Genomic DNA, 57103 nt, shown 5'->3' on the forward strand with positions numbered 1-57103 from the left:
GTGCTGCCGTCGCTGCCGCGGATTGGCCTGCTGCTTCATCTGGCCGAGGTACCGGCGCGAGCCGAATGGTTGGGACGCGGCCCTCACGAGAACTATCCGGATCGCCTGCTGGGCGCCGATCTGGGGCGCTGGAGCCTGCCGCTGGAGGCCATGCACACCCCTTACATTTTCCCGAGTGACAACGGCTTGCGCTGTGATACCCGCCAGTTGCAGCTGGGCAGCACGACGGTGAACGGCAGCTTCCATTTCAGTGCCAGCCGCTTCAGTCAGCAGCAGTTGGCCGCCGCCCGTCACCAGAGCGATCTGGTGGTTGAAGAGGGGCTGTGGGTCTGTCTCGATGGCGCCCACATGGGGGTGGGCGGTGATGACTCCTGGAGCCAAAGCGTGCGTCCCGAGTATCAACTGCTCGAGCGTCGTTACCGTTGGGGCTGCACTCTCCGTTAAGCCAGCTATGGAGGCGACTGTCGAGCCAGTGCGCCATTTTGACAACAGACCAGTAACGACTAGCCTCAATGCTGTGGGAAAGATTGAGTCTCAAATCTGATTTTTATTTATATGTATTTGAAAAATAAATATAAAGTTTCAATGTAACAGAGTGTAAACGTTTTCATTTTGTCGTCATGATCACAGAAGAAATGACAACAAACTGATTACATTGATTGGCGCTTGCTCAATTGCTCGCCACCCTACAACACAGATAGACACATCGGAGCACACATAATGAAAAAACTGACCACAGTTGCCGCCCTGCTGATGGGCATGATGGCTGGAGCCAATGCCCAGGCTGACACCCGTATCGGGGTAACCGTCTACAAATACGACGACAACTTCATGGCGGTCGTGCGCAAGGCCATCGAGAAGGAGGCGGCAGCCACTCCGGGGGTGGAACTGCTGATGAACGACTCCCAGAACGACCAGTCCAAGCAGAACGACCAGATCGACGTGCTGCTGGCCAAAGGGGTGAAGGCGCTGGCCATCAACCTAGTTGACCCGGCTGCGGCCCCGGTGGTGATCGAGAAAGCCCGTGGCGAAGATATCCCGGTGGTCTTCTACAACAAGGAGCCGAGCGCTACCGATCTGGCCAGCTACGACAAGGCCTACTACGTGGGCACCGACTCCAAGGAGTCAGGGATCATCCAGGGTCAGCTGATTGCCAAACACTGGAAAGCCCATCCGGAGTGGGATCTGAACAAGGATGGCGTGATCCAGTTCGTGCTGCTGAAAGGGGAGCCGGGCCACCCGGATGCCGAAGCGCGCACCTCCTACGTGGTCAAGACCCTGAACGATGGCGGCGTCAAGACCGAGCAACTGCACATGGATACCGGTATGTGGGATACCGCCATGGCGAAAGACAAGATGGACGCCTGGATCTCCGGCCCCAACGCCAACAAGATCGAAGTGGTCATCGCCAACAACGACGGCATGGCAATGGGTGCAGTCGAGTCACTGAAAGCTCAGGGCAAGACTGCCATTCCGGTATTCGGCGTCGATGCGCTGCCGGAAGCGCTGGCCATGGTCAAGAGCGGTGCCATGGCGGGTACCGTGCTGAACGATGCGGCCAACCAGGCCAAAGCCACCTTCGAGCTGACCAAGAACCTGGCTGAAGGCAAACCGGCCGGTGAAGGCACCAAGTGGAATATCGTCGACAAGGTAGTACGTGTTGCCTACGTCGGTGTGGATAAAGACAACCTGTCCCAATTCGAGTAATTCCCTCCTCCAGGGCAAGGGAGATCCCCTTGCCCTTTTTTCAACCAGATGTGATGGCTGATATGACAACACAGCAACAATCAGAATGGCTGTTGGAGATGATTGACGTCAGTAAGAGCTTTCCCGGCGTCAAGGCACTCGATAATGTCAATTTACGGGTCCGTCCTCATTCTGTGCATGCGTTGATGGGCGAGAACGGAGCGGGAAAATCCACACTGCTCAAGTGCCTGTTCGGCATTTACGAGAAGGATCAGGGCAAGATCTTCTTCAAGGGGCAGGAGATCAACTTCACCTCCTCGAAAGAGGCGCTGGAAAATGGCGTCTCCATGGTGCATCAGGAGCTCAACCTGGTGCTGCAGCGTACCGTGATGGACAACATGTGGCTCGGCCGCTACCCCACCAAGGGGTGGTTTATCGACCACGGCAAGATGTATGACGACACCAAGCGCATCTTCGATGAGCTGGATATCGACATCGACCCCAAGGTGAAGGTCGCGACCCTGTCGGTCTCCCAGATGCAGATGATCGAGATCGCCAAGGCGTTCTCCTACGACGCCAAGATCGTCATCATGGATGAACCCACCTCCTCCCTGACCGAGAAAGAGGTGAACCACCTCTTCAAGATCATCAACAAGTTGAAGGAGAAGGGGTGCGGCATCGTCTACATCTCTCACAAGATGGAGGAGATCTTCCAGCTCTGTGACGAGATCACCATATTGCGGGATGGCCAGTGGGTGGCAACCCAGCCGCTCAAGGGCATGACCATGGATCAGATCATCGGGATGATGGTCGGCCGTGAACTGACCCAGCGTTTCCCGGAAAAGACCAACCAGCCGAAAGAGGTGATCCTCGAGGTCGAACATCTGACGGCGAAGAACCAGCCCTCCATTCAGGACATCACCTTCAACCTGCACAAGGGGGAGATCCTCGGTGTCGCCGGGTTGGTCGGGGCCAAGCGCACCGACATCGTCGAGACCCTGTTCGGCATTCGCGATCGCAGCCAGGGCAGCATCAAACTGCACGGCAAAGAGGTGGCCAACCACAACGCCCACGAAGCGATCCGCAACGGCTTTGCGCTGGTGACCGAGGAGCGCCGCTCCACCGGTATCTACTCCCGTCTCGATATCGCCTTCAACTCCCTGATCGCCAACATGGACAACTACAAGGGCTCCATGGGGCTGCTCAGCGATAACAAGATGAAGAGCGATACCCAGTGGGTCATCGACTCCATGCGGGTCAAGACGCCGACCCAGCAGACCCAGATAGGTTCCCTCTCCGGGGGCAACCAGCAGAAGGTGATCATCGGCCGCTGGCTGTTGACCCAGCCGGAGATCCTGATGCTGGACGAACCGACCCGCGGTATCGACGTGGGGGCCAAGTTCGAGATCTATCAGCTCATTCTGGAGCTGGCGAAGAAGGAGAAGGGGATCATCATCATCTCCTCCGAAATGCCCGAACTGCTCGGCATCACCGACCGCATCATGGTCATGAGCAATGGCCGGGTCGCCGGGATCGTCAACACCAAAGAAACTGACCAGAGCGAGATACTGCGCCTGGCATCTCTGTACCTTTAGAGACAGGAAGACATTTATGGAGTCGGCTAAAAATTTCAATCTGATGCGGGCGCTCAAGGAGAACGGCATCTACGTGGTGCTGCTGGTGCTGCTCATGATCATCGTGATCAAGGAACCCTCCTTCCTGAGTCTCACCAACTTCAGCAACATCCTGACCCAGTCCTCGGTGCGGGTCATCATCGCGCTGGGGGTGGCGGGCATCATCATCACCCAGGGGACGGATCTCTCGGCCGGTCGTCAGGTCGGTCTGGCGGCACTCATCGCGGCAACCATGTTGCAGGCGCTGACCAACGTCAACAAGGTGTTCCCGACGCTGGGAGAGGTGCCCATTCCGGCGGTAATCCTGCTGGTGTGTGTGGTGGGGGCGCTGATTGGTCTGGTCAACGGTCTCATTGTGGCCTACCTGAACGTTACCCCGTTCATTACCACCCTGGGCACCATGATCATCGTCTACGGTATCAACTCCCTCTACTTTGACTCGGTAGGGGCCTCGCCGGTGGCCGGGTTTGATCCCCGCTTCTCCAGCTTCGCCCAAGGGTTTATCCGGATAGGAGGATTCAAGCTCTCCTATCTCACCTTCTATGCGGCCATCGCCAGCGTCTTTGTCTGGGTGCTGTGGAACAAGACCCGCTTTGGCAAAAACATCTTCGCCATCGGTGGCAACCCCGAGGCGGCCAAGGTCTCCGGCGTCAACGTGGCGGTCAATCTGGTGATGATCTATGCGCTGGCGGGGGTCTTCTACGCCTTCGGCGGTATGCTGGAAGCGGGCCGGATCGGTAGCGCCACCAACAACCTCGGCTTCATGTACGAGCTGGATGCCATCGCGGCGTGCGTGGTGGGTGGCGTGTCGTTTGCCGGCGGGGTGGGAACGGTCGCGGGTGTGATCACCGGCGTACTTATCTTCACCCTGATCAACTATGGCTTGACCTATATCGGCGTCAGCCCTTACTGGCAGTTCATCATCAAGGGCGGCATCATCATTCTGGCGGTGGCCCTGGACTCCATGAAGTACGCCAAGAAGAAATAACGATTGGCAGAGAGGGTTGGCGTTGCCAGCCCTCTCTTCTGGAGGGAACCCATGCCATTCAAGGTCAAGATTTACCTCTTGCTGCTATTGGCCATTCTGGTCACCATCGGCACCGCCGGGCTCAGCGTGAATCACTTCATCAGTGGTTACATTCGTACTCAGGCCACCCACAACATCACCGAGCAGATCACTCTGGTCAAAGAGAAGCTGGCCAGCGACATCAATCAGAAAATCCTGCTGGCCGCCAACCTCAACTTCGGGGTGACCAACGTCAAGAAGACCCTGCAAGAGACAGGCTTTCACAATATCGTCAAAGTGATCGGCGACATGGCGTTCGACGTGAGCGGTGTCATCAACGATACGGCCAAGGTCGATGCGCTGCGCAAGCTGATCCCCGCCGCCAACAACCAGATCACCGTCAGCCCGCTGCAACAGGTGGATGGCAAGCCGGTCATCACCATACTGGTGCCGCGAGGTGCAGATTCGGCCTATCTCTACTACCTCGACATGAGCGAGTTCAAGAGCCTGCTGGAGAAGATGAGCGGCGAGGGGCGCTACTTCTCGCTGGCCGACGGCCAGGGCAATGAGCTCTACAGCAGCAAACCGCAGGGGGAGAGCGAAGCGCGCCCCAACCAGCTGGATATTCGCGGTAACAGCTGGACCCTGACCGGCTACATCGATCTTGACTATATCCGTGCCATGACCCGGTCACTCAACGGCCAGATCATCATGGCGCTGTTTGGTGTGGCGATAGTGGTGATGGTGCTGGCAATGCTGGCGCTCAACGTGGCTTATCGACCCATTGTTTCGTTACGGGATCTGGTGCTGGAGCTCTCTCGCGGCAGCGGCGATCTCACCCGCCGACTGGCGGTGACCAGCAAGGATGACCTTGGCCAGATCTCGGCCGGGATCAACCGCTTTATCGAGCGGCTGCAGGAGATGATGGGGGAGGTGCGGCAGGCGAGCGGCCAGCTCAACAGCGGTATCGAGGGGCTGGCCAGTCAGACCGGCGCCGCCCAGTCCCTGCTAGCGGAACATGTACGCGAGACCGAGCAGGTGGTGACTGCCATCAACGAGATGAGCCGCACCGCGGTCTCCGTCTCAGAGAGTGCGGCCAGCACCGCCCAGCTCACCGGTCAGAGCCAGCAGCTGGCGAGCCAGTCCCGTCAGGTGGTCGATCAGGCGATGGCCAGCGTGATGGCGCTGGTGGACGAGGTGGACGCCACTGCCCGCTCCATCGAGGCGATGCAGCAGGATGTGCAGCAGATTGGCTCTGTGCTGGGGGTGATCGGCAGCATTGCCGAACAGACCAACCTGCTGGCCCTCAACGCCGCCATCGAGGCGGCCCGCGCTGGTGAACAGGGGCGTGGCTTTGCGGTGGTGGCAGACGAGGTGCGTTCCCTCGCAGCCCGTACCCAGCAGAGCACAGCCGAGATCCAGATCATGCTGGCCAGTCTGCAGCGGGGCACCCGAACTGTGGTGGATGCCATGGGCAACACCAAGCAGAGCTGTCAGGGGGCGGCCGAGAATACTACCAGGGTCAACGAGTCGCTGGATCTGATGGCAGGGGAAGTGGTGGAGATCAACGATCTCATCAGCCATATCGCCACGGCGGCGGAGCAGCAGAGTGCGGTAGCCGAGGAGATCAACCGCAACATGAGCGCTATCGCCGAAGTGATCCGCCAGCTGACCCACAATGGCGAAGCGACGGTCGCCAGCTCTGCGGCGATGCAGCAGACCTACGACCGGCTGCGGGAGATCGTGGGTCACTTCCGGCTGGAGTAAGGCCGATGTTCAGTCAATAACAAAACAGGGCCATCCGGCCCTGTTGTTGTTTTCCTGTCTGCCTGAATCAACCGGCCTTGCGGCGCAGATAGACCCCGGCTTCCATGTGATGGGTCCAGGGGAACTGGTCGAACAGGGCGAAACGGGCGATCTCGTGGGTCTCGCCCAGAACTGCCATGTTGGCCTGCAGGGTATCTGGGTTGCAGGAGATGTAGAGGATGTTGTCGTACTCCTGCACCAGCTTGACGGTGGCATCATCGAGACCGGCGCGGGGCGGGTCGACGAAGATGGTGTTGCACTGGTAGCTCTTGAGATCGACCCCCTTGAGGCGGTTGAACTCCCGCTCGCCACGCATCGCCATGGTGAACTCCTCGGCCGACATGCGCAGGATGATCAGGTTGTCGACGCCGTTGGCGGCGATGTTGAACTGGGCGGAGTCGACGCTCGGCTTGGCGATCTCGGTGGCCAGCACCTTGCGGAAGTTCTGCGCCAGCGCGATGGAGAAGTTGCCGTTGCCGCAATAGAGCTCCAGCAGGTCCCCTTCGCTCCCCTTGGTCACATCCAGCGCCCAGGCCAGCATCTGCTCGTTGATGGCGGCGTTGGGCTGGGTGAAGCTGTTCTCCACCTGCTTGTAGATGAGCTGGCGACCCGCCACGTTGAGCTGTTCGATGACGAAGTCATCCCCCAGACAGATCTTCTGCTTGTGGGCGCGGCCAATCAGTTGCAGCTCGAACCCCTTGGCGCGCAGGTCGGCCTGCAGCGCTTCGGCGGCTTGTTGCCACTCTGCTTCCAGCTTGCGGTGATAGAGCAGGCTGACAATGATCTGGCCGGACTGGGTGGAGAGGTAGTCAATCTGGAACAGCTTGCGGCGCAGCACCGGGTGTGGGCGCAGCCCCTCCAGCAGCAGCGGCATCAACTGGTTGATGAGGCGGCTGGCGGTGGGGAAGTGGTCTATCTTGATGATCTCTTTGGTCGCCGGGGCATACATGCAGTGGAAGAGGTCATCCCCTTCGTGCCAGATGCGAAATTCGGCGCGCATCCGGTAGTACTCCGCCGGCGAGCTGTGCACTTCCAGCGCCGGGAGGGTGAAGCCGGCAAACAGCTCGGTGAGGCGAGCGCGCTTTTCGTCGAGTTGGGCCTGATAGTCGGCCGCGGTTCTAGGCGCCGGAGCGTTCGCGGAAGGCTGTTGGGACTGGGTCATAAATACCTCACATGCACACCGGCCGGGCCGGGTCGAAATCGGGGGAAGGCAACAGGCCACCCAAAGGGGCCCGATTTTAAAAGCCAGCCGCAGATTGTCCAGCATTTTGTGGTCAAGAAGTGTTCAGTCAGGCCGATAGCTGATCTACAGGCATGGTGGGAGGACACATTATGCAGATCGAAGGCGTGGGCGCAGCCCAACCCAAGGGAGTGGGTGTTTCTCCCAAATCGCCCCAACAGGCGGAGCAGAAACAGGTCAAGAGCGAGGAGGCGGTCTCCTTGCACAAGCCGCCCAAGTGGGCGCAGGTGCTGATCCAGCAGGCGTTGCAGTTCTCGCTGGAGATCAACGGCCAGGGCTATCAGGCTCCGAAGGTGAAAGAACCTGAGGAGATCACCCCGGAGACCCTGTTCGACTTCCAGTCGGTGGCGGACAACGTGCTGCAGTTTGTGACCGGGCGGCTTGGCGCCGCACGGGCCGATGGCAAATCCGACGACGACCTGACCGGGATGATGGAGCAGGCCCGCAAGGGGGTCGACAAGGGCTTTGACGAGGCGAAGAAGCAGCTCGGCAAGTGGGCGACTGACAACGACGATATCAAAACCGGTATCGATCAGAGCTACAAGCTGATCCAGAAAGGGCTCGAGGAGTTCGAGAAGGAGTTTTTCGGCAAGGTTTCCCCGACCGACATGGGACAGGCCGAGATGGCCAGCCGCCAGCAGGGGTATCTGGAGATCCAGACCAAGGATGGCGACAAGGTGGTGCTGCGCTTCAACGATAGCTGGCAGACCAAGTCCCAGAGCAGCGAGAGCGGCAGCCAGTTCAGCCTCAAATCGAGCCAGAGCTTCAGTTTCTCGCTGGAGGGGGATCTCAGCAGTGAGGAGATGGAGTCCATCGGCAAGCTGGTCAAGGGGATCGACGAGCTGGCGGGGAACTTCTTCTCCGGCAACTTCGAGGATCTGCTGGATAAGGCGAACGAACTGAAACTGGACGACAGTCAGCTGGCCTCCTACTCCCTCAAGCTCAAGCAGAGCGTCAAGCTGAGTCAGACCTATCAGGGAGCGCACTCCCTGCAGGATCTGCTCAAGCCGTTTGCCGACTACCTGCCCAAGCTGGAGCAGGTGCAGAAACAGGCAGATACCCTGCTGCCACCATCCCAGCAACAGGCGCTGACCCCGGCTGTGCTGGCCGCTCGCGGTCAGAGCGATCCGGCAAAGATCAGCAGCTTCACCAACTTCAACCAGCGCATGCTGGAGGCGCTGCGGATGATCGGCCAGTTCCAGCCCTCCACCGAGCCCGCCGGCAGGAGCGTCTGAGCCGCCAGCGCGCAGCCCAAGCCATAACCTGCCGTTTGCCAGCTCCTGTGGGGGCTGGCAAACTGGCCTTTTTTCCAATCCGGTTGCCCCATGAACCCCAAGAAGCCAAGAGACAAGCGCGAGCTCTGCTACCCCTTTATCTTCGAAACCTCGCTCAAATGTGATTTTGAGATCGCTACTGACGAGCTCTGTTGTCAGGTTGGGGCCGTGCTGTCACGCCTTGCGCCGGATGCGGATACCGAGCCCATGCTGGCGGATCTCGCGGCGTTGCAGCGACTTATCTACAACCTAAACGGCTCGGTACGCGGCAAGCTGGGGATCTTCGACGCAGATCTTGAGTGGCTCAAGGCCCGTTACGACCACTACAACGAGGCGAGTCGCGGCAGCGTCACCGGTTTTGTGCTGCCACAGGGGCCACAGCCCATTCCCACCCTCCATCTGTGCCGCTGCGGCAGCAAGAAGGTGGTGCGGCTGCTGGTCAGGCTGGAAGAGAGCGGGGTGGCCTTCGATCCCATTCTCTATCGCTTCGCCAACCTGCTGGCCAACTTCTTCTTCGTGCTCACCGTCTACCTCAAGCAGCGCTGGCAGGTGCCGGAAGTGCCCTACGTCAGCATCAACTACTGATGGCGGCTGGTTAGGGGCCAGACGTCATGGTGGATTGAACGGAATAAAAAAAACCGGAGCCTTGGGCTCCGGTTTTGTTTTTCAGTGCGTCAGTTGCCCGCTCAGCTGGAGATCAGCACCCGGGCGGAGTTGGCCGGAATGGTCAGCTGCACCTCGCCCTGCACCACTTCAAACTTCTCGCCGTTAAAGGCGTCGGTGAAGCGGCTGGCGGGGCTGGCGGTCTGCCACAGGGGCAGGCTGATGGTGCGCGGCTCGCTCGGGTGGCGGTTGCAAGCCACTACCACCTGATCGCTTTGCAGGGTTCGGGCGAACACATAGCTGTGGGGCCCGGCGTAGAGGGTCTGGATATCGCCACGGCGCAGGGAGGGGCGCTGGCGGCGGATCTGGATCAGCCGACGATAGTGGTCGTGCAGCACATGATCCCAGTCTGTGGTATCCCACGGGAAGCAGCGGCGGCAGTCCGGGTCGTTGCCGCCGGAGAGCCCCACTTCATCGCCGTAGTAGATGGACGGCACACCGATATAGGTGAGCAGCAGTGTGGCGGCCAGCTGCATCCGCTGTTTGTCCTCTCCCAGCAGATGGAGGAAGCGGGCGGTATCGTGGCTGTCCAGCAGGTTGAACTGGGCCAGCTGGTTCTTGAACGGGATATGGGCCCGCGCCAGTTTGAGCCAGCGATCCAGCTCTTCGGCGCTGATCTTGATGGGGTGGTAGGCGATATCCTTGCCAGCCAGGAAGGCACGGATCGGGTGGGCGAAGCCGTAGTAGTTCATGGCGCCGTCCTCCTGATCCCCTTGCAGCCACTGGCTCGCCTCGAAGAAGTGTTCGCCGAGCACATAGGCGTCCGGGTTCTCCTGCTTCACTGCCCCGCGAATGGCGCGCACGTGACCACTGTTGCCCTCGGCGGTGCCGCGCTCGCCCAACATGTGGATGACGTCAAAGCGCCAGCCATCGATCTGGTAGGGGGCGCGCATCCAGTAACGAAGGATGGCGTCATCGGCCCGATAGACGGCGTCCTGTACCTTCTCGCAGGAGAAGTCGAGCTTGGGCAGGCTGCGAATGCCCTTCCAGCTGACGTAATCCCCTTCTTTATCAAAGGTGTAGAAGCTGCGCCACGGGGAGTCCGGGTTGCTCTGGGCTCCCAGTGGCGGGCAGAACCAGGGGTGCTCGGTAGAGGTGTGGTTGACCACCGCATCGAGGATGATCTTCATGCCGCGCTGGTGCAGGTTGCGGGTCAGCTCGGCGAACTGCGCGTTGCTGCCGAGGTGGGCATCGACCTTGAAGTAGTCCTGGGTGTCGTACTTGTGGTTGCTCGGCGAATCGAAGATGGGGTTGAGGTAGAGCGCCGTCACCCCGAGAGATTGCAGATAGTGCAGCTTGGCATCGATCCCCGCCAGATCGCCACCGTAAAACTCGCAGGCGCCGTGGCCCTCTTCATGGCGACTGACCGGTTCGCCCCACGCCTTGCTGATGACCGCTTTGCCGCGATATTCGTACTCGTGATGCTTGACGCTCAGCGACGGGTCGCCGTTGCAGAAGCGGTCGGGGAAGATCTGGTAGAACACCTGATCCTGCACCCAGGCCGGTGGCTGGTGCAGGCTGTTGAAGCGAAAATGTTGCTCCCGTGGCGGCATGGACGCGCTGACGCCCGCCCCGTGCAGCCACCACTGCTCCTCGTCGGTGAGGCACTTGAAGCTGTAGAGGTGGATATCCTGTCCCTTGATGAGCGGCAGGGTCGCCTGCCACACCTGCAGCTGATCGCGGGTGGAGACCGCCGTCATCGGGATCAGGTACTCCTCGTTATCCGGCTCGTGGCGTAGCCACACCTCGCGGATCGGTGCATCCAGATCGCTAAAGAGGGTCAATTGCAGTGCGTCGGCGCTCTCTTTGAACCAGGGCGCCACCTGGGGATGAAACAGAAACGGATGGGTCATGATGCTTATTGAGTCAGAAGATCGGCAAGGGCATTACCCTGTTCATGCAGTGTTTCGAGCTGGCCTGCCAGCGACTTGGGATCCAGTCCCAACTGGTCGGCGAGCGGTTTGGGGAAGCGGGCGATGATGGCCTGGGCAGGCACTCCCGCGTTCCAGGCGAAGGAGATAAACACGGCGAGGCGGATCAGCACCGCCTCCTTGCTGACCGGATCGTGGGAGAGGGGATCCAGCTGTTGGGAGATGGCATCGACGAAGGCCTCGGAGAGGTTCCAGCGCCGCGCCAGCTCGGCACCGAGCTGGGCGTAGTCGTAACCCAGCATCTCCCGCTGGGCCTCGACCCGGCTGCTCCCCTTCTGGATCGCCAGATTGATGAGCTCCGCCTCTTCCGGCAAGGTACTCTGGATCAGTAGTTCGCCGATGTTGTGGATAAGAGCACAGGTGAAGGCTGTCTCGGGGTCGAGCACCTTGGCCTCCTGGGCCAGGGTTTTGGCGATGGTGGCGACCTGGAAGGTCTCGGTCCAGAACTTGTTCTTGTCGAAGCTGGGCGGGGCCTTGAAGGTGCCGATGATGCCGGAAGCGACCACCACAGAGCGCAGTCGGTTGAAGCCGAGGCGGATCACCGCCTGTTCGATGGAGGTCACTTCGTTGCCACGGCGCAGGGCGGCCGAGTTGGCCATCTTTAGCACCTTGACGCTGATCACCTGGTCCATGGCGATCTTGGCCGCAATCTGGTCGATGCGGGCATTCTCGTCGTTGAAGCTCTGCATCAACTCGTGCAGCAGCTTGGGAATAGTGGGGAGTTGTTTGATCTTGTCAAACAGGCGATCCATCGACATGGCTGAGGCAGCCTCCGTTGCGAACTCTGCCTCATATTGTGCCACAGCCGGACAACATGTTCCTGTTTGTGATGCGGCTTTGTGAGCGCTAGAACACCCAGTCGCGCAAGGTGTATTCCAAACGGTGCCGTTTGCCCTGCAGGATCAGGTTCTGACTGGTGCCGCTCAAGGTCGCCCCCTCGGTAAGGGTGGTCAGTACAGCCTGTTCGATAGTGTCGAGCGGCGGCATGCAGGCCATTTCGGTGCTGCCCAGACTGGTGATCCACAGTTTGTCATCTTCCAGATGGCCCTGACCGAAGTAGCGGTTGCAACCGGCGATGCCGTTGACGGTGAAGTGCTCGCCGATCTCGAAATCGGGAGGATTGTCGCGGGGGGCCTTGATCGGTTCGCCATCCAGTTTGCTCAGTACCCAGTGGTGGTGTTGCAGATCTTGCTGAACAAAGGCGGTCGAGCTGCAGCCAGCGAGCAGTAACAGGGGGATCAGCAAAAAGGGCAATCTGGGCATGAGGGGGCTCCGGTTGGGGGAGCGTCAAGAATACCCTTTTTGGGCAGTCGGGAGCAGGGCGGGAGAGGGGACGACCGACCGCTTCTGTCGCCCCTTGTCCCGCGAGACTGTCGCTTAATAGCAACACCTTGGTTATGTTGCCATCGATTTACGCTATCTCAGGGCTCAGTTGGCGAACAGCCGCTCGGCATAACGGGCAAGACCGGCAGCCACCGAGCCGAAGTCATCGCCACCCTCAAGCGGGATGGAGGGGAGCTTCTGGCGGATAAAGCTGGCGATCAGCGGCGAGCGGGCGCTACCACCGGTGACGAAGATGCGATCCGGCTGCACACCGGCGGCGGCAATCGCTTCGTCCATCAGCTCGCCAATCTTCTCCAGCAGCAGGGCCGAAGCGTTGGCCAGCTGTTCGCGTGTCAGTTCGGCTTCCAGCCCTTTTTCCAGCTCGGCCAGCGATTGGCGATTGAGTTCCTGCTCCGAGAGGGCGATCTTGCCCTGCTCGGCACGCCATACCAGCTGGTGGCTCAGCTTGTGTGCCCGCAGGTTAGCCAGACGCCCCAGCTTGCTGCCGGGTTGGCTGTCGAGCTGCAGATCCTGCAGCTGGCGGGCGGTGTCAAGGCTATAGAAGCGGCTCTGGGCGCTGACGTCGTTGATGGCGGCCGCATCCCAGAACAGCGGGTGGGGCAGCGGCTTGCCGGTCTTGAGGGTCTCGTGCATGCCGAGCAGCGGCATCATCCCCTCTACCGTCAGGCGGATGTCGAAGTCGTTGCCGCCGATCCGCTGGCCGCTGTGGCCGAGCAGATCGCCGCTGCGATCCAGCTGATCGCGGTAGCTGGGCCCCATCCGCAGCATGGAGCAGTCGGTGGTACCGCCGCCGATATCCACCACCAGCACCACGGCGTCTTCGGTGAGGCGCGCCTCGAATTCAAACCCGGCGGCCACCGGCTCGTAGAGGAACTCCACCTGCTCGAAACCGGCCAGACGGGCCGCCTCGGTCAGGATGGCGATAGCTTGCTGGTTGCTCTCTTCCCCCGCCAGGCCCTGGAAGTTGACCGGTCGGCCGATCACCGCCTGACGGATCGGGGCGCCGAGCTGCTGCTCCGCCTGCTGGCGGACATGGAGCATCATGGCGCAGACGATGTCTTCAAACAGGGCGATCTGGGGGGCCTTGAGGCCATAGGCGCCGAGGAAGGATTTCGGCGATTTGATGTAGTAGCCATCGTCTGGCTCTTCCAGATAGCGCTCCAGCGCGGCACCGCCGAAGCTCAGCTCGTCGATCAGTCCCTCTTCGCGCATCTGTCGACGAACCATCTGGGCGCGGGTGACCACGGGGCCACGCAGCTTGAGGTACTCCGCCTGCTGGGCGGGGGCCAGCCCTTCGGCCAACAGACCGGCGATGGCATCCCGGTGGGGCGCATGCAGGGTGGAGGGGAGATAGCGGGATGCGCCAAGATTCAGCAGCCTGGGGCTACCTTGTTCCATCACGGCCACGGCACAGTTGGAGGTGCCGTAATCAAATCCGATAAACATGGGCGCCAGACTCCTGAATAAAAAAGGGGGGCTAGCCTACCCGAAGGCGCCGGGTCTCACAACCCGGCGCGTGACGAAGAGAGGGCGAGCCCTTATTCCACTTCGTTGTCGCAGCGGCCCTGGCTCTCGATGGCGCGGATATTGCCGAGGGTGGTATCGGCGATGGCGTGCAGTGCCTCGCGGGTCAGGAACGCCTGATGGCCGGTGAACAGCACGTTGTGGCAGGCGGACAGACGGCGGAACACGTCATCGGTGATCACCTCGTTGGACTTGTCAGAGAAGAAGAGATCCTCTTCCTCTTCGTAGACGTCCAGCCCCAGCGCGCCGATACGGGAGGTCTTGAGCGCTTCGATGGCGGCGTTGGAGTCGAGCAGGCCGCCACGGCTGGTGTTGATGATCATCACCCCGTCCTTCATCTTGGCGAACGCCTCCTTGTTCAACAGGTGGTAGTTCTCTTTGAACAGCGGGCAGTGCAGGCTGATGATGTCGGATTGGCGGAACAGAGTATCGAGATCCACGTACTCGGCACCCAGCTCGATGGCTGCCGGATTCTGGTAAGGATCGTTGACCAGCAGGCGAACCCCGAACCCCTTGAGGATGCGCAGGGCGGCCAGACCGATCTTGCCGGTGCCGATGACGCCAACGGTCTTGCCATGCATGTTGAAGCCGACCAGCCCTTCCAGCGAGAAGTTGGCGTCGCGGGTGCGCTGATAAGCCTTATGGATGCGGCGGTTGAGGCACATCATCATGCCGACGGCGTGTTCTGCGGTCGCCTCGGGGGAGTAGGCGGGCACCCGCACCACTTTCAGCCCCAGCTCTTTGGCGGCGGCCAGATCCACGTTGTTGTAACCGGCGCAGCGCAGGGCAATCACCTGGGTGCCGTTGGCAGCCAGTTCGGTCAATACCTCGCGGTCGGCATCGTCATTGACGAACAGACACACCACTGGGAAGCCGTGAGCAAGTCGGGCCGTTTTGGCCTCCAGCCGCACATCGAAAAACTCCAGGTCGAAGCCGTACTGGCTGTTGGCCTGGTTGAAATGCTCTTTGTCATAGCTCTTGGTACTGAATACGGCGACTTTCATGGTATGTGCTCCGCAGCGTGTGTGTCGTCAAATTACAACAAAATGGGTCAGCTATCACCGGACAAACCGGCTGGTTATTGTCCCCACGGCATGATGGGAACGGCGCTGACTGCACTTTTGTACGAACCATCCACCAGTTTGGTGCTGTAGGTCAGGTAAACCAGTGCATTGCGTTTCTTGTCGTAAAAACGCACCACTTTCTGCTCCTTGAACACCAGCGAGGTGCTGACATCGAACACCTCTTCCCCTGCCTTCAGCTTTTCGGGCAGGGTGATGGGGCCGATCTGGTGGCACGACAAGGAGGCATGGGAGGGATCTTCCGCCAGGCCCAGCCCGCCTTTGACGCCACCAGTCTTGGGGCGCGCCAGATAGCAGGCGACGCCGTCGATGCGCGGGTCGTCGAACGCCTCCACCAGGATCTTGTGGTTGGGGCCAAACAGCTTGAAGGCGGTGCTCACTTCACCGACCGGGTCGGCCTTGTCGGCCAGTGCCGGGCCGGCAAACAGGGCCCCCAGCAGCAGGGGCAGGGCGCGGCGAAGGGCGTTATGTCGCGTGTGGTTATGTGTCATGGTCTCTCCTGTTGGCCCGGCATTCCTCAATAGGGAATGCCCAGACGACGATAGAGGCTGGCAAGCACCCAGGCGGGGCCTATCAGCAGAAATTGCAGGTCGGCGAGGAAGGAGGGGCGTTTGCCCTCGATCTTGTGGCCGACAAACTGGGCTATCCAGAGCAGCACGAACGCTGCCACCGCGGGCCACAGCAGCGGCCCCTGCCATTGGTGGCAGATCCACAGTCCCAGTGCGGTTAGCCCGGCCATCCCCGCGAACAGCGAAAACGACAGCTGCAGATAGAACAGCAGCACCGGAATAGCCGCCACTGCCGCCCAGTTGAGGATCTCTGGCAAGGGCCCGTGTGGCAGACACCAGAGCAGCGCCAGCGAGCAGAAATAGATGCCCGGCACCGCCAGCTTATGGATGGCGACGTTGACCGGATGGCGATGGCTCTGGCCGTACTCCTCAAACCACTCCTGGATTCCCTTCATGGCACCTCCCTGGCGCACTGTGTTCTCGCAGCCTGACCTTCGTGGTCAGGCGTTCGTGATGCTTATCCTTGCGGTGGATACTCCCAATATTGGGCCGGAATGGATTTTAGCAACGGGGTCATATCCGGATTGGGCAGGGCGATGGTGACCCGCTGATCGAGGTTGGCGCTGGCGAGCGCTTCGCGGATCTTGGGGTTGTCATTGAAGAACTTCATGAAGCTGCCATCGGCATAGGCCCGCTCCAGCCCGGTCTGAATCGCCTTGGCCAGCTTGGGGTATTCGGGGCTGACGAAGAAGAATTGGGCGAAGGGGTAGCGGATCAGCAGATGCTGCTCGATGGCGAGGTTGGGATACTGCGCCACCAGCTCGCTGCGCTCGGCGAAGATCTCCACCAGGGCGCGCGGGAAGAAGTCGATCTTGTCGCCGTCGTTGATAAGGCGAAACAGGCTGCTGTATCGGCCGGAGAAGGTCGGGATGCCCGCATTTTCCAGAATTTTGTTATCGGCCCAACCGACCCCTTGCGCCGCCTTCAGCTGTTTGAGATCGGCCAGGGTATTGATCTGGTTGAACTTCTCCTGAGCGTCCGCGTGGATGAACGACAACCGCAATCCTTCCAGCCCGCGAAACAGCGGAATGGGGACGGCAATCAGGGAGGATTCGAGTGCGCTGGAGGTGCCCATCCAGAAGACGTTGATGGTCTTGCCCTTGCTCAGCTGCTGCTGGAGGGTGAACTGGTTGAGGTCGAGTTCGACAGGCTGGATGCGAAAGGGTTGCCCGGAGCGGGTCAGGGCCAGTTCCAGCAGCTTGTACTGGTACTCCTGGTCAAGATTGTTGACGGGACGGCTGGGGACCTTGACCGTCAGAACCTGTGCTTGTGCCAGCAGTGGCAGGCACAAACACAGCTTGATGAGCCATTTCACTCTCTGTTCTCCTGTAGATTCCGGAAGGTGTCCGGAGTCTAACAGAACTTGTCACCATCTTGCTGCGAGGCGTTGTGCAAGGTTTGAGCGCAGGGCCCTGCCTTGCTGGCGTCTGTTGCACCTGAATGGTGACGGTTCTTCGAAGAATCAGGCGACGCGGCGGAACACGTGGGTATCGTTAAATTCCTTGGTGCTCTGGCATTCGACGCAGAAACGGGACTCTGGACGAGCTTGCAGCCGCTTGAGAGAGATCTCGTCACCACAAGATTCACAGTAACCGAAATCTCCATCGTTCATTCGCTTCAATGCGCCCCTCAGCTTGCGCAGGTGCAGCTTGTCGTGCTCGATGCGGTTCAGCTCCAGACGGCGGGCTTCCTCGATACTGGCACGGTCAATTTCATCGGCCATCTCGTTGGTGTCGGTGGCGATGGCCTGGCTGGCCTGGGAGTTCAGGCGCTCTTCGAGCTCGGCGATCTGCCGCTCGATCTGCCCCTTGTAAAAGGCCAGTTGGTCTTCAGTCATGAAATCACACATACGATTTACTACCAGTCAGTTTACTAACCCAATTATCCCTGTTTATGGGGGCTGTCTGCCTGCAGACCAAGCCCTTCTCGTCTGATTTGCACCGTTTTCATGCAAGAGAGTGCAAATCAGGGCGGGCCTTGTACCAAAAAAAAGCAGCCAAGCAAAGCAAATAGGACAGGGATTGTGCGCCTTTGCAAAAAAATGGCCCCTTTAGCGGCTGATCTGACGTGATCTGACATCTGGTTTTGGCCGGTTGGCACCGGCTTTGCACTGGGGAGAGGCGAGGCCACGAGTGTTTAGTATTTGGTGCCGACTTGGTCATTATATGCGCCGTTATTTATAGTTTTTTAAACACCACTGCTTGACATTACCCCTGATAGCGGGCTTTTATGGTGGTGTTGATTACAATTTGATAACAAGGGTGTTCCATATATTAGACACCCTTGCCAATGGCAACCGTAGAGTCGGGGTTTAACATGGACAGTATCAAGGGCTGGATGGAGAGCAATCGCATCACGGAAGTGGAGTGTCTCTTCCCTGATTTCACCGGCAACGCCCGGGGCAAGATCATCCCAGCCAACAAGTTTTTGCGAGAAGGGGGCATGCGTCTGCCCGAGGTGATCTTCACCCAGACAGTGACCGGCGAATATCCGGATGACGACAGCATGATCGATCCGCTGGAGCGGGACATGCAGCTCTATCCTGACCCCAACACCATCCGTTTCGTCCCTTGGGCGCTGGAACCTACCGCTCAGGTTATCCATGACTGTTACGACGTCAACGGCAAGCTGATCGACATTGCACCTCGCTCCGTACTGCGTCGGGTTCTGTCATTTTACGAGGCTCAGGGCTGGAAGCCGGTGGTGGCGCCCGAGCTGGAGTTCTATCTGGTCACCCGCAACGAAGACCCCGACTATCCGCTGATGCCGCCGGTAGGGCGCAACGGCCGTCCGGAGACAGCTCGCCAGTCCTTCAGTATCGATGCGGTCAACGAGTTCGATCCCATCTTCGAAGACATGTATGACTACTGCGAAGCGCAGGAGCTGGAGGTGGATACCCTGATCCACGAGTCCGGTGCTGCCCAGATGGAGATCAACTTCCTGCACGGGGATGCCATCGATCTGGCGGATCAGGTGTTCCTTTTCAAGCGCACCATGCGTGAGGCGGCCCATCGCCACGGCATCTACGCCACCTTTATGGCCAAGCCGATGAGCAACGAGCCGGGCTCCGCCATGCACATCCACCAGAGTCTGGAGGATATGAACGGTCGAAATCTGTTCGGTACCCCGGATGGCGGCAACTCCGAACTCTTCATGCATTTCATCGCAGGTCTGCAGAAGTACACCCCGGCGGTGACAGCCCTGCTGGCTCCCAACGTCAACTCCTACCGCCGCCTCACCTTCGGTGAGAGCGCGCCACGCAACGTCCAGTGGGGTGTCGAGAACCGCACCTGTGGTCTGCGGGTACCCTTCTCCGACCCCAGTGCCCGCCGGGTGGAGAACCGCTTCGCCGGTGCCGATGCCAACCCCTATCTGGCGCTGGCCGCCACCCTGGCGTGCGGCTATCTCGGCATGATGGAGAAGCTGGAGCCCATGCAGGAGATGAAATCCAGCGCCTACGACCTGCCCTACAGTCTGCCCCGCTCGCTGGAGGAGGCGCTCAGCCATCTCGAACAGTGCGAGCCGATCAAGGAGATGTTGGGGGAGCGCTTCACACGCGCCTTTGTCGCGGTCAAACGCAAAGAGTACGAGACCTACTTCGGGGTGATCAGCCGCTGGGAGCGAGAGTTCCTGCTGCTGAACGTCTGACCCGGATGCGTGCCGGCCACGCATCGTCCGAATCGGGGAGGCAGGCTGCCTCCCCTGCCTGTAACCGGTAATACGGGATGGAGGAGTGCCTCCGCCTGCGGATGGTTGTGAGCGGAAGTTGGCTCGCCACCGCTCTGGTTGCATGGTTGATAACAGTTTTTGGCTCGAATTGAAGGATGTGAGGAGCAGGCCGTGCCGCAGTCCACGCGAAAGTGGCAGTGATTGCGGGAGTGGCAGCCCTCCTGATGATTGACGAACAGAACCAGCTAAATCGAAGGAACCGAGGAGCTAACAATGCAACAGACTACCCGTGAGTGGCAGCAGCAGGATGCCAGCCACCACCTGCACCCCTTTACCGACTTTCAGGCTCTGAACAAGAAGGGCAGCCGTATCATCACCAAAGCCAGTGGCGTCTATCTGGAAGACTCCGAAGGCAAGCGCATTCTGGACGGCATGGCGGGGCTTTGGTGCGTCAATATGGGCTATGGTCGGCAGGAGCTGGTGGATGCTGCCACCCGTCAGATGCAGCAGTTGCCCTACTACAACCTCTTCTTCCAGACCGCGCACCCGCCGGTGATCGAGCTGGCCACCTTGCTGGCCGAAGTGACGCCATCCCATCTCAACCATGTCTTCTTTACCGGCTCCGGCTCCGAGTGCAACGACACCGTGCTGCGGATGGTGCGCCACTACTGGGCCAGCAAGGGGCAACCGGAAAAACAGGTGATCATCAGCCGCCACAACGCCTATCACGGCTCCACCGTGGCGGGGGCGAGTCTGGGTGGCATGAAAGGGATGCATGCCCAGGGTGGTCTGCCCATTCCCGGCATAGTGCACATCGACCAGCCTTATCACTTCGGTGAGGGGCAGGGGATGAGTGCCCACGAGTTCGGGCTGGAGCGGGCCCGTCAGCTGGAGCAGAAGATTCTGGAGCTGGGGGTGGAGAAGGTGGCCGCCTTTATCGGCGAGCCGATCCAGGGGGCGGGCGGTGTCATCATTCCGCCTGACAGCTACTGGCCGGAGATCCAGCGCATCTGCGATCACTACGGCATTTTGCTGATAGCCGACGAGGTGATCTGCGGCTTTGGCCGTACCGGCCACTGGTTTGCCAGCGAAGGGTTTGGCATCAAGCCGGATCTGATGTGTCTGGCCAAGGGGATTACCTCCGGTTATCTGCCGCTCGGCGCTGTGATGGTGAGTGACCGGGTTGCCAAGGGGCTGGTGGAAGAGGGGGGCGAGTTCAACCACGGCTTCACCTACTCGGGCCATCCGGTCTCTTGCGCGGTGGCGGTGGCCAATATCCAGCTTATGCAAAAGGAGAGCATAGTTAAGCGAGTGCATGATACCATCGGCCCCTATTTGCAGCGCCGCTGGGCAGAGCTGGCTGACCACCCGCTGGTGGGTGAAACCCGTGGCCGCGGGCTGGTCGCAGCCCTGGAAATCGTCCAGGACAAGCAGACCAACCGGCGTTTCCCGGCCCATGCCAATGCCGGGATGACTTGCCGGGAATTCTGTTTTAACAATGGCTTGGTGATGAGGGCGGTAGGCGATACCATGATCATATCGCCCCCCTTGGTGATCACCGAGGAACAGGTTGATGAATTGGTCAAGCTAGCCAGGCTCAGTCTGGATCTGACAGCCGCCAAGCTGAAGGGTTGAGGTGCGGCCGGGCAGGTTGGCATGCGCATACAATTTGCTTAGGAGACAAGGATGATGTCTTTCAAAACGGGAGTGATCGCTGCCTCTGTGGCTCTGGTCATGGCAAGTGCCGGAGCAATGGCTGAAGAGAAGGTGTTGCACGTCTACAACTGGAGCGACTATATCGCCCCGGATACCCTGGAAAACTTCCAGAAGGAGACGGGCATCAAGGTGGTTTATGACGTGTTTGACAGCAACGAGGTACTGGAAGCCAAGTTGCTGGCTGGTAAATCCGGCTACGACATCGTGGTGCCGTCCAACCCCTTCCTGGCCAAACAGATCAGGGCTGGCGTGTTCCAGAAGCTGGACAAGTCCAAGCTCTCCAACTGGCAAAATATGGATACCGACCTGCTCAAGGCGCTCGACCCGAGCGATCCGGGCAACCAGTACTCCATCCCCTATCTGTGGGGCACCATCGGTTATGCCTACAATGCCGAGAAGGTGAAGGCCGTACTGGGGGCCGATGCGCCGCTCAACTCCTGGGATCTGGTGTTCAAGCCGGAGAACATGGCCAAGCTGAAGGAGTGCGGCGTCTCCTTCCTCGACTCGCCGACCGAAATGTTACCGGCCGCCCTGCAATATCTGGGCTTCAAACCGGATAGCCAGAAGCCGGACGAGCTGAAGAAGGCCGAGGAGCTGTTCCTCTCCATTCGTCCCTATACCGCCTATTTCCACTCCTCCAAGTACATCTCGGATCTGGCCAACGGCAACTTGTGTGTTGCTGTCGGTTACTCCATGGATTTGCAGCAGTCCAAGGCGCGGGCGGCGGAAGCCAAAAATGGCGTGGCACTGACCTACACCATTCCGAAAGAGGGGGCAGGCAGCTTCTTTGACATGATCGCCATCCCGGCGGATGCCAAGAACGTCGAGGCGGCCCACACCTTCATCAACTATCTGATGAAGCCCGACGTGATCGCCAACATCACCAATCAGGTGCAGGCGCCTAACGGCAACAAGGCTGCGACCCCGCTGGTTGACGAGGCGATCCGTACCGATCCGGGGGTTTATCCGGACTCTGCAACCTTGCAGAAGATCTACACCTTCCCGGATCTGCCGGCCAAGGTGCAGCGTCTGATGACCCGCAGCTGGACCAAGATCAAGTCCGGTAAGTAACGAATACCCCTCCCGGTCCGCAGTTCGGCCGGGAGGGTAGTGATGCCATCCATCCGGATGGGCCGCGCGAATGGATGCGCAGACGGTCAACCACTGAACAGGAGAACTGACACCGTGAATACAACCAGATTGCTAACCATAGCGCTGACCATGGGATTGGCGAATGCAGTCCAGGCAGCCCCTGTGCTCCATTTCTACAACTGGTCTGACTATATCGGCGAGACCACCCTCAGCGATTTCCAGCAGGAGACCGGGATCAAGACCGTCTATGACGTATTTGACTCCAACGAAACCCTGGAAGGCAAGTTGCTGACCGGACGGACCGGTTACGATCTGGTGGTGCCCTCAAATAATTTCCTCTCCAAGCAGATCAAGGCGGGGGCTTTCCAGAAGCTGGACAAGAGCTTGCTGCCCAATCTGGCCAACCTGGATCCCGTGCTGCTCAAGCAGCTCGAGAAGGTGGATCCGGGCCATCAGTACGCGGTGCCCTATCTGTGGGGAACCAACGGCATCGGCTACAACGTCGACAAAATCAAGGCGGTGCTGGGGGTCGACAAGATCGACTCCTGGGCGGCCATCTTCGAGCCGGAAAACATGGAGAAGCTCTCCCGTTGCGGCGTCGCCTTCCTCGACTCGGCAGACGAGATGATCCCGGCTGCCCTCAACTACCTTGGACTGAACCCCAACAGCCAGGACGCGGCCGATATCAAGCGCGCCGAGGCGCAGTTGCTCAAGGTGCGCCCCTATGTGGCCTACTTCCACTCCTCCAAATACATAGGTGATCTCGCCAACGGCGATATCTGTGTGGCAGCGGGCTTTTCCGGCGACATCTTGCAGGCGGCAGCCCGTGCCGACGAGGCCGGCAAGGGGGTGAAGATTGCCTACAGCATTCCTAAAGAGGGGGGCAATCTCTGGTTTGACATGATGGCGATCCCGTCTGATGCCACCAATGTCAAAGAGGCACATGCTCTCATCAACTATGTTCTGCAGCCCGAGGTGATCGCCAAGGTCAGCAATTATGTGGGCTATGCGAATCCCAATGCCAAGGCTGGCGAGTTCATGGATGAGACGGTGCGCAATGATGAGGGGGTTTATCCGCCTCAGGCTGTGCTGGAGCGGCTCTATGTGCAGGAGGCACATTCCCGCGCGGTACAGCGTCAAATCACCCGGAGTTGGAGCAAGATCAAGTCCGGTACCTGACCTTGGTGCCCGCTCTGGGGCGCCAAATCGCTTTTATGGATTGGCCGTGAGGCCAGTATCACGTTAGGGAGTTTGGTAATGGCGATAGCCTCCAGTGCCTACAAGAAAGCCCTTGAGGGCAGCCAGCAACGCAAAGAAGTGCTGGTAAAAATAGACAGGGTTAGCAAGCAGTTCGATGAAACCCTGGCGGTCGATAATGTTTCCCTGAATATTCACAAGGGGGAGATCTTCGCCCTGCTGGGAGGATCCGGTTCCGGTAAATCGACCTTGCTGCGGATGCTGGCAGGGTTCGAGCGCCCGACCGAAGGGCGTCTGTTCCTCGACGGGGTGGATATCACCGACATGCCCCCCTATGAACGCCCCATCAACATGATGTTCCAGTCCTACGCCCTGTTTCCCCATATGACGGTGGCACAGAATATTGCTTTCGGTCTCAAGCAGGATGGCCTGCCCAAGGCCGAGATCGACGCCCGTGTCGAAGAGATGCTCAAGCTGGTACAGATGACCCAGTATGCCCGTCGCAAGCCGCACCAGCTCTCCGGTGGCCAGCGCCAGCGGGTAGCGCTGGCCCGTTCGCTGGCGAAACGTCCCAAGTTGCTGCTGCTTGATGAGCCGATGGGGGCGCTCGACAAGAAGCTGCGCTCCAAGATGCAGCTGGAGCTGGTGGAGATCATCGAGCGGGTCGGGGTTACCTGTGTCATGGTGACCCACGATCAAGAAGAGGCCATGACCATGGCGGAGCGGATCGCCATCATGCATCACGGTTGTATTGAGCAGATCGGTAGCCCGATGGATATCTACGAAACCCCGGCCAGTCGGCTGGTGTGCGAGTTCATCGGCAACGTCAACCTGTTCGACGGCCTGCTGGTGGAGGATGAGCAGGACCACGCCATCATCGCCTGTGCCGATCTGGAGCAGCCCATCTATGTGGGCCACGGGATCAGCTCCCGTGCCGAGAACAAGAAGGTGACCTACGCCCTGCGGCCGGAGAAGCTGCTGATGAGCCTGCAAAAGCCGGCCGAAATCGAGCATCCGGACTTCAACTGGACCAAGGGCGAGGTCTATGACATCGCTTATCTGGGCGGACACTCGGTGTACCACATCCAGCTGCCCTCGGGCAAAATCGTTCAGGCTTTCATCGCCAATGCCGAACGCCACGGCAAGCGGCCAACCTGGGATGACCAGGTGTTCCTCTACTGGGAAGATGACAGCGGCGTGGTGCTGCAATCATGAAGATCTTGCAACGACTGAAGCGGGGCGGAGGGCGCCGGCTGGTGATCGGCATCCCCTTCTTCTGGCTGTTCCTCTTCTTCCTGCTGCCCTTTGTCATAGTGGTAAAAATCAGTTTTGCGGAAGCGGATGTGGCGATCCCGCCCTACACCGACGTGGTGAGCTGGGCCGACAATCAGCTCACCATCCTGCTCAATATGGGGAACTACCTGCTGCTGCAGGAGGATGAGCTCTATATCGCAGCCTATCTGGGCTCCCTCAAGATGGCCTTCGTCAGCACCCTGTTCTGCCTGTTGATTGGCTATCCGATGGCCTACTCCATCGCTCGGGCCAACAAGGAGACCCAGACCGTTCTGCTGTTGCTGATCATGATGCCGACCTGGACCGCCATTCTGATCCGGGTCTATGCGTGGATGGGGATCCTCAGTAACAACGGCCTGCTCAACAGCGTCTTGCTGGGGATCGGGCTGATTGACGAACCGCTGCAGATCCTCAATACCAACCTGGCGGTCTATATCGGCATCGTTTACTCCTATCTGCCCTTCATGGTGCTGCCGCTTTACGCCAATCTGGTCAAACACGATCAGAGCCTGCTGGAGGCGGCCTCCGACCTAGGGGCCCGCAACCTGACCCGTTTCTGGCAGATCACTGTGCCGCTCTCCAAAAACGGCATTATCGCCGGCTGCATGCTGGTGTTTATTCCGGTGGTGGGGGAGTTCGTTATTCCGGAAATGCTGGGTGGCCCGGAGACCCTGATGATCGGTAAGGTGCTATGGCAGGAGTTCTTCAACAACCGCGACTGGCCGGTCGCCTCTGCACTGGCGGTGGTGATGCTGGCGGTGCTGATCATTCCGATCATCCTCTTCAACCGTAACCAGGCCAAAGAGCTGGAGGGCAAGGCATGATGAGACGTTTCGGTTTTGCCAAGCTGATGCTCTGGCTTGGGCTGCTGTTTATCTACCTGCCCATGATCATCATGGTGATCTACTCCTTCAACGCCTCCAAGCTGGTGACGGTGTGGGGCGGATGGTCACTCAAGTGGTACTTCGGCCTGCTCGACAACAAGCAGCTGATTGGATCCGTGTTCCGCTCGCTGGAGATCGCCTTCTACACGGCGATCGCCGCGGTGGCGCTGGGGACGGTGGCGGCATTCGTGCTGACCCGAATTCCCCACTTCCGTGGTCGAACCCTGTTCGGTGGCATGGTGACGGCACCGCTGGTGATGCCCGAGGTGATCACCGGTCTGTCGCTGCTGCTGCTGTTCGTGGCGATGGCCCAGCTGGTGGGATGGCCCGCCGAGCGGGGCATGCTGACCATCTGGATCGCGCACACTACCTTCTGTACCGCCTACGTAGCCATCGTTGTGTCGGCGCGGTTGCGGGAGCTGGATCTCTCCATAGAGGAGGCGGCCATGGATCTTGGCGCCAAGCCGTGGAAGGTGTTCTTCCTGATCACTATCCCGATGATCGCCCCCTCGCTGGCGGCTGGCGGCATGATGTCGTTTGCCCTGTCGCTGGATGATCTGGTGCTGGCGAGCTTCGTCTCCGGCCCGGGCTCCACCACCCTGCCAATGGAGGTCTTCTCGGCGGTGCGGCTCGGGGTTAAACCCGAGATCAACGCGGTGGCCAGCCTGATCCTGCTGTCGGTATCGCTCTTTACCTTCGGCAGCTGGTATCTGATGGCCAGGGCGGAGAAGCGCCGTCGCGCCGAGATCGCCATGACCACCCAGATGCAGGCCGTCGTCTGACGGCATGATAAGATCCGCCTACTCTCGTCAACCTGGAGGATGAGTATGCGGATCTCCCTTTTGAGCGGTCGTGGCACCGAGCTGGTGCCCGGCCTCACCAGCGCCATTCACAAGCAACCGATCTCTGCACCAGTTCGCTGTACCTTTGCCGGTCTGGAAGGGGATGAACAGTGTGACCTGCGCCACCACGGTGGCCCGGATCGGGCGCTCCACTACTATCCTGCCGATCACTATCTCTGGTGGCAGACCTGGCAAACCGCGCTGGGCTTGCCTGCGCCACGTACACCCTGGCAACCTGCCGCCTTTGGCGAGAACCTCTCCGGTATCGGGCTGACCGAGGTGCAAGCCTGCATTGGCGATGTCTATCGACTCGGCGAGGCGCTGATCCAGATCAGCCAGCCGAGATCCCCCTGTTTCAAGCTCAACCAGCGCTTTGGCTATGGCCAGATGTCGCAGGTGATACAACTGAATGGCCGTTGTGGCTGGCTGCTGCGGGTGCTGGAGGAGGGGATGGTGTCGCCGGAGTCGGCCATGGAGCTGGTAGACAGACCCTATCCCGAACTGACGGTGAAGCGCACGGCGGATATCCTGTTCAATCAGGTGCGCAATGAAGCGGATCTGCTGATGTTGCTGGAGAATCCGGCCCTTTCCCCCAACTGGCGCCAGCATGCAGCCGACTGGCTGGAGCATGGCACTGTGGCTGACTGGCAGCGCCGTCTGCTGGGACCGGCATCCCTGCGCCTGGCCTGACAGCCGGTTACCGGAATGTCACCAGCTGGCTGCAGCCCGGTAAACGGATGAAAAGAGTGCTGAATAGTTGAGCGAACGGCACTTTTTTTCCTGCCAAACGCAAAAAAGGCTTGTGTCGGGTCTGGGCTTTCGGTAAATTCCCGTCCCGCAGACATCGGTGTGTAGCGCAGCTTGGTAGCGCACTTCGTTCGGGACGAAGGGGTCGGAGGTTCGAATCCTCTCACACCGACCAAATTTGAAAAGGCCGCTCAATAGAGCGGCCTTTTTGCATTTATCCTTCCTGTTTTCCTAATTTTCTTTAGCTGCTGACCTGTTACCTGGCCAAGTGACCTGACCTGCTGTATGCAGGGGCGAAGCAAGACCACAGACATTAAAAGGGCCACCGCTCGGTGGCCCATCGGTGGAGTCTGATCCTGACTCCGGCACTCTAGATTGTGGCAATCTCGCTATGGGTCTTGTCTATGGTGCCCTCCTTGCGCGCCAGGCGCTTACTCAGATATGCCAGTGCTGATGCCGCAAAGCCTTGAAACTGTGTTGAGGCAGCAAGGCCGCGTGCTTGGGGTACTCACTAATGAAATGTTCTATTCCCTCCATCAGTTGTGCACGTAATGAAATCACGGGCTCATGCCAGGCTTGCAGGCATAAATGGCCGGGGATCAACTGCTCCTGATAATCTTCCAGCAGCTGTTCTGGCCAGGGTTCAATACCGGAATTGCGTTGCAGCAAATAGTGGGCGGCGGGTTCACGGGCATAAATGAACTGAATTTGGGCCAGATCGCGTTGGCATAGCGTTTGACTGTTGATATGACAGGTCAAATATTTTCCCGTCTTCAGATCCAGAAAGTGACCGCGTTGCCGACAGGGGACGATGCGATACCAAGGCAGGGGTGAGGAGAGAGAATATCCCTCAAGCTCCTGTTCCAACCAGTGGCGACACTCGGGTGTCTGCACCTCGTCGAGCATGGACTCGAGCTGTGTCAACAAGGCTCTGGATGGTTTGATGGCCAGTTTCGCACTCATCGCCTGCAATCCTCCCTCTGCACACAATCCCGACTTTCAGTATGGACCTTGTTCGGCCAGAGGGGGTAGGGAATCTAATGATTAAAAGTGGATTAGCAGCGTGGTTTTTATGCACTAACTTGGTTCAACCCACCAGATAGGTGCCGGTACCGAAGGCAATGTGGGTGCCCTCTTCGTTGTGCAGCTCCATCCGGGCGACGGCCACCTTGCTGCCAGCCCGAATGATGTGGGCGGTGGCGATAAACTCGTTGCCACGTCCCGGGCGCAGGTAATCCACCCGCAGATCTATGGTGCCGAGGCGGGCGAAGCGCTCCTTGAGATAGCTGGGGGAGAACTCCTCCAGCTCGTCGATGCAGGAGGCGGCGACGATCATGCCGCCAGCTACATCCAGCAGTGTGGCGGTGACGCCGCCGTGCAGGATGTTGTGGAAAGGGTTGCCGATCAGTTTGTCGTCCATCTTGATGCGCAGTTCCACCTTGTCGAAGTCGTAGTGGGTCACCTGCATGCCGATCAGCTTGTTGAACGGCATCTTCTCGGCAAACAGGTTGGCAATGCCACTGAGCGCCATCTTCTTGAGCATCTGTTTCATTCTCTGATCCCGATCCTTGTCATCAAAGCCGAGTAAAAACTCCAGCCAGTCTGCAACAGTTTCTTAACAGTCGCAATGGCAGGTTTATTGTGGGCGGCGGCTGCTTTAGAATGGCGACCCCAAAGGAGAGCCCATGACCGCGATTGCCGAAACCCTGCCAGATCCTCAGCCAGAGAGTCCGCTTGCCCTGCTGCAGGCGGTCTTCGGCTATCAGCAGTTTCGGCCGGGTCAGCTCGAGATCATCGAGCAGATCGTCGCGGGGCGCGATGCGCTGGTGCTCAAGCCCACTGGCGGCGGCAAGTCGCTCTGCTACCAGATCCCGGCACTGTTGCGGCCCGGGCTCGGTGTGGTGGTCTCTCCCCTTATTTCGCTGATGAAGGATCAGGTCGACAGCCTGCGCGCCAACGGCGTAGCGGCGGTCTACATCAACTCGGCCCTGAGCCGGGAGGAGATGATCCAGAACTTCGCCGCCATGCGCCGCGGCGAGATCAAGTTGGTCTATGTCTCCCCCGAGCGCTTGCTGCAGCACGAGTTTATGGATCGGCTGGCCGAACTGCCGCTCGGGCTGTTCGCCATCGACGAGGCGCACTGCGTCTCCCAGTGGGGCCACGATTTCCGGCCTGAGTATGCGGCGCTGGGGCGACTCAAGCAGTGGTTCCCGCAGGTGCCGGTGGTAGCACTGACCGCCACTGCCGACGAGGCGACCCGCAGCGACATGCTGCACCGGTTGGAGCTCAACGATCCCTTCATCCACACCGCCAGCTTCGATCGCCCCAATATCCGCTACAGCCTGGTGGAGAAGTTCAAGGCGGCCGAACAGTTGTTGCGTTACGTGCAGAGCCAGAAGGGCAACTGCGGCATCGTCTACTGCTCCAGTCGCAACCGGGTGGAGGAGGTGGCCGAGCGGCTATCCCGCCACGGCTGCAAGGCCGCGCCCTATCATGCGGGGCTGCCGCTCGAGCAGCGCCAGCAGACCCAGGATGCCTTCCTCAAGGATGACATCGAGATCGTGGTGGCGACGGTGGCGTTCGGTATGGGCATCGACAAACCCAATGTGCGCTTCGTGGTGCACTACGACATCCCGAAGAACATCGAATCCTACTATCAGGAGACCGGCCGCGCCGGGCGCGATGGCACTCCCGCCGAGGCGCTGCTGCTCTACGATCCCGCCGATATCGGTCGGGTGCGCCGCCTGCTCGACAACATCGAGAACCCGCAGCAGCTGCAGGTGGAGCAATACAAGCTCAACGTGATGGCAGCCTTTGCCGAGGCGCAGACTTGTCGCCGCCAGGTGCTGCTCAACTACTTTGGCGAGTACAACGACAAGCCGTGCGGCAACTGCGATATCTGTCTCGATCCGCCCAAGAGCTATGACGGCACCGAAGATGCCCAGAAAGCACTCTCCTGCGTTTGGCGGGTGGGGCAGAACTTCGGGGTGGGCTATGTGGTGGAGGTGCTGCGCGGTTCCCTCAACCAGCGCATCAAGGATCACGGCCACGACAAGCTCTCGACCTACGGCATCGGCAAGGATCAGAGCCATGAATACTGGATGAGCGTGATCCGCCAGCTGATCCACAAGGGGCTGCTGACCCAGAACATCACTCGCAATCTGGTGTTGCAGCTGACCGAAGCGGCCCGCCCTGTGCTGCGTGGTGATGTGAAGCTGGAGCTGGCGGTGCCCCGCCTGCAGCCTATCTCCAGCCGCAAGGAGAAGCGCAACGGCCTGCTCGATAACGCCAACTACGACAAACGGTTGTTCAAGGAGCTGCGAGGCCTGCGCAAGCAGATTGCCGAGGACGAAGAGGTGCCGCCCTACGTGGTGTTCAACGATGCGACCCTGGTTGAGATGGCTCAACTGATGCCGATGACTGAAGACGAGATGCTGGCCATCAACGGCGTCGGTCACCGCAAGCTGGAACGCTTCGGTGAAGCCTTTATGGACCTGATCATCGACTACTGCCGTCGTTAGGGTCGATTAGGCAGCCTAATCGACCACGGTAAGCGCGGCTCGGAAGAACCTCGGTTCAGACGCGAGGTTATTTCAGGCTGGCGTAGAAGGCGGCCAGATTGTCGATATCCGCATCGGTCAGCGGCGCCATGAAGGGGTCCATCAAGGGCTCTTTGCGGGTGCCATCCTTGAACGCTTTCAACTGTTTCACCAGATAGGCGGCATTCTGACCCGCCAGATGGGGATAGTTGGGGATCATCGCCTTGCCTTCCACGCCGTGACAGGCAGCACAGACCGCCGCTTTGGCTTTGCCGGCTTCGATATCGGCAGCCTTGGCCTGATGACCCCACGCCAGTGCCAGCAAGGGCAGGGCATATACCCATTTTTGCATCTTCTTCTCCTTGAATTGAAAAATGATGGTCGCCAGTTAGCGCAAGCATGGCTGACGGCAGTATAAAGAGTGACACGAGCATACGCAGGGACGAATGGTACAACCATGAAGTTGATCAACACTTTTGCGACCGAGTTGCCCTGGGCCTGTGAACCTGTGGTGCCCCAGCCGCTGCAGCAACCCCGGTTGCTTCATCTCAACCGGGCTTTGCTGGATGAGCTGGGATTGGGAGGCATCAGCGAGGCTGACTGGATCGCCTGTTGTGGCGAGGGAAAGGTGCTGCCCGGTATGCAGCCGGTAGCTCAGGTCTATGCGGGCCATCAGTTTGGGGGTTATAGCCCGCGGCTTGGGGATGGCCGGGCGCTGCTATTGGGTGAGCAGCAGGCGCCTGATGGTCAGCGCTGGGATCTGCACCTGAAGGGGGCAGGAAAGACGCCGTTTTCCCGTTTTGGTGACGGCCGCGCCGTGCTGCGCTCCAGCATCCGCGAATATCTCGCCTCCGAAGCGCTCCATGCTCTCGGCATCCCGACCACCCGGGCGCTGGTATTGGTGGGGAGTCAGGAGCCCGTTTATCGCGAGCAGGTTGAGACAGGGGCGACTGTGCTGCGCACCGCCCCCAGCCATCTGCGCTTCGGTCATATCGAGTATTTCGCCTGGAGCGGGCAGGGGGAGAAGATCCCGCCACTCATCGACTATCTGCTGCGCCACCACTTCCCCGAACAGGAGAGTGGTGCCGAACTGTTTACCGAAGTGGTGCGCCGCACCGCGCGGTTGATTGCCAAATGGCAGGCGGCGGGGTTCTGTCACGGGGTGATGAACACCGACAACATGTCGCTGCTCGGCCTGACGCTGGATTACGGGCCATACGGCTTTATCGATGCCTACGTGCCCGATTTTGTCTGCAACCACTCGGACCCTGCGGGCCGCTACGCGCTGGATCAGCAGCCCGCGGTCGGTTATTGGAATCTGCAAAAGCTGGCGCAGGCGCTGGCTGGTCATGTAGACGGTGATGCGCTGGCTGCTGCGTTGGCCCAGTACGAACAGCAGCTGATGCTGCACTACTCCGAACTGATGCGGGCCAAACTCGGGTTGGCGATGTGGGAGGAGGATGACCCGGCGTTGTTCCGTGAGTTGTTCCGGTTGCTGGCGGCTAACAAAGTGGATTACCACCTGTTCCTTCGCCGTCTCGGTGAGGTGACGCAAGAGGGGGCGTGGCCTGCATCTCTGCTGGCCCTGTTGCCTGAACCACTGGGTTGGCAGGCGTGGCTGGAGCGCTATCGGGCGCGGCTGATGCTCGAAGGCAGCGAGGATGCCGTGCGCAAGGTGCAGATGGATGCCATCAACCCCAAGTATGTGCTGCGCAATGCGCTGGCCCAGCAGGTGATAGACGCCGCCGACGCAGGGGATATGCGGCCTTTCGAGCGGCTGTTCGCCGCCTTGCAGCGCCCCTATGATGAACAACCCGAATATGAGGATCTCGCCACCCCGACTCCGGCATGGTATTGCGGTGGTGAGCTCTCCTGCAGCAGCTGAGAGACAGGGAATGAGTTGGCAAATCAAACAGGTAGATAGCGAAGCTGGCGTGGTGGCGCTGGATTGTCCGGCACTCGACTGGGACACGTTCCCGCTGTTGGCGCAGGCCTTGCTGCGAGAGTGGGAGCTGCAGCCGCTCGAGCAGGATGCGGGGGCCGACCGCCATAGCTGGTTGCTGGTGTTTGAAGGGAGCCAGTTTCGGCTGGAGTACGAACACTACAGCGGCTGCTGGCTGGAGGCGGTGCGCCCGGCGGATCGGGAGGCGCTGCTCTGGCTCGCCAGACAGCACAAGGTGTGACTATCGCCTGCAAGGCCTGCTCTGCCGCTGGCCAACCTGGACAAGCGTAATCGCATAAAGATTGAACTATCGGTTTGGGGGCGTATAATCTCGCCCCTCGATTATCGCCAATGGTGGCGATATGGGTTCCCTAACCCCATTAACCAAAAAGGTCACAAGATGAATTTGACCCCTGCGCAGTACCAAACGGCGCTCGTTCGCCTGTCGTTGTTCCACATCCTGATCATTGCCAGCAGCAACTATCTGGTGCAGCTGCCGATCACCGTGTTTGGCTTCCATACCACCTGGGGTGCGTTCAGCTTCCCGTTTATCTTCCTCGCCACTGACCTGACGGTGCGGATCTTCGGTGCCGGTCTGGCGCGCAAGATTATCCAGACCGTGATGCTTCCTGCGCTGGCGGTCTCCTATGTGCTCTCCGTGCTCTTCTTCGAAGGGAGTTTCCAGGGCGTTGGTCATCTGGCAGAGTTCAACCTGTTCGTAGCGCGTATCGCGCTGGCCAGCTTTATGGCCTATCTGGTAGGGCAGTTCATGGATGTGGTGGTGTTCAACCGCCTGCGTCTGCTCAAGCAGTGGTGGATTGCACCTGCGGCCTCCACCCTGTTTGGTAATCTGGTTGATACCATCGCTTTCTTCAGTGTGGCCTTCTGGCGCACCACAGATCCTTTCATGGCAGAGCACTGGGTCGAGATCGCAACCGTCGATTACGTATTCAAGTTGCTGATAAGCCTTGGTTTGTTCGTGCCGCTCTACGGTGTCTTGCTGCGCTACCTCAGCCGCAAGCTGGTGGGCGAGGCCGGATTATCCAGCCTGCAAACGGCCACCCGGCAAGCCTGACCAGATTGACCACCCTTCGCGGTGGTCAATTTTTTTGCACTTTCTGCAAATAGCGCTTGCCTAGTTAAATGAGAATGATTATTGTTAACTTGTTTTCCGGGAAAGACTTCATTCGTTCCAACGTGATGGACTTCTTGTGAAGGCACGACATTGCTCACATTGCTTCCAGTTAAGGGCCAGTTTATCTGGCCCTCTTTTTTGGTCATTTTTCCGCAAGTTGCAGGCATAAAAAACGGGAGCCAAGGCTCCCGTCGTCACGCTGTTTGTGGCTTACTCGATATCGAGTGCCTCGGGGGAGAGGATCACCCCTGTGGTATCGGCGTAGAGGTGGTCGTCAGGCAGGAAGGTCACGCCACCGAAGTTGACCGGCAGATCGGTCTCCCCCACATCCTTGCTGTCGGCACCGACCGGAATGGCTGCCAGTGCCTGAATGCCGATATCCAGATCTTCCAGAATATCGACTTCGCGGACGCAGCCGTAGCAGACAATCCCTTCCCAATCATTCTCTGCCGCCGTGGTGGCGATGTCGCTGTCGATCAGAGCTCGGCGCATGGAGCCACCGCCATCGATCAGCAAGACGCGACCCAGTCCGTTCTCTTTGACGAGTTCACGGATCAGGCCATTCGATTCGAAGCATTTGACGGTGGTGATGACGCCGCCGAAAGAGGCGCGGCCGCCGAAGGAGCAGAGCATGGGTTCAAGCACATCCACCATGTCCTGATAGATGTCGCACAGTTCAGAAGTATTGTATTCCATAGTGTCAAATCCACGGCTGGAAACAGGTGCAACCAGTATAAGGAGTGGGTGTGGCATTTCAATGAATATTCCTTGCACAGATCACCTGTCGCCGCTTTTCTGCATAAGCTCAATGCAGTTCACTGCCAGTTTGCGAGAGGTCTATCGTGCTTATCCGTCATAAGTTGATCCTGAATACCGTGCTGGTTGCCGTTGCCATGCTGGTACTGAGCGGCCTGTTTATCTACTCCAGCCAGGTGCACCGTCACCTGACCGAAGCCCAGCGCAATATCGACCAGCTGGAGATCGCCATGCTCAACTTGCGGCGGGCCGAGAAGGATTTTCTGATCCGCAAGGATATGACCTTCGTCGAGCGCTTCAATCAGGGGCTGTCTGACTTTCACCAGCACAACCGGGAGCTGGTGACCGATGACAATCTGGCTGCCGTCGAGGGGGAGCTGACCAGACTGGATCAGCAGATCAGCGGCTATGGCAAAGCGTTCAACGATCTGGTGGCCCAGCAGCAGAAGATTGGTCTGGGGCCGGAGGAGGGGCTCTATGGAAAGTTGAGGGCGGCGGTGCATGAGGTGGAGAATGGGCTCAAGCAGCTGGATCAGCAGGGGTTGCTCATCACCATGCTGCAACTGAGGCGGGCGGAGAAGGACTTCATGCTGCGTTCCGATATCCAGTATCTGGAGCGTTTTGAAACCTTGCACAAGAGTTTTCAGGATAGCCTTGCCACTTTGCCGGAGGCGGATCGCGGCAAGCTGGAGCAGGCCAGCAAGCAGTACCGGCAGGACTTTGTGGCGTTGGTGCAGGGGATGCAGGTACTGGGGCTGAAAGAGGATGAGGGGCTGCGCAACCAGATGCGGGATCTGGTGCATCAGACCGAACAGGGGTTTGCCGCCGTCGATCAGCACATTGTCGCTGAGCTGGAGCGGCAGAGCGCTCGCCTCAACAGCCTGATGCTGGTCTGTGGCGGGGTGATTGTGGTGCTGATCGGCATCATGAGCGTGCTGCTGGGGCGCAGCATCGACCGTCCCATTACTCAGGTGAATGATACCGTCAACCGCATTCGTCAGGATAATGACCTGCGCCTGAAGATAGAGCTGCGCGGGGCCGATGAAATGGCCCAGCTGGCAGGCAATCTCGACGTGATGCTGGGCGGGTTTCGCAACCTGATTGGCGATGTGAAGCAGAGCGTGCACACCCTGACCGAAGCGGCGGATCACCTCTCGGCCAACGTCAAACGCACCAGTGAAGGGGCGGCGCGCCAGCTACAGGAGACCGACATGGTGGCGACCGCGTCCACCGAGATGGGCTCCACCATCGAAGAGATCGCCCGCAACACCGAGCAGGCGGCCAACAATGCGCAGGCGACCAACAACAAGGCGATGGAGGGGCGGGCTGCGGTCGAGAATACTGTCGAGCAGATCCGCTCGCTGGCGGGTAATCTGGAGAGTTCATCCCGCGAGGTGAGCCAGCTGCAAAAAGAGAGCGAGACCATCGGCTCCGTGCTCGACGTGATCCGTGGTATTGCCGAGCAGACCAACCTGCTGGCCCTCAACGCAGCCATCGAAGCAGCTCGGGCAGGGGATCAGGGGCGCGGCTTTGCGGTGGTGGCCGATGAGGTGCGCAATCTGGCCATCCGTACCCAGAAATCGACCCAGGAGATTGCCGGCATCATCAGCTCGCTGCAGAAACAGACCGGCAGCATCGTCGAGGTAATGGCGACCTGCCGCGAGCAGGGCAACCGCAGCTCGGATCAGGCCAGTACCGCAGGGGAGTTGCTGGGGCAGATCACTCAGGATGTTACCAACATCATGGATATGAGCACCCAGATTGCGGCAGCCATCGAACAGCAGAGTCTGGTGGCCAACGAGGTGAACCGCAACGTCAACAACATCCGCGACATCGCCCAGGAGTCGAGCATCATGGCGGAGGAAAATGCGAGATCCAGCGAGGGTCTCAACGAGCAGGCCCAGCTGCTCAACAAGGCGGTGGCAAAATATCGGGTTTAGTGAGCGGACTGGCATCCTTATGAGGTTTTTGCACCAGAGTGGCAATGATTTGATCGTAATGGCTGTTATTGGAGAAATTCGCTCATATAATCGCCGCCACTATGATGATTCGGAAGGATTCGATGGCAAAGTTGCTGGTGGCCGTATTCGGGCTGCTCTGTTCCTGCCTGGTGTTGGCAGGGGCGGCGCCCCAGGATACCCCACTCAAGCCCGGTATGGAGCCGCTACTCAGCTGGTTCAACGGGGCCTTTACGAGCCGGGAGCAGGCCAGTTACGACAGCCGCTTTACCAGTGCCGAGCTGCGCCTGATGGAGATCTGGCCCGGCTATCAGGGCTATCGCTGGGTCTATGCCGAGCAGTACCTGAGTCTGCGCTCCGTCCGTCCTTTCCGCCAGCGCATCTATCGCTTCTCACCCGCCCCTGACGGGCGGATCCTGATGGCCGAACTGACCATGCCCCGTGCCACCGATTTTGCCGGTGCCTGGCATGATCCCGCCCTGCTCGACAGTCTGACCCCGCAGCAGCTCTCCTTGCGCCACGGATGCGAGATCTGGTTGACCCGTACCCCCTCCGGCGAATATGCCGGTCACACCCGGGTGGGCCACTGCTCCACCGATTTTGGTGGTGCCACGACGCTGGTGCAGCATATCTGGATTGGCCCCGACAGCGTCAGACTGCTGGATCGAGCCTATGACAACGCAGGGAGCCCGCGCTGGGGTAGCCCGGGTGAGGGGTATGTCTATTTGCGTCGTTCCAAAGGGTTTGGCCAGTAGGGGAGAGTGCGTCTGGCTGCGGGAACATGAAGGATGAAAAACAGGGATCGTAAAAAAGGCGCCCATTGGGCGCCTTTTTCAGAATTCTTCAGAAGTAAAATTACTTCTTGGTGGTCATCGCACCGAAACGCTTGTTGAACTTGTCTACGCGGCCGCCGCTAGAAACTTCTTTCTGCTTGCCGGTGTAGAACGGGTGGCACTCGGAGCACACGTCCAAGTTCAGATCTTTACCGATGGTAGAGAAAGTGTTGATGACGTTACCGCAAGAGCACTTGGCGGTGATGGCTACGTAGTCAGGATGGATACCAGCTTTCATGGACAACCTCAATTAATAGGCCGTGTCGCCATCCGATCTCTTGTCGGACACCACACGATTGTTGAACACAGTTTCAAAGGCTGCGAATAATATAGGAAATGCCTGAGATCAGGCAAGTGGCTTCGCAGAAAAAATAGGCAACCCCTGGTGAATTCTTCCCAAACGCTGGATCTGGTTCGTGTCGCTGTCCCGGTACCGTTACGCCGTCACTTCGACTATCTCTCTCCCCTGCCGTTACCTGCCCCCGGTTGCCGGGTCGAGATCCCTTTCGGTCCCCAGACCCTGGTCGGGCTGGTGGTGGATCATCCGGCCGACAGCCAGGTGCCCCGCAACAAGCTCAAGCCCATCAAACGGGTATTGGACACGGCTCCGGTGCTGGGGCCGGATATTCTGGCGCTGATGAACTGGAGCGCCAGCTACTACCAGCATCCGCTGGGGGAAGTGCTGCCCCATGCCCTGCCGGTGTTGGTGCGCAAGGGGGAGCCAGCCGCCTATCGTGAACTGGAGTTCTGGTTTGCCACCGAGGCGGGCATGGCCATCGACCTTAACGAGCTCAAGCGGGCGGCCAAGCAGCAGCAAGCGCTCGCCCTGCTGCGCAAAGGGCCGCAGACCCCCTCCGCCCTCAAACAGGAGGAGATCCAGAGCGCCGCACTCACTGCGCTGGAGAAGAAGGGGCTGCTGGAGAAGCGTTCGCTGGAGCCGAGCCACGACGGCGATTGGGCCTCCCGTTTTGAACCGGGGGAGGGGCTGCGCCTCAACGGCGAACAGGCATTGGCCGTCTCTGCCGTTACCAGCCAGAGCGACAAGTTCGGTGCCTTCCTGCTCGATGGCATTACCGGCTCCGGCAAAACCGAGGTGTATTTAAGCATCCTCGAGCCCCTGCTCAAGGCGGGCAAACAGGCGCTGGTGATGGTGCCGGAGATCGGTCTTACCCCGCAGACCATCAACCGCTTCCGGCGCCGCTTCAACGTGCCTGTGGTGGCGATGAACTCCGCCATGAACGACAGGGAGCGGCTCGACGCCTGGCTCGCCTGCCGCGACGGCGGCGCCGCCATCCTGATCGGCACCCGCTCCGCGGTGTTCACCCCGTTTCACAACCTCGGCATCATCATCATCGACGAGGAGCACGACGGCTCCTTCAAGCAGCAGGATGGTTTTCGCTACCACGCGCGGGATCTGGCGGTGATGCGGGCCCATCGTGCCGGTATCCCCATCCTGCTTGGCTCGGCCACCCCGTCCCTGGAGACATTGCACAACGCCCGCACCGGCAAGTATCACCACCTCACCCTGACTCGCCGCGCCGGCAATGCCCAGACCGCCCGTCAGGTGATCCTCGATATCAAAAACGTGCGGTTGCAGGCCGGGCTTTCCCCCCAGCTGGAGCAGCTGATGGCAGGGCATCTGGCGGCGGGCAATCAGGTGATGCTGTTTCTCAACCGCCGTGGCTATGCCCCGGCTCTGATCTGTCACCAATGTGGCTGGAGCGCCGCTTGTGAGCGTTGCGATGCCTGGTACACCTGGCATCAGGCCGGACGACGGCTGCACTGCCACCACTGTGACAGCGTGCGCCCCTTGCCCCACCACTGCCCCGAGTGTGGCAGCAACGAACTGATCGGATCGGGAGTGGGCACCGAGCAGCTGGAACAGCTGCTTACCACAGTGTTCCCGCAATATCCGGTGGTGCGCATCGATCGGGACAACACCCGTCGCAAGGGAGAGCTGGAGACCCATCTTGGCGACATCAAGGCGGGCAAGTACAAGATCCTGATCGGCACCCAGATGCTGGCCAAGGGCCACCACTTCCCGGATGTGACGCTGGTGGGTCTGCTGGATGTGGATGGCGCCCTGTTCAGCGCTGATTTTCGCGCAGCTGAGAAACTGGCCCAGCTCTACACCCAGGTGGCGGGCCGTGCCGGTCGCGCCAGCAAACCCGGGTTGGTGGTGCTGCAGAGCCATCATCCGGAGCACGCCTTGCTGCAGGATTTGACCCAGAACGGTTACGGCCACTTCGCCGATACGGCGCTGAAAGAGCGCCGCTTGCTGGGGCTGCCGCCCTTCAGCTATCAGGGGCTGTTCCGCGCCGAGGCCAACGGCCGCGACGAGGTGCAGCTGTTCCTCGCCCGCCTCGCCGATACTCTGCGCAGCGCCCGCTATCCCCACGTTCAGGTGCTGGGGCCCATTAGCGGCTTTATGGAGCGCAAGGCGGGCAAGTTTCGCATGCAGTTGCTGGTGCAGGGGCCGAATCGAGCACCGCTGGCCCAACTGCTGGATTGGGCGGTGAAGGAGCTGGAAGGCTGGCCCGAGACCAAAAAGGTGCGCTGGAGTCTGGATATCGACCCCACCGAGCTGAGTTGATGGTGCCGGAGCCGGTCGTTGGCAGAGATCGTCAGCGACCGATGGGTGATTTCATTTCAAGGCTCAGACCCGCAGATCGATCTGCTGCACCCAGCCTCCTTTACCCTGTTCGGTGAGATAGAGGCCGGATTGGCGCAGCACCCCCTGATTGCCGCTCTCCCCCAGATGGTTGAAGGGGGTGTCGAGGGGGCGTAGCAGGATGGCGCCGATCCCCAGTTCGACCAGAGCTATAGGTGCGTGCTCCGGATGCCAGAACTGCAGGGCTGAAAACTGGCTATCCCCCTCATCCAGCACCCCGTTGCCATCCTCATCCAGGGTGGCCAACTCGCCGAAGCCATTGCCGGATCGAGCACCAAACAGCTCGCCCCCATCGTCTATGGTGCCGTTGCCATTGCGATCCAGCGCCACAAAGCCGCTGCCTTCCCGCAGACCCGGCAGGCTATCCTCCTTGCCATCCTGATCGATATCGAAATTGACCCGTGCCTCGGTCAGATCGGCAATCTTGCCATCCAGACTGAGCACCAGCGGATCTTTGAGGGCATTGAGGGTGGTGCGCCGCTGGCTCACCTCCAGCTGGCGCCAGTCGAGCACAAAGCCGAGATCGAGCTGAATAGTCTGACCATCCCGAGTCGCTACGCTGGCCGATGCCACCACGTTGAGCTGCTCCTGTTGCAGCAGGGTGTCAGTCACCTCCACCAGTTGATCCGGCTCGGCGGCTTGAGCAGCGGCGTCTCCTTGGGTCCCTCCATCGCCCCCCTCTTCGGTGGGCTTGATCGGCTTGGGCAGCTCGATTTCGTGGCCCAGCATCGCCTCGATCATCAGCTTGATCAGTCGCTGGCGGTTATCCAGCCCATCGTCGGGAATACCATCCTGCTCTTTGCCGACGTCCGCTGCGGGCGGGGCGGGAGGTGTTGTCGCTTGCTGGCTGGCGGCGGATTGCCTCGCGGTTTGCAGCGTCAGGGCGCTGGTGAGGGTCAGGGTGCTGCTGCGTTCGCCGGCCACTGCCGCGTTGTTGCCTTCCGGTGGATTGACGACGGGTGGCACTGGCCCGAGGTTGCGCACCTTGCGGCTCTGGGCCTGCTGTTGCCGGTATTGCACCTCCCCCTGGAGGTCGTAGTGATCGATGCGCATACATTCGCCCTCGGCGCTATACATCTGGTCAGTTATCGACCAGAGAATAAGCAGGGCTTAACACCAAATCGGACTAATCAGGGAGGTGGTTAGTACTAGGTTGCAAGGTGGTGACGTGGCAGGATGGCAAGAGACTGGATGGTGGCGCAGTGGTTGAACATTTTCAGGTAGCGCTGCGCACGCTGGCTGACAAGCGGCATCGGTGAGGATAGGGAGAATTACATGAGAAATTGTCTGGTGATGGGTGTGGCGGGATATGGTGGATTCCTGTCTGGCGCCCCTTGCATCAATGATGTTGAGGGCTTCACTCATGCGTAACTGTCTGGTGATGGGAGCGGCAGGATATATCGGTTCCTATCTGGTACCCCACCTGCAAACGCTGGGCTACAAGGTGATTGCCGGGGCGCGCCGTCCCTGCCGATTGCCTGAGGGGGTCGAGTTTCGCCTCGCCGACAGCCTCAAGCCCATCACACTGCTGCCTGCGCTGGCGGGCATAGATACCGTCTTCTATCTGGTGCATGCCATGGGGGCGGGGGCCGATTTTCACCGATTGGAGCAGCAGGGGGTAAAGAACTTCGCTGCCGCCGCCCGTGCTGCCGGGGTGCGCCGTATCATCTATCTCGGGGCAATCCAGCCCGAGCAGTGCAACAGCCGCCATCTCAACTCCCGCCGCCACTGTGGCGAGCTGTTTCGCGAATCCGGTGTGCCGACGGTGGAGCTGCGCGCCGGCATCATCATCGGGCCCGGTTCGGCGGCGTTCGAGGTGATGCGGGATCTGGTGTTCAACCTGCCGATGATGGTGACGCCCAAATGGGTGCGCTCGCGCACGCCGCCGATTGCGCTGTCAAACCTGCTGCACTATCTGGGCGGGCTGGTAGCGGCCGACGAGGTGGATGGGCGCATCTTCAACGCGGTCGGCCCCGAGCTGCTCAGCTATCAACAGCAGTTGCAGAAGTTCGCCGCCCATATCGGCAAGCGCTGCCCCATCATTCCCATCCCGTTTCTGAGTCCGCGCCTCTCTGCCTGGTGGCTGCAGTTTGTCACCTCTGTGCCGCAGCCGGTGGCCAAGGCGCTGGTGGGCGGTCTCAAGCACGACATCCCGGCCGATGATGGCCCGCTGCGAGCCCTGCTGCCACAGACCCTGCTCAGCTTCGATGAGGCGCTGGCGGAGAGTCTGGCGCTGGAGCAGAAGCTGGGGGCCGAACAGCAGGGGCAGGAGACGCCCCTCGGCCTGCGCTGGCGCCATCCCGAATATGGCTTCTACGACCGTACCGCCAGCGGCGAGGCCATCTGTCTCGCCTCCCCCGAGGTGGTGTGGCAGGTGTTGCAGCAGCTGGGGGGTGAGCAGCGCTACTTCTACATGAACGAGCTGTGGGTGGTGCGCGAATGGATGGATCACCTGATCGGCGGCCCGGCCCGCACCCGTGGCCGCACCAATCCGGATCGTTTCGTGAAGGGGGATATGCTCGACTCCTGGCAGATCCTCGGGGTGGATGAGGGGCGCAGGCTCGATCTCTTGTTCAACATGAAGGCCCCGGGCGTCGGGCGGCTGGAGTTCAACATCCTGCCGGAGGAGTCCGGGTTGACCCGCATCCGGGTCACCGCTCACTGGCACCCGCAGGGCGCCTGGGGGCTGGCCTACTGGCTCGCCATGCTGCCGTTCCACCTCTTTATATTTCAGGGGATGACCGAGGCCATCGCCCGTCAGGCCGAGGCGAGGGCAGGTATCCCGGTGATGGATTAACCCTCTTCACATCATTCCCGCTGATAGAGTGCCCCGTTCGGGGCACTTTTTATGCGGCGGCCATGCCCGGTTATGGCAGATAGTGGTAGGCGTCTCATGGCAAAGGCTGGCATCATGCCGCGGTCTTGTTTACCGCGGATAGATAATCAGTCAGAAAAAGAAGGGATTATGAAGAAAAAACCGTCAATTTTGGGGGGCGCCTGCATCATTGCCAGCGTCTGCGTGGGAGCCGGCATGCTCGGTCTGCCGAGTTCGGGGGCGGGGGCCTGGACCCTCTGGTCGGTGCTGGCGCTGACCGTCACCATGGTGATGATGACCCTCTCCGGCTGGATGCTACTGGAATCCTTCCAGCACCACGACATGCGGGTCTCCTTCAATACCGTGACTCGCGAGCTGCTGGGGGAGAAGCTCAATCTCCTCAACAACCTCTCGGTCTACTTTGTTGGCGGCATTCTGCTCTACGCCTATATCACCTCCTCCGGTGCCATCTTGCAGGGGATACTGGGGATCGACAGCAAGCTTGCATCTGTGCTGTTCGTGGCGCTCTTCTCTGCGGTGGTGTGGCACTCGACTCGCGCCGTTGACCGCATCTCTGTGGTGCTGATCGCCTTCATGATCCTAAGTTTCGCCCTCGGCGTGGCCGGGCTGCTCGGCAGTATCAAGCTGCCGACCCTGCTCGATCTGACGGGCAGCGAGAGCCGCTACGCCCCCTATGCCATGGCGATGTTGCCGGTGGCACTCACCTCGTTCGGCTATCACCACTCGGTGGCCTCCCTGCGTGCCTACTACCAGAACGAGCAGCAGGCCAGATGGGCCATTCTGGGGGGAACCCTGATCGCGCTGGCGCTCTACGTGCTCTGGCTGTTGGGGATCTTCGGCAACCTGCCCCGTCAGGATTTTGCTCCGGTGATTGCCAAGGGGGGTGACGTGAGTGTGCTGCTCTCCGCGCTTTCAGGGGTGATCGAATCGGAGAAGGTGGCCAGCGCCATCAACGGCTTCTCCATGGCGGCCATTCTCTCCTCCTTTATCGGGGTGGGGCTCGGGGTGTTCGACTATCTGGCTGATCTGTTCAAGTTCGACAACAGCCGCGCCGGTCGCTGCAAGACCTGGGCGGTCACCTTCCTGCCGCCGCTGCTGCTCTCCCTGCTCTTCCCGTTTGGCTTCCTGCTGGCCATCGGTTATGCCGGTGCCGCCGCCACCATCTGGACCTGCATCATTCCGGCACTGCTGGTGCTGCGCACCCGGGCGCGGGCCGAGCGGGGCGAAGTGACACCCCACTTCGTTACCCCTGGTGGCAAGCTGATGGCCTGGTTGCTGATCCTGTTCGGATTGGCGACCGCGCTGTTCCACTTCCTGTCGATGGCAAATCTGTTGCCGGTCTATCTGGGCAACTGAGTCAGGTCTACAGCACTGACAGAAAGGGCGGCAAGGCCAACTTGCCGCCCTTTTTGCTCCATTTGTACCCCACATAGCAGGATCTATAACTAAAGTGGTAGTTATTGGTGGGGTAAGTTGCTGAAATAACTGGTCTGATCTGGCTGATGGCAGCATGATCTGCTGGGCATGCCCACAGCTTTCTTTTATGATCCCCGCCCTTCTGCGTGCCCCCTGCCGGCACCTCATTTGCACCAACCACATCGGGGTCCCCCATGTCCGATCTGCGTCAAGAAGCACTCGATTACCACGCCCAGCCCGTACCGGGCAAAATTGCCATCGCCCTGACCAAGCCTGCCGAAACCGCCCGTGATCTGGCGCTGGCCTACAGCCCGGGTGTTGCCGAGCCGGTGCGCGAGATCGCTGCCAACCCGGCCGATGCCTATCGCTATACCGGCAAGGGCAATCTGGTGGCCGTCATCTCCAACGGCACCGCCATTCTGGGTCTGGGCAATCTGGGGCCGCTGGCCTCCAAGCCGGTGATGGAGGGCAAGGCCCTGCTGTTCAAGCGCTTCGCCGGCATCGACGCCATCGACATCGAGGTGAAGCACGAGACCAGCCAGCAGTTTATCGACACGGTGGCGGCCATCGCCGATACCTTCGGTGGCATCAATCTGGAAGATATCAAGGCGCCGGAGTGTTTCGAGATTGAAGAGGCGCTGATCGCGCGCTGCGACATACCGGTGTTCCACGATGATCAGCATGGTACCGCCATCGTCACCGCCGCCGGTCTGCTCAACGCATTGGAAGTGCAGGGCAAGCAGATCAGTGACAGCCGCATCGTCTGCATGGGGGCGGGGGCTGCCGCCACCGCCTGCATGGATCTGCTGATCAAGTGCGGGGCCAGAGCGCACAACATATTCATGCTGGATCGTCAGGGTGTTATCCACACCGGCCGCAGCGATCTCAACAAGTACAAGCAGCGTTTCGCCAACGAGACCCCGCTGCGCACCCTGATGGATGTCATCGAAGGAGCGGATGTGTTTGTCGGTGTTTCAGGCCCCGACGTTTTGCCCGCCGAGGCGGTCGCCCTGATGGCGCCCAACCCGGTGATCTTTGCCTGCTCCAACCCGGACCCGGAGATCAAGCCTGCGCTGGCCCACGGGGTGCGCCGCGACCTCATCATGGGTACCGGCCGCTCCGACTACCCGAACCAGATCAACAACGTGCTCTGTTTCCCCTTCATCTTCCGCGGTGCCCTCGATGCCCGCGCCAGCCGCATCAACGATGCCATGAAGATTGCCGCGGTCGAGGCGATCCGCGCGCTGGCCAAGGAGCCGGTGCCGGCCGAGGTGCTGACCGCCGCCGGGGTGAGCGAGCTCGCCTTCGGCAAGGATTACGTCATTCCCAAGCCGATGGATGCCCGTCTGCTGCCGCGCGTAGCCCGCGCCGTGGCGCTGGCGGCGGTGGCCTCTGGCGTCGCCCGCATCGAGCTGCCTGCGGACTACATGCTGTAATCCGGCGTTGCAAACGGCCCCATAGCGGGGCCGTTTTTATCTCTGCTTCTGGCGACAGTCGGAGGCGTAACCCGGGTGACAGGTTGGGGGAGATGGGGGCAAATCGGGTTCAAAGGTGGTCAAACAGCGCTCTCCTCTGACACAATATTGCCACTATGACGCTAACGAGAATCAAGATGCAGCAGCCTGTCAGCGGCCGTTTGGCCCACGCCCTCTCCTTCTTGCGCCATGATGGTCGCCACTTTGCCCAGTTTGTCTGGGGCCGTTTCCAGCAGGACAGATTGACGGTCACCGCCGGTTATCTGGCCTATGTCACCCTGCTTTCACTGGTGCCGATGATCGCCGTGGTCTTTGGCATGATGTCCGCCTTTCCGGTGTTCCAGAGCCTCAAGCAGGCGATGGAGCAGTTCGTCTACCACAACTTCGTGCCGACCGCGGGCGATATGCTCAAGGAGTACATCGACGGCTTCGTCGCCAATGCCACCAACACCACTGCTGTGGGGATTGGGGCGCTGGTGGTGGTGGCGTTGATGCTGATCTCCGCCATCGACAAGAACCTCAACTACATCTGGCGCTCGACCCAGGGCCGCCCGCTGGCGCAGGCCTTTGCCATGTACTGGATGATCCTGACCCTGGGGCCTGTGCTTATCGGGGCCAGTATCGCCATCTCCTCCTATATCTTCTCGCTGCGGCTATTTGGCGCCGAGAGCCTGTTCGGCATCGGTTATCTGCTGTTGCGCGGTTTGCCGTTCCTCTTCTCGGTGCTCACCTTCCTGCTGGTCTATACCGTGGTGCCGAACTGCAAGGTGCGGCTGATCCACGCCTTTATCGGTGCGCTGGTAGCGGCGACCCTGTTCGAGCTGGCCAAGCGCGGCTTTGCCATCTATATCACCAACTTCCCCTCCTATCAGGCCATCTACGGTGCGCTGGCCACCATCCCGATTCTGTTTGTCTGGGTCTATTTAAGTTGGCTGGTGGTGCTGCTCGGTGCGGAGACCACAGCCTGCCTCGGTGAGTACGAGAAGCCGGCGAGCGAGGAGCTTGGCTAAGCCATCGCCTTGGCCACCGGTTTATTGGTAGCATCGACGACCGCCCCTGCAATCGAGCCGGGGCGGTCGTTCTGTTTTGAGAGGAGAGGGATGTGATTGCACTGATTCAGCGGGTCAGCGAGGCCAGCGTGACTGTTGAGGGGGAGGTGACCGGCGCCATCGGTCAGGGATTGCTGGTACTGCTCGGAGTAGAGCAGGGGGATGACGAGGCCAAGGCCGACAAACTGCTGCACAAGGTGAGCGGCTATCGGGTCTTCAGTGACGAGAATGGCAAGATGAACCTCAATGTCGGTCAGGTCGGCGGCAGCCTGCTGGTGGTCTCCCAGTTTACCCTGGCGGCCGATACCAAGAGCGGGATGCGCCCCAGCTTCTCCTGCGGTGCCCACCCGAGCGAGGCCGAACACCTCTATGACTACTTCGTGGCGAAGGCTGCTGCCAGCGGCATCCCGACCGCAACCGGGCGTTTTGCCGCCGACATGAAGGTGGCGCTGGTCAACGACGGCCCGGTTACCTTCTGGCTACAGGTCTGAGGATGTCTCGTCCCGCGGTGTGACGTGGACGATCACGTTGATAAGCCCCGCAACCGGATAGGGGGTAGCGGGGCCAATCCACTGTTCTATCAGTGTCAGGGCGTGGGTTAGCTCCAGTTCTGTTCGCGGCAGCAGGTTGATCACCAGGGTGCCGCAGAGGCGGGGAGCCAGCGCCCGGTAGAGCCGCTCCTGAAACAGCAGCAGCGGGTTGCCATCCTGACTGAAGAGATCGAGCAGGATGAGGTCGTACTGCTGCTCGCTCTGCTCGAGAAAGGCGAGGGCATCGGCCTGATGGAGTGTCGGAACGGCTTGCCCATCGTGCGCCTGATGCTGGAAAAACTGCTGATAAACGGTCAGCACCTCTTCGTCGAGGTCAACGCACTCGTGGCGAGCATCGGGCCAGCGCTGACTCAGATGGCGGGTGAGATCGCCGCCACCCAGCCCCAGTTCGAGGATTTGCTCAGCCCGCTCCGGTAGCAGGCAGGCGATGACCCGCTGATGGGGCAGACAGAGGGTCGCGGGGTCGGCGAGCGACATGGCGGATTGCACCACGCCATCTATCTCCAGCCAGCGGTGCTGGTCATTTTCCTGTACCGTGAGGCGGCGCTGGGGTTTGACGCTGAGGTGCAACAAGTGATCGGCTTGGTACGCTTGCAGATTGAAGTCCATGAATTTGCACGGCAAGATGGTTTCCGACCAGTGTAACTCAAGGATGAAACTATGTACCGGGTAGTCACCCCTCAGACAGTCGCCGAGCTGGATGCCTACTACCAGTTGCGCTGGGAACTTCTGCGTAAACCCTTCAATCTGCCGGTCGGTTCCGAGCGGGACGAATACGATACGGTCGCCATTCACCGGCTGATGCTGGCTCCCGATGGTACTCCCATCGCTGTGGGCCGCCTCTTTATCGGCGGTGACGAGGCGCAGATCCGCTTTATGGCGCTGCGTCCCGAATATCGCGGCCAGGGGCTGGGCGCCAAAATGGTGGAGGATCTCGAGGAGCTGGCTCGCAGCGAGAAGGTGAAACGGCTGGTGATGAACGCCCGTCAGGAGGCAGTGGAGTTCTATCGCAAGTGCGGCTTTCTCGAAGTGGGGGGCGGCCCCGTCTCCTTTGGCCGGATTCCCCATCGCCAGATGATCAAATCCCTGAGCCCGTTGCAGACCATCCAGTATCGGCCGGAGTGGTGTCAGGATCTCACCACCCGCTGGTCGCGCGGGGTGCCCATCAGCGAGAAGATGGGGATGCACATCAGCCACTACGATGGCCAGACTTTCCACCTCAAGGCCAATCTGGCGGCCAACTTCAACGTGCATGGCAGCATGTTTGCCGGCAGTGTCTACAGCCAGTGCGTGCTGGCGGGCTGGGGGCTGATCTGGCTGCAGCTTAAAGAGGAGGGGCTGGTGGGCGAGCCGGTGCTGGCCGAGAGCTCCATCAAATATCATGGCCCGGTCGATGAGGAGCCCGAGGCGCGGGTGGCCCGCGAGGGGATGCCCGCCGTGCTGCAGCCGCTCAAACGGGGGGAGCCTGCCACCTTCAGCCTCAAGATCCAGCTGTTCAGCGGCAGCAAGCTGGCGGCTGAGTTCTGCGGCCACTACGTGGTGCAGCCGCCCCGCCGTCCGGGCCAGTAACCGCGTCGTTTCCCCATCAAACAACAAGGCCTCATCATGAGGCCTTGTCTGTTTTTACCCTTGCTGGCTGTCGCTTGTCTACCCGGCTTGGGTCTGCACTTGGGCCTGGTTTTGGGCTTTCGGCGCGGGAGCCGGTCGCCAGAGCGGGGCACTGTTGCCTTGCGGAGGATAGCGTACTCCCACTTCCCAGCCGCAGGCGTCCTGCTTCTGAGGGAAGCTCCAGGCCAGCGTGGGTTCCGTCAACGGCCCGCGCCACTGGCCGAGCAGCTCGGCGCAGCGGTTGCCGTTGAGGATCCCCAGATCCAGCTGCCACTGCTCGTTGACCAGATCGATCCCCCCTTGCAGCGCCAGCAGATGGGTGATGGTGGAGGCGCCAGCCTGCTCGACTTGTAGTTGCCCCTTGTCGATCTTGCCCTGCAGCTTGATGCGGTAGAAGGGGGTGTCACCCTCCTGCATCGCCTGCCACAGCTGTTCCGGCGTCAGGGTGGGCGGGGTCGCGCCCTTGAACCACTCATCCAGCAGCGGATCTATCTTTACCTTGTCCCAGAACGGCTCGTCGGCATCGAGGGCAAAGCTCCCCTGCAGGCTCTGGCGCCACTCGCCCGCCGTTTTGCCATGTTCGGCTTGCAGATCGGCGCTCACGTCCGCCTTGCCGGCAAAGGAGACCGGGGAGTGGAATATCTTGCCCCACTGCACCAGGTCCAGCTTGGTCGCCTGCAGTTGCAGGCGGCTGCTCTGGCCCGGCTCGCGGCCCCACTGGCCACTCAGGCTGAAGGTGCCCTCATCCGGCAGCGAGCTGGTGAGTTTGCCCAGTTGCCAGGAGCTGGGGGTCAGCTCCCCATCCAGCTCGCCGTTACGGGCGCTGAGGCCATCCCACACCAGCTCGAACCATTTGCTCTCGATACGGGCGCGGCCGAGCAGCGGGCCGGGTTGGTTATCGCGCAGGGCGAGATCGCTCAGATAGAGCTGCCAGCCGGTCAGCGACAGGGGCAGGGTATCGTCGAAGGAGAGCACCTTGAGCTTGTCGAACGCCAGCTTGCGGATATCCACCTGCTGCGGGCGCCAGCTCTGCCAATCCTGCCACCAACCCTGCGGCAGGCTGATATCCATGCCGCTGAGCGCCACGTCTTTCAGGGTCAGCTTCTGCTGCTGGCTATCGAGGGAGAGCTCGACATTGAACTCCCCTTCATAGGCCTTGCCCTGCAGTTCGCCGTCGATCTGCTGGGGCGAGAAGGCGAGCTTGCCCTTGATCTCCTCCAGCTGGAACAGGCCGCGCCCCATGTCCCCCAGGGTGCCGCTCAGATAGCCGGTGGGCTGGTTGCCCGCCTGCCAGTTGAAGGCGGTGAGCTGGCCGCTGAAGTTGTTGAAGGAGAGCTCTTGATTGATGTCGTTGAGGCTGACGTCGTCCAACTGACCGCGATCCAGCGACACGCTTTGCAACGGGAAGCGCTGCGGGAAGCCTTGTTGTGTCAGGTCCCCCAGCTCGACCCGCAGGCCGCGCGCCTTGAGGTCGTGCAGTTGCAGGGTGCGGGCGGGCCAGTCCAGCACCATGCCGGTCTCCAGCAGACCGTCGAACAGGTTGGTCACCAGCTTGTCGGTACGCAGCACTTCACCCTCCAGCCGTCCTTGCAGGTTGAGGCGGGCGAAGGTGAATTGCGGGGTCTCCAGCTGGCCGATATTGAGGCTCAGGTTGGCCTGTGGCTGCCGTTTCGGATCGATCAGCTCCCAGTCGCTCAGGGTGGCATTGAGGCCGCGCAGGGTCAGCTCGGGGCTCTCCAGACTGAGCCGGTCTATGGTGCTGTCACTGATGGTGAGGGAGTGCACCGGCAGGCTTGGCAGCTGGTTGGGCAGCGGCAGCTTGATGGCGGGACGAATGAGATCGAGATGGGCGATGCGCACGTCGCGGCTCAGCCAGTCGATGCTCTCGATCTCCAGATAGATCTTGTCGAGGGAGACCGCATCGCCGTAGCGTACCTGCTCTGCCAGCAGGGTGTAGGGGTGAAGTGGGTTGAATACCAGTCGCCCTATGGTGACCGGCACGCCGGTCTGCTGGCTGATCCAGCTGGTGATGGGGCCTTTGGCGCGCTCGGCGTCGAACAGGCCGAGGGCAACCCAGACAAATAGCAGCAGGAAGGCGAAGGTGTAGAGCAGGCCGCGTAGCCAGGAATTCATGGGTGCTTTCCTCCTGTTTTGGGATTGGTTGTCAGGCGTTTGAGTAGTGGTCTCGCAGACCGAGCCAGCGCCGTATCAAGGGTTCGACATGGCTTGGGTGCCTATCCATGAGGAAGCGCGCCATTTTTTGCACCTGCGGAATAAGCGGCTGATCCCGCACCAGATCAGCGATCTTGAGATCGGCCAGACCTGTCTGGCGGGTGCCGAGCAGTTCCCCCGGGCCGCGCAGTTCCAGATCGCGCTGGGCGATGAGGAAGCCGTCGTTGGTCTCCCGCAGCACCCCGAGCCGGCTCTGGGCCGTCTTGGACAAGGGGGCATGATAGAGCAGCACGCAGTGAGAGGCCACCGCCCCCCGGCCAACCCGGCCGCGCAGCTGGTGCAGCTGCGCCAGCCCGAGCCGTTCCGGGTTCTCGATGATCATCAGGCTGGCGTTGGGCACATCCACCCCCACCTCGATGACGGTGGTGGCGACCAGCAGTTGCAGTATGCCTGCCTTGAACTCCTCCATCACCCGCTGTTTCTCCACCGGCCGCATCCGGCCGTGCACCAGCCCGATATGCAGACCGGGCAACAGGTTCTGCAGCTCGGCGGCGGTATCCTCGGCGGCCTGACACTCCAGCACCTCCGACTCCTCGATCAGGGTGCAGACCCAGTAAGCCTGCTTGCCCTCGGTGCAGGCGAGCTTGACCCGCTCGATCACATCGCCGCGACGGCTGTTGGGCAGCGCGACCGTGGTGATGGGGGTTCGGCCCGGCGGCAGCTCGTCGATGACCGAGGTGTCGAGGTCGGCATAGGCGGTCATCGCCAGGGTGCGGGGGATCGGGGTAGCGGTCATGATGAGCTGATGGGGATGCACCCCTTCTCGCTCCCCTTTCTCGCGCAGGGCGAGGCGCTGATGCACCCCGAATCTGTGCTGTTCATCGATGATGACCAGCGCCAGACGCTGGAACACCACCTGCTCCTGAAAGATGGCGTGGGTGCCCACCACCATTTTGACGCTACCATCGGCGATGGCGGCCAGCGACTCTTCCCGCGCCTTGCCTTTCTGTTTGCCCGCCAGCCAGCCGACTCCGATGCCGAGCGGCTCCAGCCACTTGGCGAAGTTGATGGTGTGTTGTTCGGCCAGCAGCTCGGTCGGCGCCATCAAGCCCACCTGACAGCCGTTGCCGATAGCCTGCAGGGCAGCCAGCGCCGCGACCAGGGTCTTGCCGGAGCCCACATCCCCCTGCACCAGCCGCATCATGGGGTGGCTCTGTTGCAGATCCTTGCTTATCTCCGCTACTACCCTGCTCTGGGCGCCGGTGGGTTTGAACGGCAGAGCGCCGAGCAGTTGTTCAACCAGCTCGGGCGCCGGTTTGAGAGCGCGAGCCAGCTGGGTTTGTGCCTGAGCACGCACCTTGAGTACCGAGAGGTTGTGCGCCAGCAGCTCCTCCAGTACCAGTCGCTGCTGGGCCGGATGTTGGCCGCTTTCCAGCAGCGGCAGCGCCACCGAGGGAGGCGGGCGATGCAGCAGCTTCAGGGCGGCGGCCAGTTCAATCTGATGGGGATAGAGTCCGGCGGGCAGCAGCTCCTCCACGCCGTAGAGGTCGAGCTGGGCCAGCGCCTGATCGGTGAGATTGCGCAGGGTGAGCTGGCGCAGCCCTTCGGTAGTCGGGTAGACGGGGGTGAGCGCCTCTTCGGTCTGACCAGCTTGCTCCTCACCGAGCAGCTTGTACTCGGGGTGGGCCATCTCCAGCCCGTATTTGCCGGGGCGCACCTCGCCAAAGCAGCGGATCAGACGGCCCGTCGCCAGACTGTTTTTCTGGGCGGCGGTGAAGTTGAAGAAGCGCAGGGTGAGGGTGCCGGTACCATCGCTGATGCGACAGACCATCATGCGGCGGCGCCCCATCACCAGCTGAGTGTCCTGGATTTCGCCCTCGACTGCGCCGTGAAGGCCGGGCGGCAGATCGCCGATGGGCCACACCTGGGTGCGGTCCTCGTAGCGCAGGGGGAGGTGGAACAGCAGGTCCTGTACCGTGGCCAGCCCCAGCCGCTCGAGCTTCTCCAGCATCTTGCTGCCGACACCCTTGAGGCTATCGAGAGGAATTTTATCCAATTTCATCAATTAGATGCCCGAAAACACTGTAAATATGTCCAGATGATAGGGGTTGTTGTGGGGCCGATGCAAGCCGAGTTGCTGCTGGCTGGGCCGTCAAGGCGGGGGAAACGGCGGATATAACAAAGGCCTGCCGAAAACGGGAGGCCTTTGTGCGGCTGCCAACAGGCAAGGTGCGGGCGTATGGCGCCCAAGGTCAGATGATGCGTTTGAGCAGCAGGTGGGCCTTGACCCGGTGGATCCGTCCCAGCAGCTTGCGCACCTGTTCCGGGTAGTCCTGAATCTGCTCCACCTGATCGAAGTGGCTGATCCGCTTGGTGTTGGTCAGGATGTTCTCCCGCTCCGCGTTGAACTGGGGACGCAGCAGGTGGCGACGATCGTGCACCAGCAGGCCATTCTCCAGATCCAGCGCCCAGGCGCGGGGGTTGAGGTTGTTGCCGGTGAGCAGGGCCCACTCGTCATCCACGAAGATCCCCTTGAGATGGTAGGAGTTGCGCTCGCAACACCAGAGCATCAGGTTGAGGCGACCGTCGTCGATGTGGCGCTGGTTGCGCTCGGCAAACTTGCGCAGGTTGGTTTCGTAGAGATAGGGCAGGCCACCGATGGTGGAGAACTTCTCTTCCGGCGGAATGAAGAAGTCGTTGGCGGTCTTGTCGCCCACTACGATGGTCACTTTGCAACCGCGCTGCAGCAGATCCTCGATATCCTTGCTCAACTCCTTGGGCGGGTTGAAGTAAGGGGTGCAGATGAAGATCTCCCGCTCGGTGGCGCGCACCAGATTGCGGATCATCAGGTTGAGCTGATTGTTGCGCTTGCCCAGACCCACCATGGGGGTGACGGCCACCTCCTGGGTGTTGACCGGCATGGTGCTGAAGCGGTACTGGCTCTGGCGCAGGTTCTGCTTAAAGCGGCGGATCGGCCCCTTCAACTGTTTGGCGCTGGGGATATCGCTGTGATCCAGCCGCTGTACCGCGTCGCTCTTCACGAACAGGTCATCCACATAGTTGACCATGCTGCGGGCCAGCTCCGGGCTGGTGATCTGGTGATAGCGATCGAAGCGGTAGCGATCCTGCTGATGCAGGTAGATGTCGTTGAGGCTGGCGCCGGAGTAGAGCACCACATCATCAAAGATGAAACCCTTGAGGTGGAGCACGCCGAGCAGCTCGCGCCCCTTGACCGGCACGCCGTAGATTTCGAGCTGGTGCTCGTGTTCGGCAGCCATGGCCTGATACATCAGGTGGTTGCCGCCCTGCTTGCCTTTGCCGATCAGGCCGCGCTGGGCACGGTGGAAGTCGACGAACAGCTTGATGTCGAGGGCCGGATTGCGCTGCTTGGCGGCGTAGAGGGCGGAGAGGATCTCCCGGCCTGCTTCGTCATCCTGCAGATAGAGCGCGACCAGATAGATGCGCCGGGTGGCACTGGCGATAAGCGCAAGAATGCGGCGTTTGAAATCCTGGGCGCTGTAGAGCACTTCAAACTGATCCGCTGCGACGGCGATCTGGGGCAGGCGCGCCAGCAGTTGTCGATAATGGGCCGATGAATGCATAGATAAACCTGAAATCACGGGGTTAAGCGTTCCACTCGGAGCGATGAATAGGCGATTCTAGCAATCTCGCCCTCTCAGCCAAAGAAAGAATCATCAGAAAGATGAAAAAGGCCTCACGAGTGAGGCCTTTTTGTCAGCATTTCGCCCTTGTCAGAGGAAGCTGTAGATGATCATCGCCATCACGCCGCCGGTGGTGCCGATGATGGTCTCCATCACGGTCCAGGTCTGCAGGGTCTGCTTCTCGGTCAGGCCGAGGTAGCGGTTGGCCAGCCAGAAACCGGAGTCGTTGACGTGGGAGAGCACTATGGCACCGCCGCCGATGGCGATGGTGACGGCCGCCAGCTGGGCACCGTTGAGGCCGAGGGGTTCCAGCATCGGCAGCACCAGACCACAGGCGGTCAGCATGGCGACGGTGGCAGAACCCTGAATCACCCGTACCGCAGCGGCCAGAATGAAGGCCAGTGCGACGATAGGCAGACCGGAGTCGGCCAGCATGTTGCCCAGAGCTGCGCCCACACCGGAATCAACCAGCACCTGCTTGAACACGCCACCGGCACCGGTCACCAGGATGATGACACCGGCGGGCTGGATGGCGCTGTTGCAGACGCTCATCACCTCGTCACGGGACATGCCGCGGCGAATACCCAGCAGGTAGAAGGCGGCCAGACAGGCGACCATGATGGCAGTGAAGGGGTGACCGATGAACTCCAGCCAGTTGTGCAGGGTGGAGCCCGCCTCGACGAAACGACCGACGATGGTCTTGAGGCCGATCAGCAGCAGTGGCAAACCGATGAGACCCATGGCCAGCCCGAAGGAGGGCAGGGATTTGCTGTCATCGTGGACGCTGTTCTGGGCATCGGCAGGCAGCGGCACATCGACGATCTTGCTGATGAAGTCACCGAACAGCGGGCCCGCCAGGATCAGCGCCGGTACGGCGGCGATCAGGCCGAACAGGATCATGTAGCCGAAGTCGGCACCCAGCTGGGATGCCACCAGGATCGGGCCCGGCGCCGGAATAAGGAACGCCTGACAGGTGGCGATACCCGCCAGCAGGGCGATACCGATCTTCACCACGCTGCCGCCGCCACGACGGACGATGGCGAAGGCGACGCCGATCAGCAGCACCACGGCCACGTCAAAGAACAGCGGCAGGGCGCAGACAAAGCCGGTCAGTGCCATGGCCCAGTTGGCGCGCTTTACGCCGAACTTGCCGAGCAGGGTGTGAGCCACCCGGTCGAGGGCACCGGTCACTTCCATCACCTTGCCGAACATGGCGCCCAGCGCCACCACTACCGCGACGAAACCGAGGGTGCCACCCATCCCTTTCTGGATGGTGTTGGCGATGTCGGCCGGGTTCATGCCAGCGGCAAGGCCCGCCACCATGGAGACCAGGATCAGGGCTACCACGGCGTGGAGCCGGGCCTTCATCACCAGGAAGAGCAGCAGCACAATCGAGCCGGCGGCTGTCATGATCAGGGAGAGGTCAGACATTGTTATGCGTTCCTTTTTCCAAGTTCAGTCGTGACACCTTGCCGATCCGTCGGCAAACCATATCTTTATGATTTATTTAGATTTATGGCAAGGGCTCAACATCATATGCCCAGGTGACTATGGGTTTGCTCAGTCTGTGGCAGACTTCACATTTTCAATCGTTACCGGTAACATGTTACCGGTAACGTGTTAGATTAGAACCCATCAACAGCTGGTTTTTTGAAAAGTGGGACAGAGGTCAAATTATGGCGGGTAAGTGCATTATCGTGATGGGTGTGTGTGGTAGCGGCAAATCCAGCGTGGGTCTGAAAGTGGCCGAAGCGCTGGGCGCCAAGTTCATCGATGGTGATGACCTGCACCCCAAGGCCAACATCCAGAAGATGGCTGGCGGCAACCCCCTCAACGATGAGGATCGTGCTCCCTGGCTGGAGCGGATCCGCGACGCCGCCTACAGTCTCGAGCAGAAGAACGAGACCGGCATCATTGTCTGTTCCGCCCTCAAAAAGAAGTACCGCGACCAGATCCGCGAAGGCAACGAGTCGGTCAGCTTCATCTTTCTCGATGGCAGCCAGCCGCTGATCCTCGAGCGGATGCGTGCCCGCAAGGGCCATTTCATGCGTGAAAGCATGGTACAAAGTCAGTTCGATACTCTGGAGCGCCCGGATGGCGAAGCCGGTGTATTCCACATCGATATCGACGGCACCTTCGAACAGGTGGTTGACCGCGCCGTCACAGCATTGGAGCAAGCCCAATGATTCATCAGGTAATTTCCGACGTCACCGCCCGCATCCGCGAGCGCAGTGTCGCCCGTCGTCAGGCATTTCTGGCCCGCATCCAGCGTCAGGCAGAGCAGGGCAAGACCCGCGCCGC

Annotated in this window: 50 protein-coding genes, 1 tRNA gene and 1 pseudogene (1 of these 52 cut by a window edge); 31 read left to right on the top strand and 21 right to left on the bottom strand. The window is 60.4% G+C overall.

The window, feature by feature from the left end; translation table 11 throughout:
• The 5 genes and pseudogenes from lacZ to G5182_RS15635 form a co-directional block, all read left to right on the top strand.
• Positions 1-444, top strand: a pseudogene (gene lacZ, locus G5182_RS15615) (beta-galactosidase); the annotation flags it as partial.
• 276 nt (positions 445-720) lie between these two features.
• Positions 721-1707, top strand: coding sequence for a galactose/glucose ABC transporter substrate-binding protein MglB (mglB, locus tag G5182_RS15620; protein ID WP_005340747.1), 987 nt, complete (start codon positions 721-723; stop codon positions 1705-1707).
• Positions 1708-1760: 53 nt separating this feature from the next.
• Entirely contained in the window at positions 1761-3281 is a 1521-nt protein-coding gene (gene mglA / locus G5182_RS15625; protein ID WP_421254519.1) for a galactose/methyl galactoside ABC transporter ATP-binding protein MglA, read from the top strand.
• 16 nt (positions 3282-3297) lie between these two features.
• Positions 3298-4308, top strand: coding sequence for a galactose/methyl galactoside ABC transporter permease MglC (gene mglC, locus G5182_RS15630; protein ID WP_040069707.1), 1011 nt, complete (start codon positions 3298-3300; stop codon positions 4306-4308).
• Between the two features lie 51 nt (positions 4309-4359).
• Positions 4360-6093 carry a methyl-accepting chemotaxis protein gene (locus tag G5182_RS15635; protein WP_139408873.1) on the top strand — a complete coding sequence of 578 codons (1734 nt, stop codon included), beginning with the start codon at positions 4360-4362 and terminating at the stop codon, positions 6091-6093.
• A gap of 67 nt (positions 6094-6160) precedes the next feature.
• Here the strand turns inward: G5182_RS15635 and trmA are convergent, their stop codons facing one another.
• Entirely contained in the window at positions 6161-7294 is a 1134-nt protein-coding gene (gene trmA, locus G5182_RS15640) for a tRNA (uridine(54)-C5)-methyltransferase TrmA (protein WP_129503052.1), read from the bottom strand.
• 170 nt (positions 7295-7464) lie between these two features.
• On the opposite strand from trmA, the gene G5182_RS15645 reads away from it, so the two are divergent.
• Together G5182_RS15645 and G5182_RS15650 are read left to right on the top strand one after the other, a co-directional pair.
• Positions 7465-8607 carry a DUF5610 domain-containing protein gene (locus G5182_RS15645; RefSeq protein WP_421254520.1) on the top strand — a complete coding sequence of 381 codons (1143 nt, stop codon included), beginning with the start codon at positions 7465-7467 and terminating at the stop codon, positions 8605-8607.
• Positions 8608-8697: 90 nt separating this feature from the next.
• Complete coding sequence (locus G5182_RS15650; protein ID WP_075116198.1) at positions 8698-9231, top strand: ATP--cob(I)alamin adenosyltransferase; 534 nt, start codon at positions 8698-8700, stop codon at positions 9229-9231.
• Positions 9232-9332: 101 nt separating this feature from the next.
• Here G5182_RS15650 and malZ read toward each other — a convergent pair whose 3' ends face one another.
• From malZ to G5182_RS15695, 9 genes are all read right to left on the bottom strand, one after another.
• Positions 9333-11162, bottom strand: coding sequence for a maltodextrin glucosidase (gene malZ / locus G5182_RS15655; RefSeq protein WP_227341606.1), 1830 nt, complete (start codon positions 11160-11162; stop codon positions 9333-9335).
• 5 nt (positions 11163-11167) lie between these two features.
• Entirely contained in the window at positions 11168-11998 is an 831-nt protein-coding gene (locus G5182_RS15660; RefSeq protein WP_227341605.1) for an HDOD domain-containing protein, read from the bottom strand.
• An 88-nt stretch (positions 11999-12086) separates the two neighbouring features.
• Complete coding sequence (locus G5182_RS15665; RefSeq protein ID WP_227341604.1) at positions 12087-12503, bottom strand: META domain-containing protein; 417 nt, start codon at positions 12501-12503, stop codon at positions 12087-12089.
• Positions 12504-12668: 165 nt separating this feature from the next.
• On the bottom strand, positions 12669-14030 hold the full coding sequence (yegD, locus tag G5182_RS15670; RefSeq protein WP_075116201.1) for a molecular chaperone: 1362 nt from the start codon (positions 14028-14030) through the stop codon (positions 12669-12671).
• Between the two features lie 92 nt (positions 14031-14122).
• A complete protein-coding gene (locus G5182_RS15675) occupies positions 14123-15112 on the bottom strand; it encodes a 2-hydroxyacid dehydrogenase (protein WP_005340720.1) in 990 nt (329 codons plus the stop codon).
• Positions 15113-15186: 74 nt separating this feature from the next.
• Positions 15187-15681 carry a CreA family protein gene (locus tag G5182_RS15680; RefSeq protein WP_005355485.1) on the bottom strand — a complete coding sequence of 165 codons (495 nt, stop codon included), beginning with the start codon at positions 15679-15681 and terminating at the stop codon, positions 15187-15189.
• A 26-nt stretch (positions 15682-15707) separates the two neighbouring features.
• Positions 15708-16154, bottom strand: a complete 447-nt coding sequence (locus G5182_RS15685) for a DUF962 domain-containing protein (RefSeq protein ID WP_421254521.1) — start codon at positions 16152-16154, stop codon at positions 15708-15710.
• Positions 16155-16216: 62 nt separating this feature from the next.
• Positions 16217-17074 (bottom strand): hypothetical protein, encoded by an 858-nt coding sequence (locus tag G5182_RS15690; protein WP_042081792.1) that lies wholly within the window; start codon positions 17072-17074, stop codon positions 16217-16219.
• 147 nt (positions 17075-17221) lie between these two features.
• Complete coding sequence (locus G5182_RS15695; protein ID WP_216952650.1) at positions 17222-17608, bottom strand: TraR/DksA family transcriptional regulator; 387 nt, start codon at positions 17606-17608, stop codon at positions 17222-17224.
• A gap of 467 nt (positions 17609-18075) precedes the next feature.
• Between G5182_RS15695 and G5182_RS15700 the strand changes: the two genes are divergently transcribed.
• The 9 genes from G5182_RS15700 (at position 18076) to G5182_RS15740 (ending at position 27374) form a co-directional block, all read left to right on the top strand.
• Positions 18076-19407 carry a glutamine synthetase family protein gene (locus G5182_RS15700; protein ID WP_005342613.1) on the top strand — a complete coding sequence of 444 codons (1332 nt, stop codon included), beginning with the start codon at positions 18076-18078 and terminating at the stop codon, positions 19405-19407.
• Between the two features lie 294 nt (positions 19408-19701).
• Entirely contained in the window at positions 19702-21063 is a 1362-nt protein-coding gene (locus tag G5182_RS15705) for an aspartate aminotransferase family protein (RefSeq protein ID WP_216979719.1), read from the top strand.
• Positions 21064-21117: 54 nt separating this feature from the next.
• Positions 21118-22215, top strand: coding sequence for an extracellular solute-binding protein (locus G5182_RS15710; protein ID WP_201937706.1), 1098 nt, complete (start codon positions 21118-21120; stop codon positions 22213-22215).
• Positions 22216-22329: 114 nt separating this feature from the next.
• Entirely contained in the window at positions 22330-23415 is a 1086-nt protein-coding gene (locus G5182_RS15715) for a polyamine ABC transporter substrate-binding protein (RefSeq protein WP_201937656.1), read from the top strand.
• Between the two features lie 78 nt (positions 23416-23493).
• The gene (potA, locus tag G5182_RS15720; RefSeq protein ID WP_216952652.1) at positions 23494-24648 is read left to right on the top strand and encodes a polyamine ABC transporter ATP-binding protein; all 1155 of its coding nucleotides are present in this window, start codon (positions 23494-23496) and stop codon (positions 24646-24648) included.
• Complete coding sequence (locus G5182_RS15725) at positions 24645-25550, top strand: ABC transporter permease subunit (RefSeq protein ID WP_421254522.1); 906 nt, start codon at positions 24645-24647, stop codon at positions 25548-25550. Before potA ends, G5182_RS15725 begins: the two co-directional genes overlap by 4 nt.
• Positions 25547-26392 (top strand): ABC transporter permease subunit, encoded by an 846-nt coding sequence (locus tag G5182_RS15730; RefSeq protein ID WP_005340701.1) that lies wholly within the window; start codon positions 25547-25549, stop codon positions 26390-26392. Before G5182_RS15725 ends, G5182_RS15730 begins: the two co-directional genes overlap by 4 nt.
• Positions 26393-26437: 45 nt before the next feature.
• The gene (locus G5182_RS15735; RefSeq protein WP_421172445.1) at positions 26438-27142 is read left to right on the top strand and encodes an MOSC domain-containing protein; all 705 of its coding nucleotides are present in this window, start codon (positions 26438-26440) and stop codon (positions 27140-27142) included.
• 155 nt (positions 27143-27297) lie between these two features.
• Positions 27298-27374 (top strand) — tRNA-Pro (locus tag G5182_RS15740).
• A 260-nt stretch (positions 27375-27634) separates the two neighbouring features.
• Here the strand turns inward: G5182_RS15740 and G5182_RS15745 are convergent.
• On the bottom strand, positions 27635-28162 hold the full coding sequence (locus G5182_RS15745) for a hypothetical protein (protein ID WP_005356927.1): 528 nt from the start codon (positions 28160-28162) through the stop codon (positions 27635-27637).
• 124 nt (positions 28163-28286) lie between these two features.
• The gene (locus G5182_RS15750) at positions 28287-28751 is read right to left on the bottom strand and encodes a thioesterase family protein (protein ID WP_042054246.1); all 465 of its coding nucleotides are present in this window, start codon (positions 28749-28751) and stop codon (positions 28287-28289) included.
• A 133-nt stretch (positions 28752-28884) separates the two neighbouring features.
• On the opposite strand from G5182_RS15750, the gene recQ reads away from it, so the two are divergent.
• On the top strand, positions 28885-30720 hold the full coding sequence (gene recQ / locus G5182_RS15755; RefSeq protein WP_005355462.1) for an ATP-dependent DNA helicase RecQ: 1836 nt from the start codon (positions 28885-28887) through the stop codon (positions 30718-30720).
• 67 nt (positions 30721-30787) lie between these two features.
• Here the strand turns inward: recQ and G5182_RS15760 are convergent, their stop codons facing one another.
• Positions 30788-31090: a c-type cytochrome gene (locus G5182_RS15760; protein WP_005340687.1), complete on the bottom strand. Its 303-nt coding sequence runs from the start codon at positions 31088-31090 to the stop codon at positions 30788-30790.
• Between the two features lie 105 nt (positions 31091-31195).
• Here G5182_RS15760 and G5182_RS15765 point away from each other — a divergent pair, with 105 nt between their 5' ends.
• The 3 genes from G5182_RS15765 (at position 31196) to G5182_RS15775 (ending at position 33755) form a co-directional block, all read left to right on the top strand.
• Positions 31196-32623, top strand: coding sequence for a protein adenylyltransferase SelO (locus tag G5182_RS15765; RefSeq protein WP_227341597.1), 1428 nt, complete (start codon positions 31196-31198; stop codon positions 32621-32623).
• 10 nt (positions 32624-32633) lie between these two features.
• Positions 32634-32921 (top strand): DUF3630 family protein, encoded by a 288-nt coding sequence (locus G5182_RS15770; protein WP_227341596.1) that lies wholly within the window; start codon positions 32634-32636, stop codon positions 32919-32921.
• Positions 32922-33080: 159 nt separating this feature from the next.
• Positions 33081-33755 (top strand): 7-cyano-7-deazaguanine/7-aminomethyl-7-deazaguanine transporter, encoded by a 675-nt coding sequence (locus G5182_RS15775; protein WP_069555507.1) that lies wholly within the window; start codon positions 33081-33083, stop codon positions 33753-33755.
• 270 nt (positions 33756-34025) lie between these two features.
• On the opposite strand, the gene rraA is transcribed toward G5182_RS15775, so the two are convergent.
• Positions 34026-34511 (bottom strand): ribonuclease E activity regulator RraA, encoded by a 486-nt coding sequence (gene rraA, locus G5182_RS15780; RefSeq protein ID WP_005340678.1) that lies wholly within the window; start codon positions 34509-34511, stop codon positions 34026-34028.
• Positions 34512-34657: 146 nt separating this feature from the next.
• On the opposite strand from rraA, the gene G5182_RS15785 reads away from it, so the two are divergent.
• Both G5182_RS15785 and G5182_RS15790 read left to right on the top strand, forming a co-directional pair.
• On the top strand, positions 34658-36511 hold the full coding sequence (locus G5182_RS15785; protein ID WP_139730590.1) for a methyl-accepting chemotaxis protein: 1854 nt from the start codon (positions 34658-34660) through the stop codon (positions 36509-36511).
• A 122-nt stretch (positions 36512-36633) separates the two neighbouring features.
• The gene (locus tag G5182_RS15790; protein WP_268012668.1) at positions 36634-37284 is read left to right on the top strand and encodes a chromophore lyase CpcT/CpeT; all 651 of its coding nucleotides are present in this window, start codon (positions 36634-36636) and stop codon (positions 37282-37284) included.
• A 100-nt stretch (positions 37285-37384) separates the two neighbouring features.
• Here G5182_RS15790 and rpmE read toward each other — a convergent pair whose 3' ends face one another.
• Positions 37385-37600 carry a 50S ribosomal protein L31 gene (rpmE, locus tag G5182_RS15795; protein WP_005340673.1) on the bottom strand — a complete coding sequence of 72 codons (216 nt, stop codon included), beginning with the start codon at positions 37598-37600 and terminating at the stop codon, positions 37385-37387.
• Between the two features lie 147 nt (positions 37601-37747).
• Here rpmE and priA point away from each other — a divergent pair, with 147 nt between their 5' ends.
• A complete protein-coding gene (gene priA / locus G5182_RS15800; RefSeq protein ID WP_421254523.1) occupies positions 37748-39955 on the top strand; it encodes a primosomal protein N' in 2208 nt (735 codons plus the stop codon).
• A gap of 63 nt (positions 39956-40018) precedes the next feature.
• Here priA and G5182_RS15805 read toward each other — a convergent pair whose 3' ends face one another.
• Entirely contained in the window at positions 40019-41110 is a 1092-nt protein-coding gene (locus G5182_RS15805; protein ID WP_421254524.1) for a hypothetical protein, read from the bottom strand.
• A 286-nt stretch (positions 41111-41396) separates the two neighbouring features.
• On the opposite strand from G5182_RS15805, the gene G5182_RS15810 reads away from it, so the two are divergent.
• From G5182_RS15810 to dtd, 5 genes are all read left to right on the top strand, one after another.
• Positions 41397-42830, top strand: coding sequence for a DUF2867 domain-containing protein (locus tag G5182_RS15810; RefSeq protein ID WP_421254525.1), 1434 nt, complete (start codon positions 41397-41399; stop codon positions 42828-42830).
• Between the two features lie 168 nt (positions 42831-42998).
• Positions 42999-44225, top strand: coding sequence for an aromatic amino acid transporter (locus G5182_RS15815; protein ID WP_421254526.1), 1227 nt, complete (start codon positions 42999-43001; stop codon positions 44223-44225).
• A 254-nt stretch (positions 44226-44479) separates the two neighbouring features.
• The gene (locus G5182_RS15820; RefSeq protein ID WP_219265128.1) at positions 44480-45721 is read left to right on the top strand and encodes a malic enzyme-like NAD(P)-binding protein; all 1242 of its coding nucleotides are present in this window, start codon (positions 44480-44482) and stop codon (positions 45719-45721) included.
• Positions 45722-45897: 176 nt separating this feature from the next.
• Positions 45898-46770, top strand: a complete 873-nt coding sequence (locus G5182_RS15825; RefSeq protein WP_005340664.1) for a virulence factor BrkB family protein — start codon at positions 45898-45900, stop codon at positions 46768-46770.
• Between the two features lie 92 nt (positions 46771-46862).
• Entirely contained in the window at positions 46863-47300 is a 438-nt protein-coding gene (gene dtd / locus G5182_RS15830) for a D-aminoacyl-tRNA deacylase (protein ID WP_227341589.1), read from the top strand.
• On the opposite strand, the gene G5182_RS15835 is transcribed toward dtd, so the two are convergent.
• On the bottom strand, positions 47289-47969 hold the full coding sequence (locus G5182_RS15835) for a spermidine synthase (protein ID WP_162628440.1): 681 nt from the start codon (positions 47967-47969) through the stop codon (positions 47289-47291). The genes dtd and G5182_RS15835 overlap by 12 nt on opposite strands.
• Positions 47970-48020: 51 nt before the next feature.
• Between G5182_RS15835 and G5182_RS15840 the strand changes: the two genes are divergently transcribed.
• Positions 48021-48929 (top strand): bifunctional GNAT family N-acetyltransferase/hotdog fold thioesterase, encoded by a 909-nt coding sequence (locus G5182_RS15840; protein WP_139437785.1) that lies wholly within the window; start codon positions 48021-48023, stop codon positions 48927-48929.
• Between the two features lie 78 nt (positions 48930-49007).
• Here the strand turns inward: G5182_RS15840 and G5182_RS15845 are convergent, their stop codons facing one another.
• From G5182_RS15845 to gntU, 4 genes are all read right to left on the bottom strand, one after another.
• Positions 49008-51101: an AsmA-like C-terminal region-containing protein gene (locus tag G5182_RS15845; protein WP_421172439.1), complete on the bottom strand. Its 2094-nt coding sequence runs from the start codon at positions 51099-51101 to the stop codon at positions 49008-49010.
• Positions 51102-51132: 31 nt separating this feature from the next.
• Positions 51133-53202, bottom strand: a complete 2070-nt coding sequence (gene recG, locus G5182_RS15850; protein ID WP_421254527.1) for an ATP-dependent DNA helicase RecG — start codon at positions 53200-53202, stop codon at positions 51133-51135.
• 190 nt (positions 53203-53392) lie between these two features.
• Positions 53393-54742 (bottom strand): CDP-diacylglycerol--serine O-phosphatidyltransferase, encoded by a 1350-nt coding sequence (gene pssA / locus G5182_RS15855; protein ID WP_224969265.1) that lies wholly within the window; start codon positions 54740-54742, stop codon positions 53393-53395.
• 150 nt (positions 54743-54892) lie between these two features.
• Positions 54893-56233 carry a gluconate transporter gene (gene gntU, locus G5182_RS15860; RefSeq protein WP_005355418.1) on the bottom strand — a complete coding sequence of 447 codons (1341 nt, stop codon included), beginning with the start codon at positions 56231-56233 and terminating at the stop codon, positions 54893-54895.
• Positions 56234-56478: 245 nt separating this feature from the next.
• Between gntU and G5182_RS15865 the strand changes: the two genes are divergently transcribed.
• Both G5182_RS15865 and edd read left to right on the top strand, forming a co-directional pair.
• Entirely contained in the window at positions 56479-56988 is a 510-nt protein-coding gene (locus G5182_RS15865; RefSeq protein WP_005340649.1) for a gluconokinase, read from the top strand.
• Positions 56985-57103 carry the beginning of a phosphogluconate dehydratase gene (gene edd / locus G5182_RS15870; RefSeq protein ID WP_421254528.1) on the top strand. The gene runs 1678 nt beyond the window's last position, so the window shows 119 of its 1797 coding nt (coding positions 1-119); it begins with the start codon at positions 56985-56987; its stop codon lies beyond the right edge, outside the window. The genes G5182_RS15865 and edd overlap by 4 nt, the downstream gene beginning before the upstream one ends.

This window comes from Aeromonas sp. 600948 (assembly GCF_049174875.1).
GTDB classification, from domain to species: Bacteria; Pseudomonadota; Gammaproteobacteria; order Enterobacterales; family Aeromonadaceae; genus Aeromonas; species Aeromonas veronii_A.

What these genes read in the sequence shown, in the direction of transcription:
- G5182_RS15660 (WP_227341605.1), bottom strand. Translation starts at nt 11,998, where the DNA reads ATGTCGATGGATCGCCTGTTTGACAAGATCAAACAACTCCCCACTATT.
- G5182_RS15775 (WP_069555507.1), top strand. Translation starts at nt 33,081, where the DNA reads ATGAATTTGACCCCTGCGCAGTACCAAACGGCGCTCGTTCGCCTGTCG.
- mglA (WP_421254519.1), top strand. Translation starts at nt 1,761, where the DNA reads ATGGCTGATATGACAACACAGCAACAATCAGAATGGCTGTTGGAGATG.
- G5182_RS15700 (WP_005342613.1), top strand. Translation starts at nt 18,076, where the DNA reads ATGGACAGTATCAAGGGCTGGATGGAGAGCAATCGCATCACGGAAGTG.
- recQ (WP_005355462.1), top strand. Translation starts at nt 28,885, where the DNA reads ATGACCGCGATTGCCGAAACCCTGCCAGATCCTCAGCCAGAGAGTCCG.
- potA (WP_216952652.1), top strand. Translation starts at nt 23,494, where the DNA reads ATGGCGATAGCCTCCAGTGCCTACAAGAAAGCCCTTGAGGGCAGCCAG.
- G5182_RS15820 (WP_219265128.1), top strand. Translation starts at nt 44,480, where the DNA reads ATGTCCGATCTGCGTCAAGAAGCACTCGATTACCACGCCCAGCCCGTA.
- G5182_RS15735 (WP_421172445.1), top strand. Translation starts at nt 26,438, where the DNA reads ATGCGGATCTCCCTTTTGAGCGGTCGTGGCACCGAGCTGGTGCCCGGC.
- gntU (WP_005355418.1), bottom strand. Translation starts at nt 56,233, where the DNA reads ATGTCTGACCTCTCCCTGATCATGACAGCCGCCGGCTCGATTGTGCTG.
- G5182_RS15680 (WP_005355485.1), bottom strand. Translation starts at nt 15,681, where the DNA reads ATGACACATAACCACACGCGACATAACGCCCTTCGCCGCGCCCTGCCC.
- G5182_RS15635 (WP_139408873.1), top strand. Translation starts at nt 4,360, where the DNA reads ATGCCATTCAAGGTCAAGATTTACCTCTTGCTGCTATTGGCCATTCTG.
- G5182_RS15805 (WP_421254524.1), bottom strand. Translation starts at nt 41,110, where the DNA reads ATGTATAGCGCCGAGGGCGAATGTATGCGCATCGATCACTACGACCTC.
- trmA (WP_129503052.1), bottom strand. Translation starts at nt 7,294, where the DNA reads ATGACCCAGTCCCAACAGCCTTCCGCGAACGCTCCGGCGCCTAGAACC.
- G5182_RS15730 (WP_005340701.1), top strand. Translation starts at nt 25,547, where the DNA reads ATGATGAGACGTTTCGGTTTTGCCAAGCTGATGCTCTGGCTTGGGCTG.
- G5182_RS15865 (WP_005340649.1), top strand. Translation starts at nt 56,479, where the DNA reads ATGGCGGGTAAGTGCATTATCGTGATGGGTGTGTGTGGTAGCGGCAAA.
- G5182_RS15645 (WP_421254520.1), top strand. Translation starts at nt 7,465, where the DNA reads ATGCAGATCGAAGGCGTGGGCGCAGCCCAACCCAAGGGAGTGGGTGTT.
- G5182_RS15675 (WP_005340720.1), bottom strand. Translation starts at nt 15,112, where the DNA reads ATGAAAGTCGCCGTATTCAGTACCAAGAGCTATGACAAAGAGCATTTC.
- rpmE (WP_005340673.1), bottom strand. Translation starts at nt 37,600, where the DNA reads ATGAAAGCTGGTATCCATCCTGACTACGTAGCCATCACCGCCAAGTGC.
- G5182_RS15845 (WP_421172439.1), bottom strand. Translation starts at nt 51,101, where the DNA reads ATGAATTCCTGGCTACGCGGCCTGCTCTACACCTTCGCCTTCCTGCTG.
- G5182_RS15765 (WP_227341597.1), top strand. Translation starts at nt 31,196, where the DNA reads ATGAAGTTGATCAACACTTTTGCGACCGAGTTGCCCTGGGCCTGTGAA.
- G5182_RS15745 (WP_005356927.1), bottom strand. Translation starts at nt 28,162, where the DNA reads ATGAGTGCGAAACTGGCCATCAAACCATCCAGAGCCTTGTTGACACAG.
- G5182_RS15810 (WP_421254525.1), top strand. Translation starts at nt 41,397, where the DNA reads ATGCGTAACTGTCTGGTGATGGGAGCGGCAGGATATATCGGTTCCTAT.
- yegD (WP_075116201.1), bottom strand. Translation starts at nt 14,030, where the DNA reads ATGTTTATCGGATTTGATTACGGCACCTCCAACTGTGCCGTGGCCGTG.
- G5182_RS15770 (WP_227341596.1), top strand. Translation starts at nt 32,634, where the DNA reads ATGAGTTGGCAAATCAAACAGGTAGATAGCGAAGCTGGCGTGGTGGCG.
- G5182_RS15825 (WP_005340664.1), top strand. Translation starts at nt 45,898, where the DNA reads ATGCAGCAGCCTGTCAGCGGCCGTTTGGCCCACGCCCTCTCCTTCTTG.
- G5182_RS15725 (WP_421254522.1), top strand. Translation starts at nt 24,645, where the DNA reads ATGAAGATCTTGCAACGACTGAAGCGGGGCGGAGGGCGCCGGCTGGTG.
- G5182_RS15685 (WP_421254521.1), bottom strand. Translation starts at nt 16,154, where the DNA reads ATGAAGGGAATCCAGGAGTGGTTTGAGGAGTACGGCCAGAGCCATCGC.
- mglB (WP_005340747.1), top strand. Translation starts at nt 721, where the DNA reads ATGAAAAAACTGACCACAGTTGCCGCCCTGCTGATGGGCATGATGGCT.
- G5182_RS15710 (WP_201937706.1), top strand. Translation starts at nt 21,118, where the DNA reads ATGTCTTTCAAAACGGGAGTGATCGCTGCCTCTGTGGCTCTGGTCATG.
- mglC (WP_040069707.1), top strand. Translation starts at nt 3,298, where the DNA reads ATGGAGTCGGCTAAAAATTTCAATCTGATGCGGGCGCTCAAGGAGAAC.
- G5182_RS15665 (WP_227341604.1), bottom strand. Translation starts at nt 12,503, where the DNA reads ATGCCCAGATTGCCCTTTTTGCTGATCCCCCTGTTACTGCTCGCTGGC.
- G5182_RS15705 (WP_216979719.1), top strand. Translation starts at nt 19,702, where the DNA reads ATGCAACAGACTACCCGTGAGTGGCAGCAGCAGGATGCCAGCCACCAC.
- pssA (WP_224969265.1), bottom strand. Translation starts at nt 54,742, where the DNA reads ATGCATTCATCGGCCCATTATCGACAACTGCTGGCGCGCCTGCCCCAG.
- G5182_RS15835 (WP_162628440.1), bottom strand. Translation starts at nt 47,969, where the DNA reads ATGGACTTCAATCTGCAAGCGTACCAAGCCGATCACTTGTTGCACCTC.
- G5182_RS15750 (WP_042054246.1), bottom strand. Translation starts at nt 28,751, where the DNA reads ATGAAACAGATGCTCAAGAAGATGGCGCTCAGTGGCATTGCCAACCTG.
- G5182_RS15790 (WP_268012668.1), top strand. Translation starts at nt 36,634, where the DNA reads ATGGCAAAGTTGCTGGTGGCCGTATTCGGGCTGCTCTGTTCCTGCCTG.
- G5182_RS15650 (WP_075116198.1), top strand. Translation starts at nt 8,698, where the DNA reads ATGAACCCCAAGAAGCCAAGAGACAAGCGCGAGCTCTGCTACCCCTTT.
- G5182_RS15815 (WP_421254526.1), top strand. Translation starts at nt 42,999, where the DNA reads ATGAAGAAAAAACCGTCAATTTTGGGGGGCGCCTGCATCATTGCCAGC.
- G5182_RS15840 (WP_139437785.1), top strand. Translation starts at nt 48,021, where the DNA reads ATGTACCGGGTAGTCACCCCTCAGACAGTCGCCGAGCTGGATGCCTAC.
- malZ (WP_227341606.1), bottom strand. Translation starts at nt 11,162, where the DNA reads ATGACCCATCCGTTTCTGTTTCATCCCCAGGTGGCGCCCTGGTTCAAA.
- rraA (WP_005340678.1), bottom strand. Translation starts at nt 34,511, where the DNA reads ATGGAATACAATACTTCTGAACTGTGCGACATCTATCAGGACATGGTG.
- G5182_RS15695 (WP_216952650.1), bottom strand. Translation starts at nt 17,608, where the DNA reads ATGTGTGATTTCATGACTGAAGACCAACTGGCCTTTTACAAGGGGCAG.
- recG (WP_421254527.1), bottom strand. Translation starts at nt 53,202, where the DNA reads ATGAAATTGGATAAAATTCCTCTCGATAGCCTCAAGGGTGTCGGCAGC.
- G5182_RS15760 (WP_005340687.1), bottom strand. Translation starts at nt 31,090, where the DNA reads ATGCAAAAATGGGTATATGCCCTGCCCTTGCTGGCACTGGCGTGGGGT.